The 57,671-nt window shown below is 54.3% G+C and carries 43 protein-coding genes, 1 tRNA gene and 1 other RNA gene (1 of these 45 running past the window's edge); 28 read left to right on the top strand and 17 right to left on the bottom strand.

The window, feature by feature from the left end; genetic code table 11:
- The 4 genes from guaB to meaB all read left to right on the top strand — a co-directional run.
- A protein-coding gene (gene guaB, locus IPH75_11445) for an IMP dehydrogenase (GenBank protein MBK7142683.1) crosses the window boundary here: on the top strand, positions 1 to 868 show its 3' portion. Its footprint begins 686 nt before the window's first position; only the last 868 of its 1,554 coding nucleotides appear in the window; its start codon lies off the left edge, out of view; its stop codon occupies positions 866 to 868.
- A 24-nt stretch (positions 869 to 892) separates the two neighbouring features.
- Positions 893 to 1,260: RNase P RNA component class A (gene rnpB, locus IPH75_11440), an RNA gene on the top strand.
- A 26-nt stretch (positions 1,261 to 1,286) separates the two neighbouring features.
- Complete coding sequence (gene recJ / locus IPH75_11435) at positions 1,287 to 3,035, top strand: single-stranded-DNA-specific exonuclease RecJ (GenBank protein ID MBK7142682.1); 1,749 nt, start codon at positions 1,287 to 1,289, stop codon at positions 3,033 to 3,035.
- Positions 3,032 to 3,985 (top strand): methylmalonyl Co-A mutase-associated GTPase MeaB, encoded by a 954-nt coding sequence (gene meaB / locus IPH75_11430; GenBank protein ID MBK7142681.1) that lies wholly within the window; start codon positions 3,032 to 3,034, stop codon positions 3,983 to 3,985. The genes recJ and meaB overlap by 4 nt, the downstream gene beginning before the upstream one ends.
- A gap of 183 nt (positions 3,986 to 4,168) precedes the next feature.
- Here meaB and IPH75_11425 read toward each other — a convergent pair whose 3' ends face one another.
- Both IPH75_11425 and IPH75_11420 read right to left on the bottom strand, forming a co-directional pair.
- A complete protein-coding gene (locus tag IPH75_11425) occupies positions 4,169 to 4,519 on the bottom strand; it encodes a hypothetical protein (GenBank protein MBK7142680.1) in 351 nt (116 codons plus the stop codon).
- 331 nt (positions 4,520 to 4,850) lie between these two features.
- Complete coding sequence (locus tag IPH75_11420; protein MBK7142679.1) at positions 4,851 to 5,312, bottom strand: hypothetical protein; 462 nt, start codon at positions 5,310 to 5,312, stop codon at positions 4,851 to 4,853.
- Between the two features lie 206 nt (positions 5,313 to 5,518).
- Here IPH75_11420 and IPH75_11415 point away from each other — a divergent pair, with 206 nt between their 5' ends.
- From IPH75_11415 to IPH75_11395, 5 genes are all read left to right on the top strand, one after another.
- Entirely contained in the window at positions 5,519 to 7,216 is a 1,698-nt protein-coding gene (locus tag IPH75_11415) for a methylmalonyl-CoA mutase family protein (protein ID MBK7142678.1), read from the top strand.
- A 39-nt stretch (positions 7,217 to 7,255) separates the two neighbouring features.
- Complete coding sequence (locus IPH75_11410) at positions 7,256 to 7,675, top strand: cobalamin B12-binding domain-containing protein (GenBank protein MBK7142677.1); 420 nt, start codon at positions 7,256 to 7,258, stop codon at positions 7,673 to 7,675.
- A 174-nt stretch (positions 7,676 to 7,849) separates the two neighbouring features.
- A complete protein-coding gene (locus IPH75_11405; GenBank protein ID MBK7142676.1) occupies positions 7,850 to 8,992 on the top strand; it encodes an acyl-CoA dehydrogenase family protein in 1,143 nt (380 codons plus the stop codon).
- Between the two features lie 13 nt (positions 8,993 to 9,005).
- Positions 9,006 to 9,839 carry an MBL fold metallo-hydrolase gene (locus IPH75_11400; protein ID MBK7142675.1) on the top strand — a complete coding sequence of 278 codons (834 nt, stop codon included), beginning with the start codon at positions 9,006 to 9,008 and terminating at the stop codon, positions 9,837 to 9,839.
- A 71-nt stretch (positions 9,840 to 9,910) separates the two neighbouring features.
- Positions 9,911 to 11,425 (top strand): acyl-CoA carboxylase subunit beta, encoded by a 1,515-nt coding sequence (locus IPH75_11395; protein ID MBK7142674.1) that lies wholly within the window; start codon positions 9,911 to 9,913, stop codon positions 11,423 to 11,425.
- Positions 11,426 to 11,457: 32 nt separating this feature from the next.
- Here the strand turns inward: IPH75_11395 and IPH75_11390 are convergent, their stop codons facing one another.
- Entirely contained in the window at positions 11,458 to 12,792 is a 1,335-nt protein-coding gene (locus tag IPH75_11390) for a dicarboxylate/amino acid:cation symporter (protein MBK7142673.1), read from the bottom strand.
- Positions 12,793 to 12,911: 119 nt separating this feature from the next.
- Here IPH75_11390 and IPH75_11385 point away from each other — a divergent pair, with 119 nt between their 5' ends.
- The gene (locus IPH75_11385; GenBank protein ID MBK7142672.1) at positions 12,912 to 13,316 is read left to right on the top strand and encodes a winged helix-turn-helix transcriptional regulator; all 405 of its coding nucleotides are present in this window, start codon (positions 12,912 to 12,914) and stop codon (positions 13,314 to 13,316) included.
- A gap of 192 nt (positions 13,317 to 13,508) precedes the next feature.
- Here IPH75_11385 and IPH75_11380 read toward each other — a convergent pair whose 3' ends face one another.
- Positions 13,509 to 14,270, bottom strand: a complete 762-nt coding sequence (locus IPH75_11380; GenBank protein MBK7142671.1) for a class I SAM-dependent methyltransferase — start codon at positions 14,268 to 14,270, stop codon at positions 13,509 to 13,511.
- Between the two features lie 164 nt (positions 14,271 to 14,434).
- Here IPH75_11380 and IPH75_11375 point away from each other — a divergent pair, with 164 nt between their 5' ends.
- The 9 genes from IPH75_11375 to IPH75_11335 all read left to right on the top strand — a co-directional run bounded on the left by IPH75_11375 (position 14,435) and on the right by IPH75_11335 (position 24,953).
- Positions 14,435 to 14,914, top strand: a complete 480-nt coding sequence (locus IPH75_11375) for an SRPBCC domain-containing protein (GenBank protein ID MBK7142670.1) — start codon at positions 14,435 to 14,437, stop codon at positions 14,912 to 14,914.
- A 169-nt stretch (positions 14,915 to 15,083) separates the two neighbouring features.
- Positions 15,084 to 15,578 (top strand): sigma-70 family RNA polymerase sigma factor, encoded by a 495-nt coding sequence (locus IPH75_11370; protein MBK7142669.1) that lies wholly within the window; start codon positions 15,084 to 15,086, stop codon positions 15,576 to 15,578.
- A gap of 39 nt (positions 15,579 to 15,617) precedes the next feature.
- Complete coding sequence (locus tag IPH75_11365) at positions 15,618 to 16,628, top strand: DUF4097 family beta strand repeat protein (GenBank protein ID MBK7142668.1); 1,011 nt, start codon at positions 15,618 to 15,620, stop codon at positions 16,626 to 16,628.
- Between the two features lie 26 nt (positions 16,629 to 16,654).
- Entirely contained in the window at positions 16,655 to 17,962 is a 1,308-nt protein-coding gene (locus IPH75_11360) for a polymer-forming cytoskeletal protein (protein MBK7142667.1), read from the top strand.
- A gap of 79 nt (positions 17,963 to 18,041) precedes the next feature.
- The gene (locus tag IPH75_11355) at positions 18,042 to 18,905 is read left to right on the top strand and encodes a hypothetical protein (GenBank protein ID MBK7142666.1); all 864 of its coding nucleotides are present in this window, start codon (positions 18,042 to 18,044) and stop codon (positions 18,903 to 18,905) included.
- Positions 18,906 to 19,112: 207 nt separating this feature from the next.
- Positions 19,113 to 20,519: a trypsin-like peptidase domain-containing protein gene (locus IPH75_11350; GenBank protein ID MBK7142665.1), complete on the top strand. Its 1,407-nt coding sequence runs from the start codon at positions 19,113 to 19,115 to the stop codon at positions 20,517 to 20,519.
- Positions 20,512 to 21,966, top strand: a complete 1,455-nt coding sequence (locus tag IPH75_11345; GenBank protein MBK7142664.1) for a PDZ domain-containing protein — start codon at positions 20,512 to 20,514, stop codon at positions 21,964 to 21,966. The genes IPH75_11350 and IPH75_11345 overlap by 8 nt, the downstream gene beginning before the upstream one ends.
- A 371-nt stretch (positions 21,967 to 22,337) precedes the next feature.
- Positions 22,338 to 23,189, top strand: a complete 852-nt coding sequence (locus tag IPH75_11340) for a T9SS type A sorting domain-containing protein (protein ID MBK7142663.1) — start codon at positions 22,338 to 22,340, stop codon at positions 23,187 to 23,189.
- A 75-nt stretch (positions 23,190 to 23,264) separates the two neighbouring features.
- Positions 23,265 to 24,953 carry a protein kinase gene (locus IPH75_11335; protein MBK7142662.1) on the top strand — a complete coding sequence of 563 codons (1,689 nt, stop codon included), beginning with the start codon at positions 23,265 to 23,267 and terminating at the stop codon, positions 24,951 to 24,953.
- A gap of 6 nt (positions 24,954 to 24,959) precedes the next feature.
- Here the strand turns inward: IPH75_11335 and IPH75_11330 are convergent, their stop codons facing one another.
- From IPH75_11330 to IPH75_11300, 7 genes are all read right to left on the bottom strand, one after another.
- On the bottom strand, positions 24,960 to 25,877 hold the full coding sequence (locus IPH75_11330) for a DUF3078 domain-containing protein (GenBank protein MBK7142661.1): 918 nt from the start codon (positions 25,875 to 25,877) through the stop codon (positions 24,960 to 24,962).
- A gap of 85 nt (positions 25,878 to 25,962) precedes the next feature.
- The gene (panB, locus tag IPH75_11325) at positions 25,963 to 26,784 is read right to left on the bottom strand and encodes a 3-methyl-2-oxobutanoate hydroxymethyltransferase (protein ID MBK7142660.1); all 822 of its coding nucleotides are present in this window, start codon (positions 26,782 to 26,784) and stop codon (positions 25,963 to 25,965) included.
- A 3-nt stretch (positions 26,785 to 26,787) separates the two neighbouring features.
- Entirely contained in the window at positions 26,788 to 27,450 is a 663-nt protein-coding gene (locus IPH75_11320) for a deoxynucleoside kinase (protein MBK7142659.1), read from the bottom strand.
- Positions 27,431 to 27,940, bottom strand: coding sequence for a 2-amino-4-hydroxy-6-hydroxymethyldihydropteridine diphosphokinase (folK, locus tag IPH75_11315; protein ID MBK7142658.1), 510 nt, complete (start codon positions 27,938 to 27,940; stop codon positions 27,431 to 27,433). The genes IPH75_11320 and folK overlap by 20 nt, the downstream gene beginning before the upstream one ends.
- A 7-nt stretch (positions 27,941 to 27,947) precedes the next feature.
- On the bottom strand, positions 27,948 to 28,340 hold the full coding sequence (gene folB, locus IPH75_11310) for a dihydroneopterin aldolase (GenBank protein MBK7142657.1): 393 nt from the start codon (positions 28,338 to 28,340) through the stop codon (positions 27,948 to 27,950).
- A gap of 5 nt (positions 28,341 to 28,345) precedes the next feature.
- Complete coding sequence (locus IPH75_11305; GenBank protein MBK7142656.1) at positions 28,346 to 29,518, bottom strand: aminotransferase class I/II-fold pyridoxal phosphate-dependent enzyme; 1,173 nt, start codon at positions 29,516 to 29,518, stop codon at positions 28,346 to 28,348.
- Positions 29,519 to 29,524: 6 nt separating this feature from the next.
- Positions 29,525 to 30,190 carry a class II aldolase/adducin family protein gene (locus IPH75_11300; protein ID MBK7142655.1) on the bottom strand — a complete coding sequence of 222 codons (666 nt, stop codon included), beginning with the start codon at positions 30,188 to 30,190 and terminating at the stop codon, positions 29,525 to 29,527.
- Positions 30,191 to 30,442: 252 nt separating this feature from the next.
- Between IPH75_11300 and IPH75_11295 the strand changes: the two genes are divergently transcribed.
- Positions 30,443 to 31,942 carry a trypsin-like peptidase domain-containing protein gene (locus IPH75_11295; protein MBK7142654.1) on the top strand — a complete coding sequence of 500 codons (1,500 nt, stop codon included), beginning with the start codon at positions 30,443 to 30,445 and terminating at the stop codon, positions 31,940 to 31,942.
- A 94-nt stretch (positions 31,943 to 32,036) separates the two neighbouring features.
- Positions 32,037 to 32,891, top strand: a complete 855-nt coding sequence (locus tag IPH75_11290; GenBank protein MBK7142653.1) for a sigma-70 family RNA polymerase sigma factor — start codon at positions 32,037 to 32,039, stop codon at positions 32,889 to 32,891.
- 63 nt (positions 32,892 to 32,954) lie between these two features.
- On the opposite strand, the gene IPH75_11285 is transcribed toward IPH75_11290, so the two are convergent.
- Positions 32,955 to 33,929 (bottom strand): hypothetical protein, encoded by a 975-nt coding sequence (locus IPH75_11285; protein MBK7142652.1) that lies wholly within the window; start codon positions 33,927 to 33,929, stop codon positions 32,955 to 32,957.
- An 81-nt stretch (positions 33,930 to 34,010) separates the two neighbouring features.
- Here IPH75_11285 and IPH75_11280 point away from each other — a divergent pair, with 81 nt between their 5' ends.
- Together IPH75_11280 and IPH75_11275 are read left to right on the top strand one after the other, a co-directional pair.
- A complete protein-coding gene (locus IPH75_11280; GenBank protein MBK7142651.1) occupies positions 34,011 to 34,790 on the top strand; it encodes a glycosyltransferase family 2 protein in 780 nt (259 codons plus the stop codon).
- A gap of 1 nt (position 34,791) precedes the next feature.
- Positions 34,792 to 35,766: an NAD-dependent epimerase/dehydratase family protein gene (locus IPH75_11275; GenBank protein MBK7142650.1), complete on the top strand. Its 975-nt coding sequence runs from the start codon at positions 34,792 to 34,794 to the stop codon at positions 35,764 to 35,766.
- Here the strand turns inward: IPH75_11275 and IPH75_11270 are convergent.
- Positions 35,763 to 37,679 (bottom strand): hypothetical protein, encoded by a 1,917-nt coding sequence (locus IPH75_11270; protein MBK7142649.1) that lies wholly within the window; start codon positions 37,677 to 37,679, stop codon positions 35,763 to 35,765. The genes IPH75_11275 and IPH75_11270 overlap by 4 nt on opposite strands.
- Before the next feature lie 224 nt (positions 37,680 to 37,903).
- Between IPH75_11270 and IPH75_11265 the strand changes: the two genes are divergently transcribed.
- A tRNA-Leu gene (locus tag IPH75_11265) sits at positions 37,904 to 37,987 on the top strand.
- Between the two features lie 249 nt (positions 37,988 to 38,236).
- Here IPH75_11265 and IPH75_11260 read toward each other — a convergent pair.
- The 4 genes from IPH75_11260 to IPH75_11245 all read right to left on the bottom strand — a co-directional run bounded on the left by IPH75_11260 (position 38,237) and on the right by IPH75_11245 (position 47,827).
- Positions 38,237 to 39,607: an insulinase family protein gene (locus IPH75_11260; protein ID MBK7142648.1), complete on the bottom strand. Its 1,371-nt coding sequence runs from the start codon at positions 39,605 to 39,607 to the stop codon at positions 38,237 to 38,239.
- Entirely contained in the window at positions 39,604 to 40,929 is a 1,326-nt protein-coding gene (locus IPH75_11255; GenBank protein MBK7142647.1) for an insulinase family protein, read from the bottom strand. The genes IPH75_11260 and IPH75_11255 overlap by 4 nt, the downstream gene beginning before the upstream one ends.
- Positions 40,930 to 41,212: 283 nt before the next feature.
- Positions 41,213 to 41,509: a hypothetical protein gene (locus IPH75_11250; protein MBK7142646.1), complete on the bottom strand. Its 297-nt coding sequence runs from the start codon at positions 41,507 to 41,509 to the stop codon at positions 41,213 to 41,215.
- A 78-nt stretch (positions 41,510 to 41,587) separates the two neighbouring features.
- A complete protein-coding gene (locus IPH75_11245) occupies positions 41,588 to 47,827 on the bottom strand; it encodes a tetratricopeptide repeat protein (GenBank protein MBK7142645.1) in 6,240 nt (2,079 codons plus the stop codon).
- Positions 47,828 to 48,121: 294 nt separating this feature from the next.
- Here IPH75_11245 and IPH75_11240 point away from each other — a divergent pair, with 294 nt between their 5' ends.
- From IPH75_11240 to IPH75_11225, 4 genes are all read left to right on the top strand, one after another.
- Positions 48,122 to 49,387: a trypsin-like peptidase domain-containing protein gene (locus tag IPH75_11240; protein MBK7142644.1), complete on the top strand. Its 1,266-nt coding sequence runs from the start codon at positions 48,122 to 48,124 to the stop codon at positions 49,385 to 49,387.
- Positions 49,388 to 49,770: 383 nt separating this feature from the next.
- A complete protein-coding gene (locus IPH75_11235; protein ID MBK7142643.1) occupies positions 49,771 to 51,111 on the top strand; it encodes a VCBS repeat-containing protein in 1,341 nt (446 codons plus the stop codon).
- A gap of 803 nt (positions 51,112 to 51,914) precedes the next feature.
- Positions 51,915 to 57,353: a T9SS type A sorting domain-containing protein gene (locus IPH75_11230; protein ID MBK7142642.1), complete on the top strand. Its 5,439-nt coding sequence runs from the start codon at positions 51,915 to 51,917 to the stop codon at positions 57,351 to 57,353.
- A 61-nt stretch (positions 57,354 to 57,414) separates the two neighbouring features.
- Positions 57,415 to 57,671 (top strand): hypothetical protein (locus IPH75_11225; protein MBK7142641.1); only part of this gene is annotated, 257 nt, incomplete at its 3' end.

Raw genomic sequence — 57,671 nt, 5'->3', positions numbered from 1 at the left:
GCGCGGCCGCCTTCGGGTAGCAGCGGCGGTCGGGGTATCCGAGCGAGAACTGAAGGAACGTGCAGAGCGGCTGATAGCGGCAGGTGTTGACCTGCTGGTAGTCGACAGTTCGCACGGCCACAGCAAGGGTGTGCTGGATGCAGTCACCTATCTCAAGAAAGCATATTCGTCGGTCCCGCTGATGGCGGGAAATGTCGCGACCGCTTCCGGCGCCAAGGCGCTGATCGATGCCGGCGCAGATAGCGTAAAAGTCGGGATCGGGCCAGGCTCGATCTGTACGACCCGGGTAGTGACCGGGGCCGGGATGCCGCAGGTGACTGCGGTGATGAATGCGGTTGAGGCCGCGGACAAGTCGGGAATTCCGGCGATCGCCGATGGCGGGATTCGCTACTCCGGTGATATCACGAAAGCGCTCGCCAGTGGCGCGGCCGCTGTGATGGTCGGGTCGCTCCTGGCCGGAGTGGAAGAATCACCGGGCGAGACCGTTCTGTTTGAGGGACGGTCATTTAAAGTGTATCGTGGGATGGGCTCACTGGGCGCGATGCAACAGGGGTCGAAAGACCGCTATTTCCAGGAGCATGAGGACGAAGCATCCAAGCTGGTTCCGGAAGGGATCGAAGGGCGCGTCCCATATAAGGGGAAGTTGACCGATCTGGTGTTTCAGTTGGTCGGCGGGCTTCGAGCCGGAATGGGGTTGGCTGGGGCAGGCTCGCTCAAGGATTTGCGCGAGAAAGCGCAGATGGTGGTGGTAACCTCGGCCGGTGTGGCCGAATCCCACCCGCATTCGGTGACGATCAGCAAAGAGTCACCGAACTACTCCGGCGCCAGTAAGTGGTTGCCGCTGGTATTGAATGTTGTTTGTTTGTGATAGAGTTCAGTAACGAAGACGCGAAAAGCAGGAGAAACAGTCGCGCTTTAGAGTCAATTTAAAGTGAGGAAAGTCCGAGCTCCGGAGAATCGAGGCGCCTGGTAACGCCAGGGCGGAGTGATCCGACGGAAAGTGCCACAGAAAACAAACCGCCCGCCTTACGGTGGGTAAGGGTGAAAACGTGGTGTAAGAGACTACGACGTCGGCCGGTAACGGTTGACGTGGTAAACCCCGCCTGGAGCAAGGCCAAATAGGGGAAGAGGGGTTGATTCGCCCCGCTATCATTCCCGGGTAGGCCGCCTGAGTCACATGGCGACATGTGATCGAGAGAAATGACTGTTGGTCCCGGTCACACGGGATTCACAGAACTCGGCTTATCTCCTGCTTTCCACGGCTTCATAGCACGTGGAGGCTTTCCATGACCTGGGCCCAAAGGTCGCATTCACTCAAGTGGGTGCTTGCCTCGGAACCGGATTCAAATGCCGTGACCAGATTGGCTACTGAAGTCAATCTGCCTCTTAATGTCACCAAGATCCTGGTCAATCGACAGATAAATACGCCCGAGACGATCAATCGATTCCTTCATCCCAAGATGACGGATCTCAAAGATCCGTTCGAGATGGTCGGCATGGAGGCCGGGATCGGTCGTGTCACCCAGGCATTGTTCGCCAATGAGAAGATCATGATCTATGGCGACTACGATGTCGACGGGATCACCGCCACGGCGCTTCTTTATATGGTGCTGAACAAGCTGGGCGCGCAGGTGACGTTTTATCTACCGAACCGATTAGTCGAAGGATACGGTCTTTCGCTCGAAGGGATCGACGAGGCGAAACAGCAGGGAGTCAGCCTGATCGTAACGGTTGACACCGGCATTACGGCGGTGGAGGAGATCGAATACGCGATCACGCAGGGGATCGATGTCGTGGTGACCGATCACCATGAGCCGGGGATGTCGATCCCGCGCGCTACTGCTATCATCAATCCAAAGCAGCCCGGCTGTGAATACGGCGGTGAGCTCTCGGGAGTCGGTGTCGCATTCAAATTTGCGCAAGCGCTCTACCATCGCCTCAATCAGGATGAACGAGAACTGGAAGAACATCTCGATCTGGTGGCATTGGGGACCTCGGCTGATATCGTCCCTTTGATCGGCGAAAATCGCATCCTCACCAAATTCGGCATACGACAGATCGCTCGGACGACAAAACCGGGATTAAAATCACTCGCGTTTGTTTCCGGTCTGATGGGGAAAGATATCAGTACCGGTCAGGTGGTCTTCATTCTGGCGCCGCGTATCAATGCGCTGGGTCGGCTCGGCGATGCCCGTCAGGCAATTCGTCTGCTGGCGACCCGAGATGAGCGGCAGGCGCAGGATATCGCCCGCAAACTTGATTCAGAAAACCGCCGGCGGAAAGAGATCGATGAAAAAACGCTCAACGAAGCATTGGCGCAGATGCACGAAGTCTGTGACCTTGCTTCCGATCGCGCAATCGTCCTGGCAGCCGAAGGCTGGCATCAGGGGGTGATCGGGATCGTCGCCAGCCGACTGGTTGAGCGGTATCACCTGCCGACCGTCATGATCGCGATTTCTGAGACCGAGGGTAAGGGCTCTGCCCGTTCCATCCCGGGCTTCCACCTGTGCGAAGCACTCAAGGAGTGTGAACATCTGCTGATCAAGTACGGCGGGCACAAATACGCAGCTGGGTTGTCGATCAAGCCGGAGAATATCCCTGAATTCAGGGAGAAATTCCGTGAGGTATCGAGTAAATTCCTGACGCCGGAAGATATCGTTCCCAAGCTGTTTATTGATCTGGAGATCGAGCTAAGCGAGATCACCGATGAGTTCATGGATGCGATCGAGGCGTTTTCGCCGTTCGGCCCGATGAACATGCGACCGATCTTCCTGACCCGCAATTGCGAAGTGGTCGGGACACCGTACACAGTCGGGAATAATCACCTGAAACTGAAGATCCGCAAAGGGGACGCGCTCTTTGATGCGATCGGATTCGGGTTCGGCGATATGGCGCAGACGATCTCCGATAAGGGATGTCTCGTTGATATCGTTTATGCGGTGGAATACAACACCTATAACGACAACACGCAGATCCAGATCCGGCTGCGCGATATCAAGCTGACAGTCGGAGATATGTCGCCGCGTTACGCATGACCTTGCTCGACTCGTTTAATCAGGGGGATATCCGATCCCTCTCGCGACTGGTGTCGCACGTGGAGAATCGGTCCGAGGGGTACTTGCGCCTGCTGGAGGAGCTCTATCCGAAAGTCGGGCATGCCCTGCGTATCGGTATCACCGGGCCGCCCGGGTCGGGTAAATCCACCCTGGTCAACCAACTTGCCCATGAATTCCTGAAAGATCAGAAGCGGGTCGGCATTATTGCAGTCGATCCGTCTTCGCCGTTCACCGGCGGCGCACTGCTCGGCGACCGCGTCAGGATGAATGAGTTCCCCACCGATGGTACGGTTTATTTCCGCTCGATGGCCACTCGTGGTGCGACCGGCGGACTGGCCGCTGCGACCGACAATGTCACGGTCGTCTACGATGCGTTTGGATTTGACATCACGCTGATCGAGACTGTCGGCGTTGGCCAGGTTGAACTGGATATTATCGATACGTGCGATGTCGTGGTAGTGGTGATCGTGCCGGAATCGGGGGATGCGGTGCAGACGATGAAGGCCGGTCTGATGGAGATCGCAGATATCTTCTGCGTCAACAAGTCGGATCGCCCGGGCGCTGAGCGGATCGGTGCGGAACTCCGGATGGCGATGGAGACGCGCAAACGGGTGGAGGGGAAATGGGCGCCAAGTGTGATCGCTACCGAGGCGATCAACAAAAAGGGGATTGACAAACTGCATACGGAAATTCAGAAGTATGTTGATTTCACCCGGGCGAACGGCCAATTCGCCGGTCACCGTCGTGCCCAGATCGAACGAAAGATACTCAGTGTCCTGAAATGGCGATTCCAGCAGGAATTTCTGGATCAGTTGCGGTCCCACACCGAATTCGAATCGACGGTCAATGATATTCTCTCCGGCAAAACCAATCCATTTCGGGTTGGGGAAGAGCTCTATCAGCGGTTTTCCTCTCAGCAGAAAGCCTGATCAACCCCCACATTCAGTATCATAAGCGGCCGATGTCTTACCGGCTGGCCATCTTCTTTTCAGCCAATCGAGGAGAGCCACGAGTGTGACGGCGACCATGATCGACCAGAACTGGTTCTGCGTAGAAGATGCGGGAGGTTTGGAGGTCCGAGAAGCCAGACATCAGGGCAAAGTAGACGAAGATCACTGCCAGGAGAGGCAGACTCGCCACTGGCGACGGAAGCAAAGAAGTGTCGCGCCGATCAGGGACAGCACCGTTACCCGGTAGTTGAGTCGCTCTTTAACGTTAAAGAGCCGTACTGATTCGCAAAACCTGTCAATTGTCGGTATCTGTAGTCTCACCATACTGAGTTCATTGTGCATATTATCCCGGATATTCCGGAGTATCACCATGATCACCTGAATCGGTTCTTCGTTAAGCAATTCCTTGAATCGATTGGTCGACAGAATACGGGTTGAAGCCAGGTAGTTTCCCGTAGAGTCCTTGGCATGTTGCTGACACGCCGCCTCAAATTGCCGGGTGGCTTCAGTCATCGAGATGTTTCTCTGTTGGACGTCAATGGCTCGCACGAGGCGGAACATCGCGCTCGGGACTGCGCCCGTCACACGGGATGTCTCAGGATTGTAAAAAGTGCTCCAGGAAATTACGAGAGCACATGCCATGACGAGACAAACTACCCCGATCTTCAGGCGGCGTACCAAACCGAAACGGTCGCCAATAAATGCCAGCGCGAACAACACAACCGGCAAGCCAATACCCATTGAGCGCGTCAAGGTAGCGACCCCAAGGAAGGCACCTGCAAGGACAGCCATCCAATAGCGCGAGCGGTGCATGGCCGACCAGAGCGGATAAAGGCAGCGTCTGTCACGGCACAAGCGACATGAAGAGGGTTTCCGCATCAGAAAGATGTTCGGACAAAGGATTGCCGTGATGAAGCGCGTTGAGGTAATCCGGCGATCCAGGTCCTAAACGCATGGTCACCGGATAGGCCCAGGTGGCTTCAATGCCGAGGCAAGGTGAACTCAGTAGAATCTGGAGGAGCATCATGCCAATCGGGGAATGCCCGGTGATGACACGCAGGAAGGCCAGAAAGAGGGGATAACCGGGGCCGAAAGTCTGCACGCCAAACGAATCGAAGTCAAATCCGGATGTGATCTTGGCGGCCGCCTGGCAATAATGGTAGGTATCGGGAACGACCTCTTCCCATTTGGTCGTGCTCGTCTGGTTCAACATTGTGGCGAAAAAGAGACGTCGAACTGCCAGTGACAACGCAGGATCCCGATGAACCAATTGGGCACCAGCGCGAATCCAGCGGAAGTGTGGCATCCGATATAGTGCGGGCCAACCATCTCCATGTCAAAGAAGAAATAGACTGAACTGCTCCCACTGCGAGAATTGGTTCGACGCCGTAACTGGTTGTGGAGGATGGTATTAGTGCTTCACCCCCGAGTCGGTCGGAGCGCTATCTCGCTTGCGTTTGTCGGGCGAAAGTAGTATAGTGTGACCTTATTGCGAATTGGAGAATTGCCTGTATGTACAGTAAGACGTTGTTGGAAAAACTCCGGGCCCGGTTAACGGAATGGAACAAAGTTGCGGAACGCTTCCGCAAACAGAGATCCCTTCCCCGCTTTTTCACTATCTCTGGTGTCGATATCGACGAGCTATACACGCCGGACATGGTCAAGGGAGCGGATCGCGAAGATCATTATTTCGAAAAAATCGGCCTCCCCGGTGAATTTCCCTACACCCGCGGCGTGCATCACACGCTCTATCGGACCAAGCTCTGGACAATGCGCCAGTTTGCCGGTATGGGGACGCCTAAACAGACCAACGAACGGTTCAAATATATTCTGGCTCAGGGCGGCACCGGTCTTTCGACCGCGTTTGATCTTCCGACTCTGATGGGATACGACTCCGACCATCCCCGTTCACTCGGTGAGGTCGGCAAGTGCGGCGTGGCGGTTGATACCCTCGCCGATATGGAGATCATTTTCGGCGATATCGACCTTTCGAAGGTTTCGACCTCGATGACGATCAATTCGCCGGCGTCAATCCTTCTGGCCATGTACCTCGCGGTTGCCGAAAAGCAGAAAGTACCGTTTGACCAAGTGCGCGGGACACTGCAGAACGATATTCTCAAAGAGTATATCGCGCAGAAGGAGTTCATTTTCCCGCCGCGACCATCGATTCGCCTTATCACCGACATGATGGATTACTGCACCAAGCATGTGCCGCAGTACAATACGATCTCGATCTCCGGTTATCATATCCGCGAGGCCGGCGCCACCGCGGTGCAGGAGCTGGCGTTTACCTTGGCTGATGGTTTCTGCTATATTGAGTCCGCGATTGCGGCCGGACAGAATGTCGATGATTTTGCGCCGCGCCTGTCCTACTTCTTTAACGCCCATTCCGATTTCTTTGAGGAGATCGCCAAATATCGGGCGGCCCGACGGATCTACTCGCGCTGGATGCGCGACAAGTTTGGCGCGAAAAATCCCAAGAGCTGGATGCTTCGTTTCCATACCCAGACTGCCGGATGTTCCCTCACGGCTCAGCAGCCGGAGAATAATATCGTCCGTACCGCCATCCAGGCGCTGTCCGGCGTTCTCGGCGGCACACAGTCGCTGCATACCAATTCGATGGATGAAACGCTGGCGCTGCCATCCGAAAAGGCAGCCTTGATAGCGCTGCGCACGCAGCAGATCATTGCGTTCGAGACCGGTGTCGCCAATACGGTCGATCCGTTGGGCGGTTCGTACTTCGTCGAAGCGCTCACCGACAAAATGGAAGCCGAGGCGGAGGAATACTTCGCCGAGATCGAACGTCGCGGCGGTGTGCTCAATTGTATCGAGGAAGGGTTCTTCCAGCGCGAATTGGCCAAAGCGGCTTATCGCTTCCAGATGGAACTGGAGAAGAAAGAGCGCGTGATCGTTGGGGTCAACGATTTCACCATGGAAAACGAAAAGATCGATATCCCGGTGCTCAAAATCGACCGGACGGTGGAGAAGGATCAGGTTGCGTTCCTGAAGAAGATCAAGGCGCAGCGGGATGCCGCCAAAGTGAAGGCGACATTGGATCATCTTCGCACAGTGGCCGCCGGTCAGGGGAATACGTTTGAGGCGATTCTGGATTGTTCGCGGGCCTATGTGACGGTCGGTGAGATGTGCGATGTCCTGCGCGAGACGTGGGGCGAATACGCTGAATCCGCCAGCGCGATGCAGGTGAGCTGACGTTAGTTATGCAGATAAGCAGTTGAAGATAGAGATATCATGACAAAGAAAATTCGCGTACTGTTAGCCAAGCCTGGACTCGATGGACATGACCGCGGCATCAAAGTGATCGCCGCCGCTTTCCGCGATGCCGGCATGGAAGTGATCTACACCGGCCTTCGCCAAACCCCGGAAATGATCGTCGAAGCTGCCATTCAGGAAGATGTCGACGCTATCGGGCTGTCGATCCTCTCCGGCGCGCATATGACGCTTTTCCCGGCGGTGCTGGATGAGATGAAGAAGCGCGGCGCTAATGACATTCTTTTGTTCGGCGGCGGGATTATCCCGGATGACGACAAGGAAGAATTGGAAAAGCTGGGCGTGGCGAAAGTTTTCACCCCCGGCGCGCCGACCGAGGAAGCGATCGAGTACTTGCGGAAAGCGATCGCGGCGAAAAAGCCTGACCAGGCGATCATGTAAAGTGGGGGATTGCTTCGTCGGCCGGAGGCTAACGAGTGCTCGTGGGATTACCCACAGACCGGCCTCCTCGCAATGACGATCTCGGGGAAGGGTTGTTGTCTTAGAAAACGCAAATTCTTAGAGGTAACATTTTGGTAACGCATTTGACTTTTGACGTTGGTTCTCGGAGGAACTATGCCGTACAACATTGACCCGAGACAGCAGGCTGTCAGGGATGAAGTAAAAGTATTCGCAGAGAAATATATGTATCCGGTGTCGGAAGAACTGGACCGGATGCCCGAACCGCGCAAATTCCCGATCGATCTGTATCGGAAGATCGGCGAAGCGGGCTTTATCGGCTACGTCATGCCGAAGGAATATGGCGGGCAGGGGAAATCGAATCTCGAGTATATCACGCTCGTCGAAGAGATGTGCTATCATGATCCGGCGATTGCGCTGTTGTGCGCCGTCGCGGAATTGGCGACCCATCCGATCATCCATTTCGCGAGTGAAGAACACAAAAAGAAATATGTGCCGGATTGCGCCAGTGGCAAACGAGTTCCGGCATTCGTGCTGACCGAGCCCGAAGCCGGCTCCGATGCCGCCAACCAGAAGACAGTCGCGGTCGAAAACGGCGACAGCTATATCGTCAACGGCGAGAAGATCTTCATCATGCATGGCGATGTCGCAGATCTTGGTGTACTGTTCTGCCGAATCGAGGGCCAGCCGAAGATGTCGACATTTTTGGTCGACACCAAACAGCCCGGCTGGACTGCCCGTACGCTGAAACATAAGATGGGGATGCGCGCCGCCACGACCGGTGGGATCATTCTGAAGGATGTCAAGATCCCGAAAGAGAATCTCCTTGGTGAAGTCGGTAAAGGATTCCGTTACGCCATGGCGACGCTCGACTCCGCCCGTATCGGTGTTGCGGCGCAGGGTGTCGGTATCGCGCAGCGTGCGCTGGATGAGTCGGTCAAGCGCGCCAAGGCGCGTCAGGCATTCGGCCAGCCAATTGCCAAGCTGCAGGCGATCCAGTGGATGATCGCCGATATGGCGACCCGTCTTGAAGCCGCCCGCTGCCTGACTTACAAGGCGGTACTGATGCAGGACCGTGGCGAGAAATTCTCGCTCGAAGCCTCCATGGCGAAATTGTACGCCTCGGAAACCGCGCGCTTCTGTATCGACCGTGCGATGCAGATCTGGGGCGGCTACGGCTTTATCGGCGAATTCTCACCGATCGAAAAACTATACCGCGACCAGCGCGTGTTGGAGATCTACGAGGGAACTTCGGAAGTTCAGCGCCTCGTGATCGCCGGCAACGTGATCGGGCGGTAGGGAAGATCGCCTGATGAAATTCGGGCAGTTTGAAATACAGACCTTCGTCGAGTCGCGTTTCCGCCTCGACGGAGGTCTTATGTTTGGGGTCGTCCCGAAAAGTATGTGGAATAAACTGCTTCCGGCGGATGACAACAATCTTGTCCCGATGCACTGCAATCTGTTCGTCCTCACTGCGCATGGCAAACGGATGGTCTTTGATGTCGGTCTCGGCGACACGCTTTCAGATCGAGAGAAGAAGGTTTACAGTACCTCGGGCGAATCAAATCTCGATTCGGGTTTGGCTTCGCTCGGCTTAACCCCGGCAGATATTGACTACGCGATCCTATCGCATTTGCATACCGACCACGCCGGTGGCGCGGTGAAGCTGGTCGATGGCGCCTACGTCCCGCGCTTCCCCAATGCGAAGTACATTATCGAAAAGAAAGAATGGGACGCGGCATTCCACGCTAACGAGCGTACTTCGGCGGTCTATATCCAGGACAGACTGCGTCCGTTGCAGGATCACGGACAGGTGCAGTTTATCGAAGCATCCACAGAGCTTTTCCCAGGGATCAGAGCGGTTTTCACCGGCGGACATTCCGAAGGGCATTACGCTATCGAAATGGAATCCGAGGGAAAGCGCGTCTACTATTACGGCGACCTGCTCCAGTCATACTTTTATGCGCGACTGCCGTTTGTCCCCGCGGCGGACATTTATCCCATCGCTTCGCTTGAGGCGAAACGGATCGCTATCCCGCGCATTGTCGACCAGGATGTGGTGGTCGCGTTCGACCATGCGGTTCACCAACCACTCGGTCGTATCAAATCGACAGAAAAGCAGTATATTCTCGAACCGGTTGACTGATCGTCCGACCGTAAACCATAGCCAAAGGAATCGGCGTGTCACTCGAAGAAAAGCTGAACCATCTTGAGAAAATGCGTCTCCAGGCACGTCTGGGAGGCGGACAGGACCGTATCGATGCCCAGCACCAAAAGGGGAAACTGACCGCACGCGAGCGGATCGAACTGCTGGTGGATGAACGATCATTCGAAGAGTTTGATATGTTCGTCACTCATCGGTCATCAGACTTCGGGCTGGCCGAGCAGAAAGTGCTGGGCGACGGCGTCATCACCGGGTGCGGCAAAGTCCATGGCCGCCCGGTTTTCATATTCTCGCAGGATTTCACGGTTTTCGGCGGATCGCTTTCCGAGGCACACGCCGAGAAGATCTGCAAGATCATGGATATGGCGATGAAGGTCGGAGCGCCGGTGGTTGGCCTCAATGATTCGGGCGGCGCACGCATTCAAGAGGGTGTTGTATCGCTGGGCGGCTATGCAGATATATTTCTCCGCAACACGCTTGCTTCGGGAGTGATCCCGCAGATTTCGGTCATTCTCGGACCCTGCGCAGGTGGCGCGGTTTATTCGCCGGCGATCACCGATTTCGTGCTGATGACCAAGGGGAGTTCCTACATGTTTGTGACCGGCCCCAATGTGGTCAAAACTGTCACGCATGAACAGGTGACTTCGGAGGAGCTGGGCGGCGCGATGGTGCATGCTTCCAAATCCGGTGTATCGCATTTCGCCTGCGACAACGAGGCGGACGCGATCGAAAAAGTGAAGCGTCTGCTGTCATATATGCCGCAGAACAATCTTGAGGATGCCCCGCTATTTCCGTGCAGCGACCCGTTGGATCGCGAAGACAAAGAACTGAATCATTTGATCCCGGAAAACCCGAACCAGCCATACGATATCAAAGATGTCATCACGCGCGTGGTGGATACGGACTCTTTCTTTGAAGTGCATGAGGAGTTCGCTCAGAATATCGTCGTTGGATTTGCAAGATTGGGTGGACGCTCAATCGGGATTATCGCCAATCAGCCGGCGGTGATGGCCGGTGTGCTGGATATCAACTCCTCGGTCAAGGGGGCGCGGTTCATCCGCTTCTGCGATGCATTTAATATCCCGATCCTGACATTTGAGGATGTTCCCGGTTTTATGCCCGGCACAGATCAGGAACATGGCGGGATCATCCGCTCCGGCGCGAAACTGCTCTTCGCTTATTGCGAGGCGACTGTTCCCAAAGTGACCGTCATCACCCGCAAAGCGTACGGCGGCGCGTACGATGTCATGAACTCCAAGCACGTCCGCGGCGATATGAATTACGCCTGGCCGACTGCCGAGATCGCGGTGATGGGGCCAAAGGGGGCGGTCGAGATCATCTTCAAGAAAGAGATCACAGCCTCCTCGAATCCGGAGCTTGAGCTGAAGCGGAAGGAAGAAGAGTATCGCGAGAAATTCGCCAATCCGTTTATTGCAGCCGCGCGTGGGTATGTGGACGATATTATCGAGCCGAAAACGACTCGCCCACGGTTGATTCGTGCATTCGAGATGCTGGCAACCAAAAAGGACAGCAACCCGCCCAAAAAGCATGGGAATATTCCACTGTAAGATCATCGAGAGATGAGGTGATAGGGGAGAGGCTATTCTTCGACCGGCTGCGTCTGCAATAGCGTGTAGCCTTCGGAGCGAGCAACATACGTCGCGGCGGTGATATCCCCTGCGACATTGAGTGTCGTCCGGCACATATCCAGCACTCTGTCCACTCCTAAGATCACTGCGATCAGTGCAGGGTTGACATGGATTGTCGCCAGCACCAGAATGATGAACGGAATTGATCCCGACGGCACCCCCGCTGTTCCGATCCCACCCAAAATCGCCAGATAGGCGACCATGATCTGCTGCCCTATACTCAAATCAATACCGGAGAGTTGCGCCAGGAAAAGAACCGTCACCCCCTCGTAGAGCGCGGTCCCGTTCTGATTGGCGGTGGCGCCAACTGTCAGGACAAAATTGGTGATATGGCGCGGGACACCAAGATTCTTTTCGGTCTCAACCAATGCGGTCGGGAGTGTGGCGTTCGACGATGAGGTGGAGAACGCAGTCAACATGACTGTTTTGATCCGCTTGAAAAATTCCAGCGGACTGATGCGCGAGAGCCAGGCTATCGAGAGTGAGTAAACCCCGAACATATGCAGTGACAGGCCAAGAAGCACGGTCACGATAAACCACCCGAGCGCGCCAAGCAGCTCGAGGCCGAACTGAGCGATGTTGTTGAAAAGCAGACAGGCGACCGCAAACGGTGCGGCATACATGATCAGATCGATCAGTTTGGCGGAGAGTCGGAAAACCGACTCGAGGAATGAAACAAATGGTCGGCTGGCTTCGCCGGGGATCAAGGTGGCGGCGATCCCGAGCACCAGCGCGAAAAACATCAGATGGAGCATGTTGGGCGTATCAGATGCTATCGCCGCAAATGGGTTGGTCGGGACTATGGTCTTCACCACCTGCATGAACGGGCTGTCTACTCCGGTCTGCTTGACCGCTTCGACTCGCTTGGATGCCTCGGTGCCATACCGCTCCTGCAAAGCGGTGGCAGTGGACGCATCCACCCGGTTCCCCGGTTTGATCGTATTGGCCAGCGTAATGCCGATCGCAACTGAGATCGCTGAAATGATAAACGTATAGGCGAAAGACTTGAGGCCGATCCGTCCTAGCGTCCGAAGGTCCCCGATCCCGGAGACTCCCACGATCAACGACGAGAAGACCAGCGGGACCACCACCATCAAAAGCAAGCGAAGGAAGAGCTGGCCGATCGGTTCGGTGATATGGAAGATTACCGCTTTAACAGTCGGGTCCGAGCCGCCGACCCAGAGATTGACCACGAGTCCGGCGAAAACTCCCACTGCCAGCCCCCAAAAGATATAGACATGGAGGGGACGTTTTTTGCGGGCGGGACGGTCGGTTTGGCTGGTCATGTAACTGCTTGCTGCTGCTTGATTTGTCGCAATATCGGAAATTGACTGACCGGGCGCAAGGCACAATCTGCAGATCTCCGGGAACAAACTTATGCATCTATGTGTATATATGTATGAATATGAAAAAGACAGAGACCACAGACCAGCTTCCGTCGGGAATGAAAGCGATGGCCGACCCGACTCGGTTGAAGATACTGCTGATGTTGGAAGGCCAGGGGAGGTCGGTGGGCGAGATTGTCTCGTTTTTCAATCTATCGCAGCCGACCATTACGCGCCACTTGCAGACTTTGCTGGCGGCAGGAATGGTGGTGCGAAAAAGAGCAGGGCAACAAGTCTTGTACGAATTGAATGCGGAGAACGTCAAATCGTTCTGCGTCCAGTTGGTCGGCTGTTTTCCCTGCTGCTGCAATGATGTACAGATCGCGCCCGCTCCGAAGAGGGTAGAGACCAAAGCCAACAAACGTTCCGAGCATGCTCATAGAGAGAAAAGAAAACCCTCCAGAGATAAAGGAGAACGAACATGAAGCGTTACACTACGCCCCGTGTCGCTCGCTGTTGCGGCGGCTCGAGTTGATGGTCCCGGGCAGGACATTAAACGGCCCACCTGAATCGGCAAGACGCTGAACGGGTATAACAAATGACGGGTGGTTCCCAGAAGCAGAGGGAATCACCCGTTTGAATTTCTGCTGATACTTGAGTTCAAGAACGAAGTGAGGCTACTTCCGCCGGATCAGCACCACCGGGCGCGTGACATGCGCGGAGCCATCGATCGGCTTCGTCAGATCCCAATCATGCCACCATCCAACAAACTCAAAGTCAGTGCGGCTTTCGAGGAACAACAGGAACTCCTGCGGGAAGATCGCTTTGTTCCGTTCAACCATACGGAAAGTCCGATGCCGACCGTGATCATCGATATTGATCGTCCAGACCTCTTCGTACATTTGCCGGGCGGAATCTATCAGCTTGACGGCGAATCGGGATTCGATACTGATCCCCTCGGCCTCGTTCACCACGACATTAGACATCTCACGAATCATCGGATCGGTGAACTGGATGCACCAGTCGAGGAAATAGAGCCCGCCGGGTCGAAGCAGGCGAGCCATCGAGTTAAAATGACTGGTCATTTCTTCAATAGAATTGAGGTAGAGCGAGCCAAGCATGACGAAAGCAAAATCAGCGGATTGCGGCAGGTTGAATGAGACCATATTCCCCTCGACGAAACGAGGAGCCGGCTTCAGGCCGCGCCACTTGTAAGAGGCATGGTCGAGCATGTTGCGATTGATATCGAGTCCGGCATACTGGTAGCCGAGCTGAGTCAGCGCACCGGCATGGGGAGCAGGACCACAAGCGATCTCAAAGACATCGCGCGTGGTCGTTTTTGAAAAGCGTTTGATACAGCTATCCAGGAACGAAGCTTCCGCCTCGATATCCCGAAAAGAAAACGCGATTTCGTAGTACTGCGGATAATCGTACAGCATCTACCTCTCTTACTCCTACCTTCAATTATTTACGGCTGAATCCGCTTGTCCCTTCAGTCGTTGGCGGCTTTTTCCTTGTAGCTGTTTACCGATTTGTATAAAATTGAACAGGCAGACGGCAGCCTGGATTTGCTGCGCAATTTCTGAACAGTGGAGAATAGGCAATGGCAACAAAGTCAAAGAAATATGACTGGACGCAGTTTACAGAGAAGATAGAGATCCGGGCAACTCCGGAGCGGGTATTCAAGGCCTGGACCAGCGACAAAGAGATCGTGAAGTGGTTCATGACCGAGGCGAAATTGGAGCCCAAAAAGGGGGGCAGATTTTATATGAAATTTCTGACCGGTGCTACCGGTGATGAGACCGTTTTGGCGATCCGAGAGAATAGATCTTTCAGATTCACTTTTGGCTCCGATGGCGAGACGGTTGAAGTAACGGTCAAGAAGACAAAGCTGGGGACGGACTGCGTTCTTCGTCAATTCGGGATGAAAGACACGCCTGATGCGCGGATCAACTGGCATATGGGGTGTCGCAACGGCTGGGTCTTTTTCCTCACCAACCTTAAGGCGTATCTGGAAAAGAAGATAGACCTGCGGAGCCACGACCCGAAGAAGACTTATCTGCAGGGGTACGTGAACAGTTGAGCGCCGGTAAAAATACTTGGCTAACACCAAGTCTGGCCTTATTTTATTCGCTTGACTGAAACAGGCTTCGAGCTAACCCCGTACCTAAAGTAGGACTCGTTTGCAGGACGAAGACGGCATCTGGATCGAAGAAGCACTGGCGGGTAACCAGCGGGCGTACACGCACCTGATGGAGAAGCACCGACAGTCTATCTTCCATATTATCAACAAGATAGTCCGCAACGACGAGGTTGCCAACGATCTGGTGCAGGAGACGTTTATGAAGGCCTTTTCCGCCCTCGCCTCCTATCGGTCAGAGTACCGGTTCTCCACCTGGCTCTATAAAATCGCTGCCAATTCGTCGATCGACTTCCTCCGCAAAAAGCGGATCCAGGCGCTCTCGCTGGATCGTCCCCTGGAAACCCGTGACGGGACTGTGGAAATCGAGGTGGCAGATTATTCCTACCACCCGGAAAGGGACCTGGAACGGAAGGAACAGAGTTTTTCCATTGAAGAAGCTATCGATTCGCTGCCGAAGAACTATCGCGATGTCATAGTTTACCGGCATAAAGAAGATAAATCGTACGAGGAAATAGCCGATTTACTAGATATCCCGGTCGGAACGGTCAAAGCCCGTATCTTCCGGGCCCGGGAGCTGCTGAAAAAGAAGCTTCGGCATCTCTAGTCCAAACCCAAGCGCCTGTTCCGCAGGCATGAGGTGTAGGTGAATCGGTTGACCTTATGGGTCGTATGTCTCGGTCTGGTAGCCGCAGGGCTGCAAGCCGGAGACCATACGTTTCAATATCAGCGGATCGTCGAAGTCGGTGACAGGGCAGAGTTAAGTCTGACCTGCCAGGACGGTGACATCGAGATCATCGGCCATGACCAGTCGACAATCATTATCGACGCGGTCAAGCATATCAAGATCGGGGACGATCGTGAAGCGGCCGAGATCGCGGATCATATCGAGATCAGAGTTGAGCACAATAATCAGGCGGTAAAGGTTGCCGCCAATTATTTGCCGATCCGCGAACGTGGGCGCTCCTTCTGGCAGAAGGTGCTCGGTCGAGGAAAAGAAGATTCATTCGGCGAAGTCAGCTTTTCGATAAAAGTCCCGCGCAACTGCCGGGTGACGCTGGACAACGGCGAAGGGGATGTGCGGATCAGCGAGATCGATGGCGACCTGAGAATGAACAGTTCGGCCCAGTCGATCGCCCTGACGACGATACACGGCTCAGTGGAGATCCGGTCGGCCGCGGCCAGTGTCGTGCTGACGAGCATTGAAGGGGCGGTTGATATCGCCAACAGCGCTGGATCGACGCGAGGCGATATGTTGTTCGGACCCGTGACGGTGCGACAGCCAACCGGCGCGATCGACCTGCAGTTTGTCGATGGAGATGTGCGCGTGAAGACGACGTCGGCGGATGTCACGATCCGACAGGAACGCGGTGCGATCGACCTGACGACCGTAACTGGAAGCGTGACGATCCAGACACCGCTGGAGACCTCGCGCGATCTCTTTATCGAAACCGAGAGCGGTGATATTACGTTGATGGTACCACCAGAGGCATCGGGCGTCCTCCGCCTCAAATCCGAGTCGGGGACGATCAAGACCGAACTTCCGGTGAAGATAGATAAGATGTCGACTCGCCAGTTAGTTGGAACGGTGGGAGTCGGCGGCATTCAGGTTTCGCTGGTTACCATTTCGGGTGACGTGACCGTTGCCCAGTTCTAACCTGGCGAATCTACATTGGACGTAGCATGAAACGGTCAGTAGCCACATTTTTTGTCATGGCGATTATCGCCGCTTTGGTAGCGGCCACACCGTGCCATGCCCAGGTGGCGACCTCCCCTCAAACGACTGACAGCAATCCCCCCCGCGATACCATCTTCTACGAGATCGAATTGACCAGCGAAGGAGTCGATGCGGTCGACACCGCCGGTAATCACTGGACCTACGATTTTGAGCAGAACTCGTTTGTCCCGGACAAGTCAGTGGTTGTCAGAACGGGACGTCCGGGTGAAGGTAGAGTGGCGGTTGAGGCGCTCAGTCGACCCCACGAAGACCGGTGCACGCAGGAGAAGATGGTCAAGCCGCTGCAGGGGACAGTGCTGGTCGGCTATGATGAATTTGTCGCCAACGGTTTTACGGCCTACGGAAGAGTGACGGTCAAAGGGTGGGTGAAAGGGGATATCCAGTCTATCTCTGGCCGAGTTCTGGTGACCGAGTCGGGGAGAGTTGATGGTGATATCAAAGCGCCGGAGATCGAGGTCAAAGATGGCGCGATGGTGTCCGGTCAGCAGTCGATCACCGATCCGCTCGATTTTCCAACGGAGGTTCTGCAGCGGTCGTTTTCGGTCGATGGCCTGGTGATCGTGTGTGGTTTTTTGGCCTTTCTGCTGGTCATAGCATTCTTGATCACGACCCTTTTCCCTGCACAATTGGGAACATTCTCAACCTGCCTATTTGAATTCAAAGCGCGCGCCGTATTCATCGGACTACTGTTCCTGTTCCTGCTCCCCTTGATCCTGATCCTGGTTTCGATCACGATCATCGGTATCGCGGTGGTTCCATTTATTCCGCTGGCCTATATCCTGGCGATGGCGACCGGTGTGGTTGCTTTGGGTGGAAAGATCGGCGCCGCCATTTCCGGCAGAGTATTGGGAGGGAGTCAGAATAGAGTGGTACATGCCTTGATCGGTGTGCCTGTGTTCATGCTACTCTGGGTGCTGGTCGCCATCCTGCTTGGATCATCCGGAGTCGCGCAGGGATTTGGCATCTTCCTTTTAGTCATTTCGATCATCATCACGCTGTTCCCGCTTCTTGGTGGATTGGGAGCCGCGGTGTTAACGAGATTCGGTTATCGCGAGCATAAGGGGATACAGGTCAATTATCGAAGCAAAGCATCCGAGGCTCCTGCCCCGGCGCCACCGCCAATACCGGATTTTCCTCGTCTGGTAACGCCACCACCACCGATCCCGCCGGTCTCACCGCAAGATCAGCCGCCCGACAAGTTTGGCCCATACGGACCTACTCCGCGGCCCCCCCTCACTCCTCCGGGAAGTTGAGTCGGAAGTCGACGAAACAAATTCTCCACGGTCTCCGTACATCTATCATAAGATCACCCATTCCCTATCAGGAGGAGTTATGGAAACGAAGCGAATAGCGCTTGTCGTCGCCGTGCTGTTGATCATTGGTGTATCGGTCTCGATGGCCGGTCGGGCGAAACATACTACCGAAGTGATTCCGACTGAGGGAGCGAGAGATGCGGTGGTTGATTTCGAGTTTGCCGCCGGTACGATCATCATTAATCCCAAAGACATGTCCGATATTGCGCAAATGGATCTGTTTTATGATCCCGAGTATATCGATTTCCATCTCGACAAGAACTTGCGAAATCAGACGCTGTATGTAACGGCTGAGTCAGATTTCGAGGACCGACGTCACAATAGCGAAGATTTCGACCACGATTGGGATGTTGCCTTTTCCACACACACACCGATGGAGTTGAATCTCGATATGGGAGCCTGCAAAGCAGAGGTTGATCTGGGCGGTGTGCCGATCCGTGAGTTGACCATTGAAGTAGGAGCAGCCTCAGGAACGCTCGATTTTTCCGCACCTAATCCGGAGCGTATGAAGGAATTCTCGATCGATGCCGGTGCTTCGTCACTGGATATTACCAACGTTGGTAATGCCAATTTCGAACATTTCAAGTTTACTGGCGGAGCCGGTTCATTCGATCTCGACCTTCGCGGCGCTTATTCCGGCGAATCAGAGGTGGAGATAGAGGTTGGGCTGGGAAACGCGGATATTATCCTGCCAAGGGGTTTGGCGGTCCGAATCGAATCCGATGACGACCAGTGGTTCTCTTCAGTTGACCTGCATGGGGGAGATCTGGACGAGCTTGAGGACGGCGTGTATGAATCACCCGACTTCGAAACAGCCAAGACGCGATTGACTATCCGCCTGGATGTGGGGATGGGGTCAGTCGACGTTCGGTGGAAAAAGTAATCCCTCCCTTTTCAGTATATCGACCAAGGCCGCCCCGGTGGGCGGCTTTTTTATGTGGCTTTTGGCCGGTTGGGACCGCAGTTTCGAGGGGCCGCGCAAAGAAATAGCGGCCAATCGATGTTGTCGGCTCTTTCTCCGGGAAAGTTCCGAACCAAAGGCATGCTCTAGTGTTATAAGCGGCATGCAATTATCAACCGAGGAAACCGAATGAAGTTACTTTCAGCTCTCGCCCTGTATGCCTTGATCATGCTGGCAGCGAGCAATGCATTCAGCCAATCACAACAGCAGGACCTGATCTATCAGGCCCGCGACAAAGTCCTGCCGGCGCTGGTGCATATCCAGCCGGTCGTAAAAGACTACAACACCGGCGAACTCAAGAAGCAGTCGGTAGTCGGCTCAGGGGTGATCTTTCATCCGGATGGCTATGTCGTCACCAACTATCATGTCGCCGGAAAAGCCGAACGGATCATCTGCACCCTGAACGATAAAGAGCAAGTGACGGCTGAATATATCGGCGGAGATCCGCCGACCGATCTGGCGGTGCTGAAGCTCAATCTATCCGAATACAAGGGGAAACTGACGGTCGCAGATTTCGGCGATTCCGATTCAGTGCAGGTTGGCCAGTATGTGCTGGCAATGGGTTCACCCTTGTCGTTGTCGCGGACTGTCTCCTCCGGTGTCGTCTCGACCAAGGATAGATACTTCTCGAGCGAAGTACGCCTTCCGACCGGTGAGCAGACCGGGAACTTCAACCTCTGGATCCAGACAGATGCGGCGATCAATCCCGGCAATTCCGGAGGGCCGCTGGTCGACCTGCGTGGGCGGGTGATCGGGATCAATTCACGCGCGACCTTTTTTGCCAATAATATTGGGTTCGCCATTCCCGTCAATATCGTCAAGGAAGTAACCAAGGCGATCATGAATGAGGGAAAGGTCACCCGGAGCTGGATCGGCGTACATGCTCAGGCGCTGCAGGAGCTGGAAGGGTATTTCGGCACTGATGGTACCTCGGGCGTATTGCTCGCCTCGATCGATGCCGGCTCTCCGGCGGCGCAGGCCGGACTTGAGGCTGGTGATATCATCCAGGCTCTGGATGGCGTGCCGGTGTCTGCACGGTTTGTCGAAGAGCTTCCGAAATTCTATCGTAATATCGCCAGTCATACTCCCGGAACGCCGATCAAGATGACGATCAAGCGCGGGGAGTCCGCGGTCGACTTGACAGTGACGACCAAACTGCTGGGAGACCTGATGGGTGAAGATTACGAAAGCCAGGCGTGGGGTTTCACGGTCAAAGGGATCACCCGCCAGATGCAGATCGAAAATCAACTCAAGGATACACTTGGTGTCTATGTCGTAGGCGTCAAACGCTCTGGTACAGCCGACGAAGGTGGGTTGCGACCTGGAGATGTGGTGGTCAGTATCAATCGACAGGATATTGGTTCGTTGGCCGAGTATACCAGAATGTACATTTCACTGAGCGATACCAAGGAAGAGAAAGTTCTCTTGAGCATCAAGCGCGGCGGTTCCAGTCGTCTGGTCGTGGTGAAGCCGGGTGACAAAAACAAAATGACGGAACCGGATGTGTCGAAGGAGGCACCGAATTTCCATGAATAACTTCATGACGATCAAAACTCGCCTTTCTGCCTGCCTCCTTTTTGGAGCAGTGCTCTTATTGCTGGCGCCGGTGACCGGATCGGCCCAGAGTTTCGACTTTACGCGGCTCGAGGCGGCCGCCAAAAACTATACGGTGATCCTTGATATCAAGATTGATGTCTCTTTCGGGATGCAGTCGACTGAGCAGGAACAGCGCTCACTGGGGACGATCGTTTCCGAGGATGGGATGATCCTGTTCGATGGATCGATGCTGGCGAGCGAGCAGATGTTGTCGTCGATGGCGGGGATGAATATCAAAACCACGCCCTCGCGAATCGAGGTTCTGACCCTGGACGGGAAAAAGTACAAGGCGGAGTATGTCGGGGTCGATCGATTCACCAAGTTTGGATTCTGCAAGATCACCGATGCCGGCTCGACCAAGTTCAGCCCCGTGAAGTTTGTCAACAATCCGTCGTTCAAGACGGGAAGCTGGGTGGCGCTTTATATGCTGCTTCCCGAGTTCGTGACTCCGCCGATCGCGGCGGATATCGGCATGATCTCCACCTACGTCCAGAAGCCGGAGCAATTTGCGCTGACGGTCGGATTCAACACGATGGAGATGGCGTCGGTACTCTACAACGAACAACATATGGCAGTGGGCGTGCTTGGATCACTGCTTGATCCGACCTCGGCCAACACAGATGCATCGGGGATGGTCGAATCTTTCAATCAGTTTGATATTCCTCTCCTGGGCGTGGTCACCGGCGACCGGGTCGCCAAACTGGTCTCCAGCCCGCCGAAAAAGGGCGAGCAGGATAGAAGCTGGCTCGGGATCACCCTGCAGGCATTAACGCCGGATATTGCCGAGTTCCTCAAACTGCCCGAAGGTGGCGGGATCATCGTCAATGATGTCGTCAAGGATTCACCAGCCGACAAAGCGTCCTTGAAAGTGGGAGATATCATATACGAGATCAATGGCGAGGCGGTCGAAGTGGATCGCGAGGAAGAGGTCCCGATCTTCCAGCGCCGGATCGCTGAGATGCCGACCGGCACGCAAGTGGAGTTCACCGTTTTCCGCACGGAAAATGAGCAGGTGGATACGCTGAAAGTACTGGCGAAACTGGAATCAGCACCGTTAACCGCTCTGAACGCGCCAAAGTATGAAAACAAGGCGCTGGAGTTTACGGTTCGCAATATCGTATTCGGTGATTACATCGCGAGAAATCTCGAAGTGAACAGCCTCAACGGTGTGGTGCTGTCAGAAATGCGCGAGGGAGGACTGGCCGAGGTCGGTGGTCTCCAGATGGGAGATGTTATCCAGCGGATCGGGTCCGAAGTGATCAGCTCAGTGGATGATGTCAAAACATCCATGGAGACTCTGGAGACTCAGAAACCGCGCGAAGTGATCTTCTTTGTCTGGCGTGATAACAAGACGATGTTTGTTAATGTGAAGACCGACTGGAAATAATCCCGGATTCGCAGAAGATCAGCCCGCTGCTGCGCGAAGCGACAGCGGGTTTTCTTTAGGATATGTCCCTTTCGGCGACCGCCCCCTTTTCTGCATTTTCTTGCGCACCGGAATACTCGTGCGTATAATGAAATGCAGAACCATTTGTACTGCGTGCAACTTCTCTGCAATGTGCAGACATACTACAGGGCCCTAAGGTCCTTATTGACAAACAGTTAAACAGCAGATCGCGTTACCTGAGCCGAATCGAACCGGACTCGAGAAATGAGTTCTTTCGGCATGCCCTTTGCGCAAAGGGGTACTGAGGCCGGCATTGACCGGTCCATGAATTCGGCAACAGGTAGCATTATATAGAGGAAAGGATGGTCCTGATGCAGCCGAGAGCTAATGTGAGTTTCCTTCTGGTGATGGTCCTGCTCTGTGCGGCAGCGGTTCAGGCTCAACCGTACACAGGGTATGTGAAGGTTGACTCAATCGAAGCGGTCGCCGGGACATCGTTTAATGTCGCCGTCAGACTGCAGAACAACAATGTACCGTTTTCCATGATCACGGTTCCGCTCAGGTACTCTCATCCGTTTCTGACGCTTGATTCTGTCTCCTTTGCGGGAACGATGCTTCCGGGTAACTGGAGCGGCGCAATCGACCATGACGCAGCTAACAAGACCGTCAAGGTTTCGTACGTCCCGGAGTTCACGTCACCGATCCCGACGATCAGCAGCACTGACGGCATTCTTGCAAAGCTGTTCTTCAAGGTCTCTGCTTCGGCAACTCCGACTACTATAGCGATCGACTCCATCAATAAGGATTCGCTCCTGACCGGCAACCTTCATTTGATCACCCGGATTCAGCTCTCCGACAATACGGGGCTGTCGTCAGGACTGTTCGAGCCTGGTTATGTACCGGGAGCTATTACGGTACTGGTCCCGACCGGTGTCGATGATGACCCGACCGGCCTGCCGAGCGTCTTTACTTTGTCACAAAACTACCCGAACCCGTTTAACCCGGCGACCGTGATTGACTTTGCCCTGCCGAAAAGCAGCGAGGTCAAGCTTGAGGTCTTTAATGTCCTTGGCCAGCTTGTTGAAACACTTGTGGATAAGCCGATGTCCGCAGGGAATCACTCGATCGAATTTAATGCCGGCGCCAAGCCGAGCGGGGTCTACTTCTATCGCCTGACTCACCAGTATGGTTCGTTGACCCGAAAGATGGTCCTCCTCAAATAAACCAAACGACCATATCTGCCGACATACAGAGGGATAGCCGGATTGACGGCTATCCCTTACTTATTTATAGGACTTATGGCGAACGCAACAGCAGTCAAAGAAGAGAAACAGGTCAAGATAGGCGAATATCTGCTGACCGGGAAGATCGGCCAGGGAGGGATCGCCGAGATCTTCCGTGGACGGCAAGAATCGTTGTCGCGCGATGTCGCGATCAAGATACTTTCACCAAATCTGCTGTCCGATGCCGATATCGTTCGACGATTCGAACGGGAATCGGTGGTGATCGCCCAACTCAATCATCCCAATATTGTCCATGTCATCGATCGAGGTAAAGCGGGCAACCGTTATTACTTCGTGATGGAGTTCATCGATGGCACCTCGCTTCGCGAGGTGATCGATTCGTCGAAGATCCCGCTTGATACCAAGCTGGATATGCTGGTGCAGGTCTGTAAGGCGCTCGACTACGCTCACAAGAATGGCGTGATCCATCGCGATATCAAACCGACCAATATCCTGATCGACAAACAGGGAAATGCCCGTGTCGCTGATTTTGGGATCGCCCAGATCCTGGGACTGAATGAATCAGAGATGACCTCTGGTGACGTCATCATGGGGACGGTGGCTTATATGTCACCGGAGCAAAAGGTCAGTTCCACCAATGTCGATCAGACGACGGACATCTATGCGATCGGCATCATGCTGTATGAAATGCTGACCGGGAAAAAGCCGCAGGGACATTTCCGTCTACCCTCGGAGTTTGACCAATCGTTACGCGGGTTCGATGATATCATTCTCAAGACCCTGGCTCAGGAACCACGCGACCGTTATCAATCAGCGGTTGAACTGAAAGATGCGATTCTGAATCAGATCAGCGGCGGAAATCGACAGAGCACTACTGACTATAGTCTGGTTGGTGCCGAATCTTTCATGGGAAAGTGCCGCTACCTTGATACGATCAAAGAGACGAAATTCAGTTCGACAATTCTGGTCGAGAATCGGGCCAACAAGCGGCTCTACATAATCAAAAAGCACTCCAAGGGTGAGGTCGGCAGAAAAGAAGCAAAGCTACTGTCGAGTCTCCGCCATGAGCATATCAACCCAATCTATGGGTCTGGCGGCGACAGCCGCTCGACTGTGGTGATCTCCGAATACGCCCAGGGAGGATCGCTCGCGGATCGGATGGTGCGCAAGTATGAATGGTATGATGCCATGAAACTGGCGGTGCAGGTGGCCGAAGGACTCGGGTTTGCACACAAAAACAATGTCGTTCACGGTAATCTTCGTCCGTCGAATCTGCTCTTCGATGCAAATGACAAAGTAAAGATCGCTGACTTTGGCCTGCCGAGCCATTACGACGGCAAGAAAAACTGGTATGCGCCGCCGGAGTTTAAGCCGTCCAAGATAGGGGATATCTACGCTCTGGGAGTGATCCTTCATCAGTTACTGCTGAACCGGACTCCTGAGTATGACCATACCGACAAACTGAAGATCGACGAACTGTATATGCAGGTGCCGCAGGATGTCGAGGCGATGCTGACCAAAATGCTCGCGATCCGGGTGGTCAACCGCTATAGGAGTTGTGAAGAATTCCTGGCTGACTGGAAGTCGTTTGATGACCAGTATCAAGAGTCGCAACGTCGGCCGGTAGTCGTGCCGGTTGCCGAGCCGGAGCAAAAAAATGCGCTCCCGCCGTGGGTCTGGTACGCGGCAGGAGCGGCTGTTGTAATTACAATCATCGCTGTTGTGCTGGCGAAAATACTCTGATCTCCATCACCAGATCTTGTAGGCTAACCCAAGCCCCAACGTCTCTTTGAAACGTCCCTTTCTGCTGACCTGCTTATCGTAGAGTACCTGCGTGTAGAGCTTGACCGTCACGATCTTGGTCACCTGGACATTAAACTGGTTCTCGAAATTGACATCGACCGCTTTCCAGTCATCCTCAAACTCAGACCCTTTGACCTTGTCTTTATCTGAGAAGAAAATGGCCTTGTAGAGAGTCAATTTAGCGACATACCCAATCTGTTTCGCAAGCATTAGATTGAAATCGGTGACTGATTCGAAACCGCCGTCATTGTACGTGCTGTTGTCGAGCGTATCTACGTTCAACGAGTCTTTGACCAATTCAGTATTCAATACTTCGCGAACTGCCATACCGAGTCGGGTGGTGATATTCTCGGTGTTCTTTCCAGTGTAAAGTCTCTTTGCAATACCGGCGGACTCAGTGAACTTGGTCGGTCGGAAAAAGACTCTCTTGTAGAAAGTGGGGCTCGAATGGAGCGTGAAGAACTGCGATTCGACACGAAACGCCGCATACGGATCGACAAACCCGCCAAATGTAAACCGGAACATGTTGTCCCAGTCGATCAGGTCGGTCGATTTTTTCGGCTTCGACCAATCCTTGGTCTCTTCGTCCTGCGTATAGGTCTGGCCGAACGAAAGTTTCAGGATCGTACTGTAATTGATCTTGGGGCTTAGTTGCCGTTCACCGGTACCGTTGAGATTGGAAACCCAATTGAATGAACCGGCCTCGCCGCCGACCCATGAGTCGGAATAGGCGGTTTGCGCGGTAGTCAGATCAAAGGTGAGAGATTTCTTCCATCCAGCCACCGCCGCTGAATCCTGTGCCGACAATGCCGACACCCAAAGCAGACTGCAAGCCAGTAGCCCGAACCAGATACGCTTGTTCATACCACACTCCATGATAGTGAGATCGTTTCCCAGTCAATTCTGATGGAAAAAGTAGAAAGAGAATGAGGCGGGAGCAAGTCGGAAGTTAGAACGATTCGTCTTTGGAGGGATATTTGCCAGTCCGGACATCCTCGATATACCGTCCGATAGCATCGGAGATAAGCGGCGCCAGATCGGCATACTGGCGCAGGAATTTCGGTTTGAATTCTGCATCCTTGAGGCCAAGCATATCGTTGATCACCAGCACCTGTCCATCGCACTCAACACCCGCGCCGATGCCGATGGTGGCGGCGACCTGGAGTGACCGCGTGATCTCGGCGGCGAGCTGTGACTCCATCAACTCAAGGACCATGGCAAAACAACCGGCCTCCTCAAGTGCGAGCGCCGATTCCTTGAGATAGTTCCGAGAGCGTTCTTCCCGTCCCTGGACTTTAGGCCCACCAAAGCGATGAATTGACTGGGGAGTCAATCCAATATGGCCCATCACCGGAATGCCGAGTTCCACCAACCGTTTGATGGTCGGTGCGATCTCGATCCCGCCTTCGATCTTCACGGCTTCCGCTCCACCTTCTTTGAGAAATCGACCGGCATTGGTGATAGCGACCTCAAGCGATGGCTGGAAGGAAAGAAACGGCATGTCGGCGATAACCAGCGCTTTTTCACTGCCGCGTGATACCGCAGCGGTGTGGGCGATCATTACTTCTAGCGGAATTGGTAAGGTCGAGTCGTACCCGTGGAGCACATTGGCGGCGGAATCACCGACTAATATTGCATCGATACCCGCCTGATCCAGCAGCTTGGCGACAAACGCATCATATCCGGTCAGGACGGCGATCTTTTCGCCATTAGACTTCTTGGTTATGAAAGTCTGGACTGTGGTCTTCTTGCGGGGGCGGTGAGTCGACATCGATTATCCTTTGCTCAGATTCCCGGCGGGGACATAGTATTTTTTCCCGGCGACCGGTTTCTGGATCTGGCCGATCAGGTCATCAAAGTGCTCAGGCGTATTGACGAAATCGATATCATCGGTCTTGACCACCAGCAGGGGCGTATCCGTGTAATGGAAGAAATAGTAGTCGTACGCTTTGTTCAGCATTTCGATATAGTCCGAGTCGATCGTCCGTTCAAACGTCAGGTTACGCTTCTTGATCCGCTCGATCAGGATCTGTGTTTTCCCTTGCAGGTATATAACAAGATCGGGTCGGGGAATGTTCTGCGAAAGCGCGGGAGCGATCTTATTGTAAAGAGTCAGTTCACGCTCGGATAAAGCGACCGACGCAAAGATCGAATCTTTGGCAAAGAGGTAATCGGCGACGATCTTCTGGGAGAACAGGTCGCGGACCATCAATTGCTGTTGCTGTTGGAACCGGGAGATCAGAAAATAGAGCTGACAGGAAAGAGCGTAGCGGGTCCGGTTCTTGTAATAGTCAACCAGGAAGGGGTTTTCAAAAACCTCTTCCTGCACCAGGTCGGCGCCGATCCGCTCCGCCAGCATTTTGGCGAACGTGGTTTTCCCGACACCGATGACACCTTCGACGGCGATGTAATTCGGTTCAGTTTGTCCGTGCGACATGGTCCTTGTACAGCAGTACGGACTGGCTGCCCTTTTCGGTCAGGAAGTCAGCTATCGGCTTCTTCTGGATCGGGTGAACGAGCGAGGGGTCGATCTCCAGGAGCGGCACCAGGGCGAATGGACGTTGAAGCATCTTCGGATGCGGAACCGTCAGCGTTTCGCTCTTGATCACTTGATTGCCGAAGAGGAGGATATCACAATCGACCGGGCGCGGCTGCATTTTCCCTTTGTCGGTCCTCCCCAGTTCAACCTCTATCTTTTCACACGCATGCAGAAGCTCGAGAGGGGGGTACGCATACTCGATCTCCAGCACCTGATTAAGAAAAGCCGGGGAATCGGGGGGCATGTCAACCGCGTCGGAGAGATACAAAGATGAGCTGGCGATCAGTTCGCAACCTTCAAGCGAGGCGATCCGTTCGCGGGCATTGGCAAGATTCTGTTCACGGTCGCCCAAGTTGGAGCCGAGCAGGAGGAAGACTATTTCGGGCATGGTCTGGTCACGATCCTTCCGTGCCGCGCGCAGTCAGTTTGGAAACATCCGGCTGCAATCGCGTCACAACAATTTCAATGTATTGCAAGTGGCCGGGGATAGGTGGGCGCATCTTCCGGACGTGCAAAGTTACCCGATAAGCGGGAAATTTGTCAAGCAGAATGCTGGCGATCTGTTCCGCCAGCGCTTCGACCAACGAGAACGAGGTCTCTTCGACCGTCTCCCTGATCAATTGATAGACCTCACCGTAGTCGATCGTATCTTTGAGCCGATCGGAGTGGCCGGCCTCGGCGACATCTACCTCTAGTTCGCAGTCGACCTCAAACATGCCGCCAACCTCACGCTCGGAGGGGAGCACGCCATGATACCCGTAAAAGGAACAGCCGACCAACCGGATCAGGTCTTTCACTCTTCCACTCCCCGGACCAGACTGGCGCGTTTTTTCACGCGACTGGCGGCCTCTTCATATGCCTCGGTGCCTGCGGTCAATGAGAGACGGAGGAATCCCTGTCCATTCTCGCCGAAGATCGTGCCGGGGATAGTGACGATCCGGGTGCGCCGATAGAGCAAGCGCGCTAAAGTGGCCGCTGATCGCCGACGCTCGATCCGTGCCCAGAGATAGGGGACAGTGGCGAATCCGCTGACATCGAGCGAAAGCAAGCCGATCAGAGAGGCAGCCTCTGCACTCGTCTGTTGAACTCGATTTCGGACGAATTTGAGCGATTCGGATGGATACTGGCGGATATTACGAAGCGCCAGCTCCACAAAATATTCCGGGATCGATGGTTTCATCAGGCTGGAGGCGGCTTCCAGGCCGCTGATCGCATCGCGATTTCCGACCGCAAACCCAAAGGGAAGCGGGGCCAGCCCGAAGGTGTAGGAAAACGAGTAGAGTTCGATCCCGACACGTTTGGCTCCCTCGACTGCTAATAGAGAGAGCGGAAGACGAGAGGGGACAGACTGGTAGGCGGCATCATTCGCGACCAGAGTATTCTCTTTGCTCGCCAACCAGACAAGGTTGGCAAGTTCCTTTTCGGAAAGCTCAGCACCAGTCGGGTTATGAGGAGAATTGAGAAAGAGAAGTCGCGCGACTCTTCCCATCCGGGTATTTATCCGTTCGAAATCAGGATGCCAGTTGTTTTTGGGGGAGATTGAGTACCCGACTGCTTCTCCACCGCAGGCCACAATCACCTTTCGGTAGAGCGGCACGCCAAGGTCCGGCACAAAGGCGAGATCTCCGTTGTCGAGATTGGCAAGGGCGAGCCCAAATACCAGTGAAGAGATCGAACCACCGATGTAGATCTCTTTCTCGGGGACCAATTTTACCTGATGTTTGGCCAGAAACCAGGCAGCGAGCTCTTCCTTGAGATTGTTGATCCGCTCCGGTGTCGCCGGATTGAGCGCTTTCGGCTCAATTGCGTAATCGTCGTTAAAAGAGAGCGGCCAGCGAAATGAGCCAAGATCGACGGTATCCGGGCGCCGCAACAGCTTCCCCTGACGCGACGGGATAAATGAGGCGAGATCGAGCGGCATTTGATAGAGCCGGTCGGCTTTGTCGACCACGATCTTCTTTATCATCCAAACCTACCTTTCGGCCCGGTTGGCGGTTGTCCCGAAGAGTTTCTCTTTGAGCGCGCGGAGGCGTGTGACCTCGGCGGGCGGCAATGCACGGATATCGCCGAGCTGAGACGCAAGCAAGAGAATTCGCGCGTAATGTTCGACAGTCTCATGGCGTGCCCAGGCTTCCTCGAGAGTTCTTCCGATTGTCAGCAATCCATGGTTACCGAGAATAAATGCATTGTCCCGCGCAATGTACGGCGCAAGCGCCCGGGGAACCTCATCGGTGCCGGTCGCCGCATAATCGGTCAATGGAATCTCCCCGACAACCAGTACCACCTCTGGAAGGACATCGGTTGGCAATGGACGGCCAACTACCGCAAATGCAGTGACATGCGGCGGATGTGAGTGAACACAGGCCATAATGTCGGGACGTTGCCCGTAGACGAACAGGTGCATCAGCAGTTCCGAGGAGGCTCTGCGGGACCCTCGGAGATGTGCGCCGGCCGGGTCGACCAAGACTAAGTCATCCTGAGCAAGTCTTCCTTTAGGGAGTCCGGACGGGGTGACCATGATCTCTGAGGGGGAGATTCGGGCGGAAATGTTGCCGTCAGCCCCGGCGATAAACCCTTTTTGGGCAAGGCGCTGGCCGATCTCGACGATCTGCTGGGCAATTTCCGGAGCTTGTGCCATGATGGACCAAGGTACAGGGGTGGCGGACCGGAAGTCAACTGCCTGACCGCCCGGGGGATGACCCAGCCGGTGGACAGGTGTAATAGTTTGTAAGCCAAGCGATTAAAAACGAACGGAAACAAGAAATACTTGAATCAAATGGACATGAGAAACGTTATAACATCTGATAATTGCGTGAAATCGCATACATAGACCTTGACAGAACGTCAAACGAGCCATATACTTCCCGGCTCAACCGGTTGGAGGAATTCATTGGAAGATCATCGCTTCCATTCCGTCAGACATCGCGCATCCGGACTCAGTCTCGCAACCATTATCCTGGTTGCCGTGATCTGTCTGGTCTCTGGGCTGATCATTTCAGCACAGTTTGACCTGTCCGGCGAAACTATCGCGCAGATCCCCACCAATATCAGCCAGACCGGTGCGTTTCCGGTTGTTGAGCGTAATGGTGAACTCGAATCTCCCTTTGTATCGGTTGTAGAACGCGTCACCAATGCCGTGGTCAACGTATCCGCTCGGTCGGAAAACCAGGAGTGGCCCTGGTGGTACCACGGCGGTATGGGGATGTCGTCGGGCTCCGGGTTTTTCTTCCGTGAGGATGGCTACATTCTGACCAACAACCATGTCGTTAAAGATGCCGCCGAATTGATCGTGCGAACCGCCTCAGGATATGAATATCCAGCCAAGCTGGTCGGTAGCGACCCGTTTACCGATCTTGCAGTAATCAAAGTGGAGCCGGAAGAGAAAGTGACAGTCATTCCGTTTGGCAATTCGAACGACCTCAAAGTCGGTGATTGGGCGATTGCGATTGGCAACCCTTTCCCGCAGCAGGGGCTTGAGCGAACCGTCACGGTGGGCGTAATTTCGGCCAAAGGACGCAGTAATCTTCGCTTTGGTGACGAAACTCCCCGTTTTCAGAATTACATCCAGACCGATGCCTCGATCAACCCAGGCAACTCCGGTGGGCCGCTCATAAATCTGCGCGGCGAGTGCGTCGGCGTGAATGCCGCCATTTCGAGTCCGACCGGATCATCGGTGGGAATCGGTTTTGCGATTCCGATCAACATCGCGCGGGCCGTCGTCCCGGACCTGATTGCATCGGGTAAAGTGAGCCGTGGTTGGCTTGGGGTCTGGTTGTCTGATCTGACCGTGCGTGATGCCAAGCGCCTGGGGCTGGCCGCGGTGCGCGGTGTTAAGATCGACTCCGTTTTTCTTGGTTCCCCTGCGGAAAAGGCGGGGATCCGACGCGGTGATGTGATCGTCAAATTCAATGGTGATGAAGTCGATAACAGCGACCAGTTCTCGGTGCTTGTTTCGACCGTGAAGACCGGCAATACCGTTCCGGTTCGTGTCTTGCGTGATGGTGATGAAATCGGGTTACAGGCTACCGTTGCCGATCAGGAGCAATTCCTGGCCGCCAATCCGGCGTCTGGCCGGAGAACCCGGACGGCTCCTTCGGGCGGGTCGGTCGACTGGCTGGGAATGCAGTTGGTCAATTTCACACCCGAGGTTGCGCGGCAATTAGGGATTCCGCATGTCGAGGGCGTCTATGTCGCCCGGGTGTATCCGAACACGCCGGCCGATCGCGCCTCGATTACCGAAGGGACGATCATCATGCAGGTCAACACCGAGCCGGTGACCAGTACGACCGACATTGTGACGGTTGACCAGGGTATATCGGATCGTTCGCGGGTGCCGTTAATCGTTCAGGAGCCAGATGGCTCCGTGGCGCGGAAAGTTGTGCGCCCGTAAGCGGGCAAATGTGCTGTTTCAGCTCTGCGGAGTGCGGAGCCTGGAAATAGAGTAGTAGTGGTGTTTATTTAGCAGAAGGAGAGAGTAAGAACACGTGGCTAAGCAATCCCTCAAATATCGCGATGAAGACAGATCGCTGGACCTGTATCTTCGCGAGATAGGGGAAACGCCTCTTATTACGGCCGATGAAGAAGTGCGTCTGGCTAGAAGAATCAAGCAGGGCGATAAAAAGGCCCTGGAAAAACTGACCAAAGCCAACCTGCGCTTCGTCGTCTCGGTCGCCAAACAGTATCAGAATCAAGGGTTATCGCTGGCTGACCTGATCAATGAGGGGAACATCGGTCTCATCAAAGCGGCAAAACGATTTGACGAGACCCGTGGCTTCAAGTTCATCAGCTATGCGGTCTGGTGGATCCGCCAGGCGATCCTGCAGGCATTGGCCGAGCAGAGTCGTATCGTCCGACTCCCGTTGAACCGGGTCGGCACCCTTCACAAGATCGGCAAGATCTCCAGCCGTCTCGAACAGGGACTGGGGCGTGAACCTTCTCCGGAAGAGATCGCCAAGGAACTGGAGTTGTCCGAGGGTGAAGTGTCCGACACGCTCAAGATCTCCAATTCGCATCTGTCGCTTGATGCGCCATTCTCGGTTTCGGAGGATAACTCACTCATCGATATTCTCGAGGATGAGTTCCAGCCGTCACCGGATGAAGCGCTGTTGAGCCAGTCGTTGCGGGTGGAGATCGAAAAAGCGCTGGATACGCTGACGGCCCGCGAAGCAGAGGTGATCAACCTCTATTTCGGGCTGAATCACGAGAAAGCGTTGACTCTGGAGGAGATCGGGGCGCGGTTTTCGCTCACGCGAGAACGTGTCCGGCAGATCAAGGAAAAGGCGATCCGCCGCCTTCGGCATGCCTCACGCAGCCGTTCGTTGCGCGCCTACCTGAACTGAGTGCTGTCTTACATCACAAAGAAAGAGCCGCCCGTCACCGGGCGGTTTTTTTGTGCGGCTTGATCAGAATGGATCGACCAACGGGTGGTCGCTGTTGAGTCGGCGAGCGATCTCCAGATAAAATTCGTCACCGGTCAGACGGTGCAGTTCGCGGCACATACTAATATGCAAACGATGGTACTCATCGTTGGCCCCCTCATGATGACCGAGGCAATAATAACTCCCGATACCAGTGCGACAGAATTCCGGAAGGTAGCGCTTCAAAGTGGTGAGCGATGCATCCCACATGCGTCGTGCGCGAGGATCTTTGGTCAGATTCCAGTAATCATACAGACCGTACAGGGCCGCGATATACCCGTTGAGCGTCTGATCCACTCCACCTTCGAGCGTGAATTCTTCGATCCAGAAATAACCCGCTGTATCGACCCGCGATACCCAGGGCATGTCTCGTTGTTGGATCCGTGTCAGTGACTCGAACAGCTGGTGTGAGTGGTCAAGGTATGACTGTTCTCGAGTGAGAAGTGCAAGGCGACTCATCACTCCCAGCATTTGCCCCTGGGCCATTCCGGAATGAAAGGGAGCTTTGAGTAGCCAGCGTCGCTGGTTGTGCACCTCGTGATCAAAGGAATAGGGGGCAAACAGCGCGCCGTGAAAGTCCTGTGACAGAGTAACGAGCTTGGAGGCGTACTTTTCGGCGCGTCGAAGAAACAAACTGTCGTTCGTGCGAACGAACGCCGCGATGAACTGCAGCGATCGATTACAGAGAAAGACCGGATGATATACTTTTTCGCCGGTCTCGGTCACGAACAACTCAATACTGTCTGCATCCATCGGCTCGACAAATCTGGATGCCGCGTTGATATCAACATTCATGTTGGGAGAGCGGATCAGAGTCATTTCGATGATCGGTTGCGGTTCGGCGTGAGCGCTGTCAAAGGGGAGTGCCAGACCGGGCGGGGACTGGGGGGAACAACCGATCAATCCGCAGAGAATGATCGGCCATATAAGTAGCTGTCTGATTTTATGCACCCTGTTCATTGCTCCAAGATATCCGGCGGAAACCCAGTTGACAAGAGAGAGCATCGGGGCTACTTTCTTCTCTGGAGGTAGCAATTTCCATTGGAACAGGTTCCCAAAGCAGATGAGCCCAGAACAGCCGGGTTGGATAATCCTACTGGCAGGGGAGGACGTGTCCTCTGCATTCTGCCCGCTTACAATGAAGCGGGTAAGATCGGGCGAGTTGTCGAGAAAGTAAGGGCGACTGGACTGGCAGATGCCGTTCTGGTGGCCGATGACTGCTCGACCGACAGCACGTTTGCCGAGGCGACTGCCGCTGGGGCGATTGTGATCCGACATGAACGCAACCTGGGGGTTGGAGCGGGAATTCGGAGCGGGCTCCAATATGGGAAAGCCCATGGCTTTGGGATTGCGGTGATCATGTCGGGCGATGACCAGCACGAACCGAAAGAACTTGGACCGGTGCTGGAGAAGTTGCGGGAATCTCCGCGCCATTTCATCCAGGGCTCGCGTCGGCTCCTGGGAGGACAGGCGGTCAATCCACCACTATTCAGAGAGATCACCACGCGGCTTTACTCGTTGGTCTTCAGCCTGATGACCTTCTCCCGGATCACCGATGGAACGAACGGCTTCCGCGCGTTCTATCTGAGTTTGTTGGATGATCCGGCGATTAATCTGGACCAGCCATGGCTCAATACCTATGAATTGGAGCCATATCTACTCTACAAAGCAGTGCAGTCGAGAAACGTGCAGGTGATCGAGATGCCGATCACCGTCTATTACCACGGGGAGAAAAAGCAGTATTCAAAAATGAAACCGTTTCGCGATTGGTGGCGGCTGGCCCGCCCGATCTTCTTTTTGCGATTCGGCCTGAGGAAATAGTATGACGGATATCAATTTTGATGGTAAACGTGTGCTGATAACCGGCGGCGCCGGATTTGTCGGTTCCAATCTGACCGCCCGAGTTTGCCGAGCAGGCGGGATAGTTACCGTACTGGATGACCTGTTCACGGGAAAACTGTCGAATCTCGACTCCGACCTGAAGGTTCGATTTGTTGAAGGCTCGGTCACTGATGAATCGCTGGTGAACAAACTGGTGAAAGAAGCTGACTTCGTTGCTCACATGGCGGCGCGCAATATCATCATTTCGACCAAAAATCCCCGCGAGGACTATGCGACCAATATCGGGGGGACGCTGAATGTGTTGATGGCCGCCAAAGAGTTTGGAGTCGAGCGGATCGTCTATACTTCTTCAGCCTCTGTCTACGGTAACCCGAAGATCATTCCGATCTGCGAGGATGAACGGACGATCACTTTTTCGCCATACTCCGTATCCAAGTTGGCGGGCGAGAATTATTGCCTGGCATTTTATGAGTCATACGGAATCCCGGTTGGCTCGGTTCGCTATTCAAATGTGTATGGTCCCAAACAAGACCCGGCCAATCCGTACTGCGGCGTTGTCTCCAAATTCATGGAGTTGATCGCCCGTGGCGAGGCCCCGCAGATCCATGGCGATGGCCAGCAAACGCGCGATTTCACGTATGTCGATGATGCGGTTGATGCGACACTCGTTGCATTGTTGTCGCCACGATCGGAGGGGATGGCCTACAATCTCGGCACCGGTGTGGAAACCAGGGTCGGCGAACTAGCCAGATTGATCGCCAAGCTGATGAAGTCAACGATCGAGCCGGTGCATATCGACCGACGAGATATCGACAATATCCGCAGACGCGTACTCAATATCGAATTGATCCGGATGCGCCTTCGCTGGGTCCCGCAGGTCGGCCTCGAAGAAGGTTTGCGACGGACGGTCGAGTGGTTTAAACAGCAACAAGTCGGAACAGCCCGACTGCTCTAGTCTATCGGCTCCAGATGCCAGTACATATCCGGGTAGCGTGAGCGGAGCTGCTCATCGGTAGTGTGTGTGCGCGGGAGCGCCTGGATTTCATATATCCCCGCTGCATGTTTCAAGAGAAATGACTCTGGACCACTTCTGAGGTCACTTGCAAAACGATAAAGCAGCGGCGATGCCATTTTGTTGAATGCAGCCTGGTACAGCGAGATATTGACCCGACCGGTGGCGCTGTCGATTGGCAGATAGAGATAGTCAATCGGACTGTAACGATTGTATCGTAGCGCGTACGCCAATAATTCCGGTTCCACTATTTTTGCCGCCTGCTGAATAAACAGCTCGCGCTGGCTGTAACGTCCGGCGGTGTGAGCGGTCATATTGTTCAAGGGAATAAAGAGGTAGTACGGCAGATAAACTGCCTCAATGTAGTTCTGAGTAAGGAAGACTGTCCCATTGGTATTCACCGACCGAAATGGGGTCAGGTCTTTTGCCGGCATTCGCGAGTTGACCGCAAACTTGTAGAACTCTTCAGATCGCGGTTCGGCCTGAGCATTTGCGACAACGAACAAACAAACGATCACAACTCCGACTAATCCGCGCCGAAGATTGGCATGTCCATCGGTCTGTTTCCACCATTCCAGCATCGCGGCTCCAAGCGGTATGATCGCAAAGACGTGGGCGAATTCGATGATCTTGCGTGTCTGAAGTGAAGAGTGTTCAATATTGAGAATGCGATCGAGGATTATCAACAGCAGACAGCCGATATAGAAGTAGACCATCTTCCCATTGCCCCATGCCCGCCAGAGATAAAAGGCGGCGAAGACACCTCCGAGGATCAGGAAAACTTCGAGAGAAAACGACGGCCATTCGCGTGTCAGATCAAGGTGTCTCTCCTTGAACCAGAGATGCTGCATCGACTCCGCCCCGAACCGCCGGATCGCGCGAAGCAGGGGAGCCCAGTAGACGGCGCTGACAATCGCGACTCCCGCAGCGAGAATCAGCTTATGCCTGACTTCGCGCCAGAGCGCGCTGAGTGATCGTGTCCGATAATACGTGGCGAAGAGAATGATCGGCGTTGCGACAGCGACTATCAGAAACCAATAGTAGTAGATCATGAAGATGCAACCGCCGATAAGTGATCCGACCACGTACTCACGCCAACCGAATATCTTCGCGTCAGGGTCAGCACCAAACCCTCGTTCAAAGTAGGACAACCACCAGGGAATGAACAGGCTGGCGGAGATCGATTCGTAATAGATCCAGTCCATGTACTTGTAGCCGAGGAACAGCACGATCAATGCGGTCAGGGCGCTGGCAGATGGTGAAAGGAGCCGTCTCCAAGAGAAGTACAGCAACCAGGGGTAGACCAGAAAGATCAGGAAATAACCCCACTTAACTGTCTGATACGCCTCGATCCCAATGGTCTTTGCATACACTGCCATCAACGCAAACCAGCCGGGGGGATAAAAACTTGGAAGATCTTTCAGATACCAGTCTTGAAAGAAAGAACCATAGGCCATCATTTTGCATATTGCGGCCAGGCGATTCCCGTTGTCACCCCAGTGGCCGTTTGTGCCATATTCGGTACCGCGAAAGAGATATCCGTACTGGATCAGGAAATAGGCCGACACGGCAAACACGGCGAGGAATGGAGCTAGCGGCCGTCGACGCATCAGGTAGAGAACAAAGAGCGAAACAGAGAGCCAGCCGAGTGACCACAAGCGGGCGCGGATAAGATCGGTGACATGGCCCGGCGATTGGTAAGTGTAGTTCTTGAATTGTCCGAAGAGCTGAAAGCCGACTACGGCCAGAATCAGGATCAGTCCGACGAGTATCGATCTCTCGACCCAGGAAAAGACGTACCCTTTGGGTGAATCCGAATCCGTTGATGGCGTGAGGTGACCGGTATCGTTAAGCATTTGTCAGGCAGTTGCTTATGGTGTCGGTGGAGGGTCTGCAAGAATTCCGGTATTGTCTGAACATAGGTGGATATGGCGGTGATTGTACGGCTCCTTAGCTGCAAAAGTATATGCAACAACAGGTCAAGGCAACAAGGAAACATGGGTAAGATTGGCACTTGCCAGCCGTGGAAAACTGATTATACTACTGCTCCTGAAAACGGCCATCGGGCTGTACAGATAATGCCGAAGTGGTGAAATTGGTAGACGCGCTGCGTTCAGGGCGCAGTTCTCGCAAGGGAGTGGGGGTTCGAGTCCCCCCTTCGGCATAAATATCCAAGCCCTAAACCTCATTGGTTTATGGGCTTTTTTTGTATCTGGTAGTCGGTTCCCCCTCTAAGAATGCACAAAGATTAATAGAGACCTATTTAGTACCATCAAGCATCCACAATAATACCACAGGGGCAGTGGATCTCAGCGACCTATCGCTCCTGATCGCATACTTGAGTGTCACGCCGCGGACGACTTTACCGAGTTGCCCGTAAGGGAAACTTGGGAATTGCAACGGGGCAGGTCGGCTATTTTTCCGAGAACGGTCGCACTGTAACCGGACCGTATTTCTCGGCTTGTGCGCGGATATCGTCAGCCTTCCCGACCAGAATTAGGCGATAGTGGTCCTTGGCAAAGTACTTGTTTGCGGCATCCATCGCCTGCTGTGGCGTGACTGCCTTGAGCCGTTCCTGGAAGTCCTCGTAATACGACTTATTCAGGCCGTTGACCCACATGTCGGTGAATACACCGGCCAGGCTTCCGTTGGTCTCGAACTCAAGCGGATAAGTACCGCTTCGGAAATTGGCACCATCCGTCAATTCCGAATCCGATACCATTTCAGTCTGCATCTTGAGTGCCTCCGCCAGAACGATATCCACCACCTCGCCGACCGTGGCATTCTTGGTAAACGTCTGCACGTAAACCAAACCACCTGGCTTGAAATGTTGACTCCGACAAGAAACGCCGTAGGTCAATCCGCGGTTGACCCGTATCTCGTCCATCAGGCGAGAGGCAAACGAGCCGCCGTAGACGGTGCGAACAACTTCGAGGGCAGGGAAGTCTGGGTGATTCAACGGCATCCCGCTCCCGCCAATTCGGATCTGAGTTTGCGATGCATCAGATTTGTCGTAAATAAGTACTTCCCGTCCGGTAACTGCAGGGAAAGCGGTCTCCATCGGTGGCAGTAATGCCTTGCCGGCCCATTTCCCGAAATATTTCTTGGCCCACGTGCGGACGGATGATGGCGCGATATCACCGCACACCACGAGGACGCAGTTGTTTGGTGTATAGTGGGATCTTATGAACTGAGCAACATCATCCTGCGTGAGCGGCTCGACTGTCGCGGGCAGACCGCCGCTGAAATGGGAAAATCGGCTATCGCCAAGAATCTCCTGGCGAATGGCATCATTGGCGACAGTGGCCGGGTTTTCCCGCCGACCCTGCAGATCGCCCAGAGTCCGCGCTTTAGTCTTGTCGAATTCGTCGGCCGCAAAAGTCGAATGGAGGATCATATCGGCCAGTATCTCAAACGATTTTTCTCCCTGAGCGGACAGGAACTCACCTTCGAACCCTGCCGACACATTCCCGCACTCATTTTGCAGTGTGCCGCCCCCGAACGCGATTTCGTCCGCAATCTGCTTGGCCGTACGAGTAGCGGTGCCACGCATCAGCATCTCGTTGGCCAACGCCGCGAGACCTTCTTTGCCGGCAGGATCATAGATAGATCCCCCGCGGCAGGTCAATTTGAGCGAAAACAACGGGAGTTGCGGCCGCTGTATGACCTGAACGGTCAGCCCGTTATTGAGCGTGAACTGCTCGGCCGTGGGCAAAGTGATCTTGGCCGACGCCGGGATTGCCAGGGCAAACGCCACCAGACATATGATGAGGAGCTGTTTCACTGGTTGCCTCCTTCCGGAACGAGCGTCACGGTCGTGGAATTTTTCACGATGAAATACCGTGCCATCACCTCTTTGACCTGCTCGATCGTGACCGCGTTGATGCGATCGACGTACGAGTAGAGTGCTTTCCAGTCGCCGTAAAGCGTTTTGTATCTGGCCAACTCGTGAGCTGTGCCGTTGTTGGTCTGGTAGCCCTTGTAGAAGTTGGCCGTCAGGCTGTTTTTGGCCTTCTGCAACTCCTCGGCGGTCGGGCCGTTGACAGTCAAATCTGCGAGAACTGAATCGAAAGCAGTCTCGGCTACCTGGTACTTCACACCGGGGGTTACCGCGACATAAAAGTAGAATAGCGATGGATCAAATCCCCATTCGAACCCGCCATATTGGTCAAGGGCCACCTGCAGATCGTTAACCAGCGTCTGGTTCATTCGGCAGGATTCACCGGTGGTCAGAACAAACTGGATGACCTCAAGCGGATACAGGTCCGGGCTGTCCTTATCCCCGATATGGTAGCCACGCATGATATGTTCATGCTCGGCTTCGCGCTCGAGAAATACTCGTTTGGCCCCGCGCTGTTCCGGCTCATATCGCGGAACGACTGGCGGCGGCGGGCCGCTCTGCAGACCGCCAAGATACTGCTTTACCAGCGCCAACGTCTTCTGGGTATCAAAGTCGCCGACGATCGCCACTACTGCATTGTTGGGTGCATAATACGTTTGGAAATACTCCAGAGCATCGGCTCGGTTGAAGTTCTTGATTGACCCCATCCAACCGATCACCGGAGCTTCGTACGAATGGGCCATGAAGGCGGTGGCCCACATTTCTTCGTCCATAATGCCGAGATTGTCATTGTCGGAGCTGACCAGCCGCTCTTCGGAAACGACCCCGGCCTCGGACTTCACCTGTTCCTCCAGTAGCGCCAAGTTGGCCATGCGATCGGATTCGAGATCCAGCACCAGTTCCAGCGCTTCGACCGGGAAATCCTCATAGTAGGCCGTGATATTCTGACTGGTGTAAGCGTTGTTGTTTCCACCTTTGGATTCCAGTGCCTGGTCGAACATCTTGGGGCCGTATTTCTTGGCGCCATTGAACATCATATGCTCGAAGAAATGACTGACGCCGGAATTTTCCCGTCGTTCATTGCGCGAGCCAACCTTGTAAATGGTGTAGTAGGAAATGACCGGCGCAGTGTGGTTCTCCATCATCAGGATGGTCAGGCCGTTGTCGAGTTTGTGCTCGGTGACATTGAGTTGAAAACTCGCATGGGCGGAAACAACCCCGATTAGCAACGCCAGCACAGTCAGTATGACTGGTTTTCTGATCACGCGTGTCCTCCTGAGAGATATATCAAATGATGATTTAATGCGGGGGATAACTGAGATACGACAGCAGTTCATAGCAGGCAGCCTTCGGGCACTGGGAGGGCAATCCACGCCGTGGATGTTTCCGGGCAGGTCCTTCCGTAGTGCTGACCTGCAAGGTACGGTTTGCGGCAGGGTTTGGCAACTACCTATAAGCATTCAATCCGGGACAGGAGGACAACGACCATGTTGGGATTGGCGATGCCTGCTGTTGCGTAGGCTCGACAGGAAATTTCGACAATTCCTGTCATCCGGCCGGCGTCAGAACCGTCAATATCCAGATCGTCGCAATAAACGTCAGCCAGCTCAATCCCCAGACCAGCAGATGCCGGCGAAAGAGATGGTCGAGCGGAACGAGAGCGAATTTCGTGCTTTGCCAGACCACCAGATCGGGGCCATCCGTTTCTTCAGTGATCAGGTAAGACCTGATCGGTATTATCGGTACATTGATCAAGCAGAACCATTTGGTGGCGATGCGCCCGCGGCCATCACTCGTTTTGGCCCGGCCATACAGTGTGGTTCCGCATCCAAAGAGCATGAACATAGTTTCTGGATCTCTCTTTCCTGACAACTTCTAAACAGTCCAACCTCGTGCATGGTGAAGCATGCGGCACTAATCAGTTTACTTCCACTTCCCCAGAATGATAAATGCTCCCCAACTGAAGGGATGATCTACGCCGCCTGACTTTTTGATCTCCCCAATTCGTGCGAGCTGGATCTGACGCAATAGATCCGGGAATGCGCCATCTTGGGCGGCATATAATTGGCTCATCATGCTGGCCGTCTCTTTATCAGGGACTGGCCAGAGACTGCTGATCACAGTACCTGCGCCAGCCAACAAGAACGCACGACGCAGACCGTACACACCTTCGCCTGCCTTTACTTCGCCCAGACCCGTCTCGCAAGCTGATAGGACAACCAATTGAGTTCCGGTCAAGGGGAGACTGACCACTTCCTCGGCAGTCAGAATACCGTCATCGATCCCCGCACTATCCGCGCCATCTCCATGCAGATTGGCTCCTGCAAGGAGAAGTCCTGATTGCAGCAACGGACTTTCGTTAGCGCGAGCCTGATCACTTTCGTCGCCGCAGACGCCACTCAGGAAGAACCCATGGGTGGCGATATGCACCACCCGATGTCCGGGCGAGAACTTTTTGATGTTATCTTCCGTCGCGTTTGGTCCAAAGAACGGCTGAATCTCTTCTTTTCGGCTCGAGCGCCAACCGGACATGATCTGCTCGATCTCTTTTCGTGTCGATGGAAGTTGCGCCACCTTCATATCGGCCAGGGTGCCACAACTAGAGCGGATATTGCGCGCACCCGAAGCAACGGAATCTGCCGTTATAGGAGTCGCAGTTTCTTCGCCTTTTACGCGCGCTGAGGGAGAGGCACTGTAATCTGGGTCCCCCATCGCGAATAACCCCGTGGCCACAATCGGTTTTGCCTCGGCTCGCAGCAGATCACGTCCGGAAGAGAGATAATGAATGGGGTACTTCTCAATGAGATAGGTTTCTGCGCTATCTTTCAGCGCCGAAAAGGATACGAGATTCAGGGCGGCATCAGGCGCCACCATCACCGTCTTGGATCCTGTCAGCAGCTTCTCCACCGGTTTCCAGACGGATTCCCAGACGGCGCGACTTCGCGCAGCATACCCGATCGCGTCAAGCGGCAAAAGCGTATATCCGGACGACGAAACCTTGGTCATATGGCGGCGATACGATGCTACCTGTTCATCGATGACCGCGGAGCCGCCAAGGTCGACAACTCGTGGAGGAAAATTGCGTCGAAGGACGATTGCCAGGTAACGTCCGCGAGTCGAATCAACCTGATCGAACTGGTCCGCAAAACTGAAGTACTCAACCAAGCAGACATCGTTCGGCAAGCGATCACTGACTGACTTCGCCGAGATCTCTGCGCCGGAAAGGAGCCCTCGAAACTCAGAACTCCTCAGAGCAAGTTCGGATTCAATTTCATCGGCCCGAAGGTTAAGCGAATCGATCTGAAGCTGGGCGCCCTGGTCTTCCTGGCTAGACGTCACCTGACGAGACCGTTGCAGCGAGATCTCTCTCAGTTCCTGGCTCAGTGCCTGGATGGTGGAATCCTGCATTGTGCGCAAGGCCCGATGTCGATTGAAAACCTCTTCCGACACCTGCCCCTTTACCTGAAGAATAATATCTACCGCCACAGAATCCCACGCTTCGGAGACCGTCTCGGCCCGCATGTAGGCGGTAAGAAACATCTGCGCCGCCTGTGATATCTGTTGCGAATAGACCAGGGCATCAGACTCGGAAAGGGCCAGTGCATTTCGGCGAAACGCCTGATGCGCTGTCTCAAACGCCATTCGACTCGCTTCTATCGCGCGTGGCCAATCTGCCATCCGCAATGCACATCGACTCTCCCCAAGCAGAGCCGGGACCATGGCGACGGTGTGACTGTCAACGACGCGCTGATAGACCACCCGGGCAGCCATATACAAAGTATCTGCCTCGGAGAGCTTCCCCATGCGGTAACTGACATCGCCGAGGGCGGTAAAATTGGCAGCGACTGTAGGATGGTCCAACCCAAAAAGGGCCGAGTCCAAGACGTATTCTTCGCTGTACAGCGTCTGCGCCTCATCAAGGTGTCCTTGGCGCAAATGCAGATCTGCCAGGCCGTGAACTGTCGCAGCAGTGCTGGCATGTAATGATCCATAGATGTGTCCAAACGTTTGCAGCGCCTCCCGGAACAGCGGCTCTGCCTTTGTGTAATCACCCTGATCACGATGCCACTCGGCCAACTGAAAGGTGCTCTTGGCCACGAGCGGATGCAGTTCGCCATACACCGACCGGTAAATGGAGAGTGCACGCTGCCTCGCATGAATCACCTCGTCCTGACGGTTTTGCGCTGCATAGAGATTCCCCAAAACTGTGTAGCACTCACCCAGTGACGATGCGTTGCCGCCAAAAGCGTCCATCCGCTTATTGAGTGCTCCTCGAAGCAGCCGTTCAGCGGACGCAAAATCACCGCGTGCCATCGCCAATCGTCCTTTGACCATCTGGACGCCGGTCGCGGTGACTATCCGCTGACCAAGCTCATCTCCGCGAAGTGAATCAAAGTAGCTGAGCGTCGTATCCACAAAGGAAAGGAGCCCCATATCCAGCAGGACCTCGGCTCCCTGCAGAAATGCAGACACCACTTCCGGATGATGCGGACCAAGCTCAGCCAATATCGGACCAATGACGTCTCCGTATCGGATTAACGCATCCGCCGAGTTCGACCGCGCCACCGCCAGCTCCGCCAGCCGCTTTCTATAGATCACGTCGCCAAAGGACTGCTGCCCTTCGAGTGCGGCGAGGATGTCACTGAATCGGGCAAACGAGGACTCCGCGTCAACATATCTGGCTTGCTGGGCAAATAGCGACCCCTGCACATCGTATGCAGTCGCCAGCAACGGATGCCCGTCCCCAAGGTTGCGTCGAATGGCCGAAATTGCCTTGTCGACATATTCTGTTGCTGTCGGGAAGCGGGCCAACATGGTCTGCACTCTGGCCATTCCCAGGAGCGCCTCGGCATAGAGTGGATGGTTCTCACCTAGATATCGATAGAGGAACGAAGAAGCGGCAGAAAAGAGGCTGTCCGCTTCATGAAACTCCTGTCGTTCATAGTGGATCTCGCCCAGCCCGATCAGTGCTTCCGCATAGGTCGCGGCATACTGGATCTCATGATCCTTGACGACGGTGATTACTTTCAGATAAGTGGATGCCGCCTGAGCGAGCAACCCACGTTCCCGAAGAATATGTCCCTGAATGTTAACATGGTCAAATGACTGCTGTGAATTGGCAAGGTCACTCCGCGTCAACTCGGAGTCAATCAGCGGGAGGACTGCTTCGGCTAGATCATACATCCGCATTTGCAAACGACAACGGGCAAGGTATATCTTTCCCGTTCTTATCCGTTGCTTGTTTTCTTCCAGAGTCGAATCAAGCTGATTCAGTAGGTTCTCATATAGAGCTGCCGCTTTGCTGAAATCGCCCCGTTGAAACTCCAATCCCGCCAGCGCCAGCGTATGTCCCGGTCGCCACCAGGCAAGCGCCGCCGAGTCTTCCTGACACATCAGGTCAAACGTATCGATGGCCTGTTGTGCCAGATCGAACCGTCCCTGCAAAGCATAAATGCCTGCAAGTCCTGGAAGCTGGGCGTTCCCCAGACGAGGTATTTCTGACCAGAGCTCACGTTCTTGCGTCAGTAGGGCCGTGTACAAAGATTCCGCGGCAGTCAATTTCCATTGCGACATATAAAGGTCGCCAAGAATTGACTGGGCCTTGCTGAGAGTCGCCGCGTCAAAATACTCCGAACCCTCCCGCATCACGATGACTCGCTTCAATAACTGCTCGGCTTCGACGTAATTCCCTGCGCCTCGATGGCCCAGCGCCAGGAGGATCATCACATCGGCATGCTCGTTGTCATTCAGGGCATTGATGCGGCGTCGCACCTCCACTACTCTCCGTATCATCGCTTTACCAGCGGCGACTTTGCCGGTCAGGATATCCAACATGGCCTTCCGGGTTAGAACATCCAGAGTGGTCCTGTCCTCGGGACCATAATACTCGTATGCCGTTGCAATGACTTGATTGAGTAACTCCCCAAACTCAACATATCGATCCTGGCTACTGAGAAAATCTATGTACTTGATCTGCCAGCCAACTACCTCAGGATTACCGGGAAGGAGCGCTGAATCTGCGATTGCCAGTGCCTCCCGAAAGTATTCATTGGCAGTTTCATACTCCGCCATCTCTCCATGCAGTTTCCCCAGGTTGGTACAGATTTCGGCGAGATTTCGCGAGGTCGCCGAGTCAGCTCCATGAGTCAGGAGAATTTCTCGATACTGATCGTAGGCGCTGTGCAGCAATTCTGAAGCGTCAGTGTAGTTGCCCGCCAGCAGTTGACACCAGCCAGCCAATCCAAGATCTGTGGCGATTCGGGCTGAGTCAATTGGGGTGCGATTCCGAAGAAGCAGAATCGCTTCATTGTATCTGAATCCCGCGCTATCATATCTCCCCTGGCGGATGATCGCGCTGGCATGAGTCTCGATCAGATCGATCTGGAGAACGGTATCATGCGGTGCGATCGCGTAAATGTCGTCAAAAGCAGACCGAGCGAGAGAATCAGCCCGATCAAACTCTTCCAGCTCAATCACCTCAAACACCCGCCGCCATGCTGCCTCGGTCGCACCCGCCGCCCCTCTCTTACCCGTCGCAGTATATAATTCATAGGCCCCGGCGTAGAACTTCTCAGCATCGGCAGCAAGACCGAGTTCCGATCGCGCCGTCCCCTGGGCGATCAGAATGCCCGCGAGGGAAGCAGTATCAACAGGAACGGCAGCCTCAAGGCGCTGATATGAAACCGCGTATAACGAGTCGGACTCACCCAGACGTCCCTGTTTCCCGATCGCATTTGCGAGATTGTGCCAATAGACGTGATTCTCCGAGCTTGACGGCCGGATCAATTCAAAGTACGTGAGCGCCTGCAGGAACGGGCCTTCCGCATCGGCATATCGAGACTGATTGAAGAGTACCAATCCATAGGAGTTGTAGCAGTTCGCTATTGTTGTCGTATCAACGGAATACAGCTCAAAGAGAGGAAGCAATTTGACGTAGGTCGATTCTGCGCTGATCGGGTCGACACTACTTTGAGCGGAAGCGAGGTTGTTCAGGATAGTGAGGTAGATTCCGCCGAGCGTGTCACCGGCCCGTTCATAATAACTGAGTGCCGTTTGGTAGACTGGGATCGCCAACTCAGCCGACTGCTGCTCATAAATGACATTGGCGATCCTATTGTAGTCGAAACCGATGAGGGAGAGCTCGTCTCCGGGAAAGTACCGTTCACGGTAGGCAATCGCCTCTTTCAGCAGCGGGATCGCCTCGGTATCTCGGTCCCCGGAGTAATATACACCGGCCAGATTCTCCAGTGTTCCCGCAAGCGAGTTCGTCGTGGTGTCGTTGAGAGCGCGGTACCAGTCGAGGGCAAGTTGATAGTAGGTGGCAGCACTATCGTAATGTTGAAGTGCCGAGAACAACTCGCCCAACCCGTCGGAAATGGCGGCATAAAATGAGGAATCACTGGCTTTCAAGGGCCGGGACTGTGCCAATGCTCTCTTATAGAGCGATTCTGCCAGGGGAAACTCTTCGGCCCATCTATAAGCATTGGCCGCAGCATACAACTCCACAACAGACCAGGTGCTGGATTCGCCCAGCGCGGCCGTGAAAAACCTCTCGGCATGAAGATACGATTTGCCTGCCAGACTCAACTCATTAACAGCATAGAGAAGGTCCGCTACGGTGTTGGTAATGCGAGCGATCATCGAATCAGCGGAGGTCGGGATCGAATCAAGCACGTTCGTAGCCTCAATGGCAAATGGAAGCGCAGAAAGGCTATCCGCCATGTCGAGATAGAGCATCACGAAGTTGGTTCTGGCATAGTAGGCCAATGAATCAGCCGGCAGGGAGAGAGTTCGATGTAGTGCCAGGGCGATACTATCAAATCTGGCGGCCTCCTCCCATCTCTGCAGACTGTGCAGGACCACAGCGTTGTCCATGGTTAAACTAACCAGTCGGTATCCGTTTGCGGGATCCAGCCGTTTGGTCATCTCAAGCGCTTTGACAACGAACGGTTCCGCCTCCTCCGCTCGACTTGCATTCAGAAGGATCAATCCCTGCCGACGATATAATTCAATGAGCGTGGTATCATTCGGACCGGATAGGGTTTCAATCTCAGTAGCCTTGGACGACAAAAGCGAGAGGGCACGTTCAGTTTCACCCGCCCGCACAAGCGAATCGGCTGTCGAGAAGATACTGTCATCAGCACTGCTTGTTGCAAAGGTCAAGAATCCCAGTAAGAGGACCGAAAACATATAATTGATAGATCTCTGACAACTTTCCATCTGGCTACCTTGTGACAGGGTCAATTATTTAGACTTCGACAATAGATTGATTACCGAATTTAACTCATTTTCTTTCAAAGACAATCGGATATCCCCCGACTAGTTAGGATAGGGGAGTCAATTAGTGGTGTTTAGCCTTTTTCTTGACATGATGGAGCTTTTTGGACTTACATTAGTATTCAGGTTAGTTGACAATTCAAAGTTTACGCATAACATCTTTCCTAAAGGAGTAAAACTGTGAAGAAGACGATTGCTGTCTTGTCGGTGATCTGCATCGCCGTGACCATGGCCATAGCCGGCCCGCCGTCAGTGAAGATCGGCTCAATCAAGCCAACCTCCGACCAAGCTAAACCAGTAAGTGATGCTGACCGTCAACTGCTTGATGCGGCGGGATTTGTCGGTTCAACTCCACGCGTCATGGCGAAGGTTGCCGGCATGAAGTCGTTTACCCCGTCTGAGGGCGACGGCGGCACTCGCCAACTCTCGGGCGCGAGCGAACTCTTTAAGAAGTGCGCTCCATCTGTCGTGGCTCTGGTCACCCCTGATGGGACTAGCCTTGGCTCCGGCACGCTTATTGATGAGCAGGGGACCATTCTCACCAACTGGCACGTGGTTGAAGGTCAGACTGAAATGCACGTTCTGTTCTACGATCCCGAATTTGCCAGCTGGGCGGATGTTGCGGTCAATGATTTTGAGCGCGGCGATGTCATTGCCACCGACAGCCATCGCGACCTCGCGCTGGTTAAACTCCGCTATCCGACCAAGCAGCCGTTCGTCAAGCTCGGGAAAGAGACTGATCTGGCTGTCGCACAGGATGTCTTTGCGATCGGTCACCCCCACGAACAGCTCTGGACATTCACCTACGGTGTGATCAGTGCGATCCGTCCGAAGTATGATTGGTCCTACGGCGAAGGGACGCAGTTCAAGGCCCAGATCATTCAGACTCAGACCCCGATCAACCCGGGCAATTCCGGCGGTCCGCTCTTCAATGAAAAGGGGAACCTGATCGGAGTTAATAGTTTTGGCGATTCTCAGGGTCAGGGCCTGAATTATGCCGTTCACCTCGAAGAATTCCGTTCCTTTATCGAAGATGGGAAGATGGGGAAATTCCCGGTTGAACCGGCACGCCAGAAACCGACTGCAACTCATGCCTCAGCCAGTGGCGGCGCTCCGTCTAGTGGCGCTTCCGGCGGAGGTACTGCTTCGGCCAGCGTTCCCGATGGCGGCGTTCCGGCTGATGCCAACGGCGACGGGAAGACCGATACATGGTGCTACGACACCAATGGCAACGGTGCCTATGATATGTATTTTATGGACAGCAACGGTGATGGAACCCCTGATGCCATCATGACCGACGTTGACGAGAATAACGTACCGGAAGCGATAATGGCCGACGAAGACGGCAACGGCACTTTTGAACATTGGTTCATTGACAAAGACGGCGACGGTCAGTATGAAACCGAAGCCTGGGACGATAACGGCGATATGCAACCTGATCGCTGAGATCTACTCTCGAATATTTACGGAGTTCGTATCAGAATCACCGAGACCTTGGTCTCGGTGATTTTTTTCATCTGCCGGATTCTTCAGAGTTCTGTGACAGTCTCCACCTCGCCTCATCTGGGCCTCTCACCCGGTGGACTCCCCTATGCTGGAAGAGGCACTGACCTTTGCGAAGGATCTGTTCATTTGACAATATGGGCAAAATACACTATCTTATTGTGTCACTGAAGGGACTCTCAAGGTCTTTCCAACTCGCCGCAGGAATGCCCGACGACCTGACTATTTTCATGCAAGTATGGCTCGACTGTTCTGTGCGGTTTTGCCACACCAATAGATAGTCACAATTCAATGAGGTTTTTGCATCCTACAGTCCGGAAGGATGGATGATCATGTTATCAACGGTATCTCGGCCCTTTACCTTCCTGCTGACACTTCTCCTCTGCAGCAGCCTTCACGCTCAGACCTGCGGTTCCAAAGTAGACTATGCAACTGGTGCAGGAGCATTCTCTGTGTTCGCTGCCGACCTCGATGGCGACGTAGATAGAGACCTCGTCGTTGCCAACTACACCGGGACCAGTATCTCGGTCCTGAAAAACAATGGCGATGGCACATTCGCAGCCAAAGTCGACTACACCGCGGGAACATTGCCAACCTCGGTACAGTGCGCTGACCTTGATGGAGATACGGATATCGATATTGTTGTCACCAACCTAACCAGCAATACCGTCTCCATATTCAAGAACAATGGAAATGGGACTTTCGCCGCCAAGGTTGACTACGCCGGTGGCGCAGGACCTCGATCAGTCTTCTGCACCAATGTCGATGGTGATGCGGATATCGATCTGGTTGTAGCGAACTATACCGGCTCCACAGTGTCCGTATTCAGGAACAACGGGGATGGAACGTTTGCCGCAAGATCCGACTATGTCACTGCTGGCGCTCCCCGCGTTGTTTTTTGCGCTGATCTTGACGGCGATACGGATGTTGATGTTGCCCTGGCCTGTAGCGGCGCCAGTCCTTCGCTGTCCGTTCTCAAAAACAACGGCGATGGTACGCTTGCGGCCAAAACTGACTACGTTGGCGGCACCGGAGTCCGCGGAGTATACGGTGCCGATCTGGACGCTGATACTGACATCGACCTGGTGGTTGCCAACTATGGTATCAGCACGGCAGGCGTATTCAGAAACAATGGTGATGGTACCTTTGCGGCCCGTACAGATTACGTCACTGGCAACGCACCAAGTTCTGTCTACTGCACTGATCTGGACGCCGACTCCGATATCGACCTGGTGGTGGGAAACTACACCGGCAGCAGCATTTCGCTGTACAAAAACAACGGTGACGGAACGTTTGCAGGAAAAGAAGATTTCGCTGCGGGGAGCGGGACTATGTCCGTCTTCTGTGCACCATTGAACGGGGACGAGATGCCCGATATCGTTGCGGCAAATCAGAACGCAAACACAGTCTCGGTCTTTTTTAACCTGCTAAGTTGCTGTTCCGGAACGACTGGAAACATGGACAAGAGCGTAGCGGAGTCTCCTGACCTCTCCGATCTTTCGCTCTTGATCGGTTTTTTGTCAATGACCCCAAGACCGCCTCTACCGTGCATTTCTGAAGCGAATGTGAACGCATCAATGGCGCAGACGCCGGACTTGTCAGATCTGTCACTCCTGATCGCATACTTGAGTGTCACGCCTCGGCCAACACTTCCGGATTGTCCGTGAGGAATTGTTCGATGGGCTGCTGCAACGAAAAAGTGTTCGAGCCTCCCTTTGGCGTAAAGTTGTGAACCGTCTGTCCTAAAGGCGTTTTGTTGTCGAGAGAATCTTCTCACTCACTCCAGGCGGTTCAAGACGGACTTTCCAAACATTCTGACTTGATTGAGAAGTGTTTGCGAGACAATCACTCAAATGAGTTTACGCCGAAATCATGATGCAGTGGACCGGGTAGAGGATCGCGCTATGTCGCCGTGAATTGACCACGCAAAAAAAAATAGTGGAATCAGCAATCGATACTCTTGACAAACTTCGGTCGCCAGCTTATGTTAGAAGCGAGTCGAGACATACTCGCTATCCCGTCTCCCGAAAAAAGGTTCGCAATTCATAGTACATAGACTACTCGCAGAGGAATGTCTACCTATATGTACCTTGTGGAAAGGGAAAGGGGGTAGCCCGACACTCGATAATCATTGCCACAGCCAGAGTTGGAGGGGACGCCTGCCACTGCCGATTGCAACATCCGCTTCGACTGCTCGGCCATTCCAGACTAGAATAACTAAGACAGGTCTTACAGCTCGACCGACGTCTACTCGCAACGTTGGCCTCACACTCTGTCTCTAAGGAGAATAGAACCAGTGAAGGTAATGTTGACACTAAGCGTGTGTTGCGCGTTGCTGTGCGGGACTTTTGCATTCGCAGAAGCACCCGTCAGACCAAATGCGACGAACACACAGGAAGATGCCAGGCTCACCGCCGGCACCTCGACTAACCCATCTCTCAACCAGATCCGAACCGAAATTGGCTCTACTGTGGCGGTTCCACTAACGCCAGGAATTGCCAATGGTCTCGGTGAAGTCAGCCTGAGCGACGGCGTTCCGGCCGTTTTGCCGCCTGCTGATTCGAAAAATCAAGTTCGCACATCAGCCGCGCTGGCTATCAATCACGGCACCTTTGGCGCGGCCCCCTATCATCGGGTTGATGCCGCCGCAGTCTCATCGTTCAAGGCAGAAGCGGCCCTGATTGCGGCCGGTGGGTACACCAGCGATGTCGCATTCCAAAGTATGGACGCATCGCTCATATCAAATGATGGCCACTCCACTTATCTGACCAGTGTGGGCGGATGCATTTACATTCAATCAGTTGTTACCGGCCTGCAAGCAGGCGATATTGTCGAGGTCGACAACAACTATTTCTATGATAACGGCACCGGGTATGCATCGTATTGGGACCAGGCGCCTTATTGGGTGCTGATCAGTCCCTACACCCACAACACAACCTCAACCATCAATAATTGGATCATCTATTTTGAACCGGATGGATTGGGCGGTTATACGATGGTGATCGGTTCCGGCCAGTACAATCTTGCGCTGGGAACCGACGATCTGACCACAGTGCTGGGGGATCTGTTCCAACTGACTCGGTCGATCAAAATTCACCAGGGAGCCACACTCATCACCCCGTTGACCAGCAGTCGTGGTTACACCTACTCAACTGCCGGAGTTACCGGTGGCGTAGTGGCCACAACCAGCGATCTGACCACCGCCGACCTCGCGCTGGTGGGTGCTGATCCAGTCTGGGTCGACGACGGCTATCTTGGTTCATTAAATGGTGATGCAGTGGATGGTCATATCTTTGGCCAGGATGCTTTTGCCACCATACCGGTCGGCATGTCAGGCGTTTTGACCGGCGGAACGGTCAACATTGCACCAGGCACTTATGTCGAAAATCTGACCATTGACAAATCCCTCGATCTGGTCGGAGCCGGCGAAGCCTCGGTCACTGTTTATCCGGCACTCTCGGCGCCAAATCCGGGCGGCGCGGGCTCGATCCCACCCGGATCAAGTAATATGGTGCTGGTTCAGGCTAATGATGTGACTATTTCCGGCATAACGTTCGACGGAGACAATCCGTCGCTCACCAGCGGGATCGTCAGCGATGGAGCAGATCTCGATGCGCGCAATGGTATCATTACCAATCACGCCTTGGGTGTCTATCAGAACCTGACTGTACACAATACCACGATTAAGAATATCTACCTGCGTGGTATCTATGCCTCAAGTGGCGGCTCGTTCTATTTTCATCATAGCTCAGTAAGCAACGTCAAAGCGACCACCTCGTCGATCGGCATGTTCAATTTCGGCGGCGGTGGGATATTTGAATACAACACCGTTGCCAACTGCAACGACGCAATTTCGGCCAACTGGTCAACCGGTTGTCAGTTCCTGCACAATACAGTCACCGGATCCAGCAGCGGAATTCACACGGACAACGCCGGTAACTACGCCGGAAGTACTGCCGACCTGATCCAGGGGAACACTATTAGCGATGGCGCGACGAACAGTTATGCCATCTTCGTGTTTGCCCCATATATCGCTCCGGTGGTAGATGGCAACATCATCTCAAATGTAGACGTAGGACTTACCTCAGCCGGCGCCTATGCCGCGGTCACTCCGCAGTTCACCAATAACGTGGTGGATGGTATGGCACGGCCGAACGCGACCGGAGTTTATGTTACGACGCAGATCTGGGGGTACGGTTCCGGGAACGTAACAGTCAATTTTGCCAATAACAGCGTCTCGAACTGCACAGACGGCATCTACCTCGAATCCGATGCCGGTTATGCGAACTCGTTTACGCTGGCGCAGAACGCGATCTATAATAACAGCAATTCGAACGTGATTACCGCCGCGGGCGCTCTGGGAACATTGACTCTGCAGTACAGTGGTAACTGGTGGGGAAGTAATGTCGGCGCAACCGTGGCCAGCTCCATTCAAGCGACAGCGGATTATACGCCGTGGCTGGATAACGGGGCAGACATCAACGCCGCGATCGGCTTCCAACCCGATCTCTCCGGGCTATGGGTCGACGATGATTCGCCGCAGCTAAACGCGACCAACCGCATTCAGGAAGCGGTTGCTCTGGTCGATGGCAGCACTATTTACCTGATGCCGGGGTTGTATGTTGGGCAAGTTGTCATTGACGCCATGGCCGACTTGAATCTCATCGGCGCTGGTGTGGCCAATACGATCATCCAGGCGCCATCCACTGCCATGACCGATTACTTCATCAGCAGCGGAACCACCCGTAATTACCCGGTTTTGATGATCACCAACTCGGCCGATGTCAAAGTCGCACAATTGACAGTCGATGGAGCCGGCAAGGGGAACAGCAACTATCGATTTGTCGGGATCGGCTACCGGAACTCGGGAGGGTCGGTTGATACCTGTTCGATCATCGATGTTCGGGATACGCCATTCTCCGGCTCGCAACACGGTGTCGCCGTGTATGCGCTTGACAATGACGGCAACGACAGAACGGTGGCTCTCCATAACGTTACGGTGACCGGCTTCCAGAAGACCGCAATTGCCATGATCGGAGCCGATCTGACCGCGACAGTCGATCACTGCACGGTGACAGGTGCCGGTCCGACGACAGTAACGGCGCAGAACGGCATCCAATTCACCGATGTCGCAGGTGGAATTGCGACTTACAATAGCGTCTCGTCCATTTCGTACACGGGCGCAAGCTGGGCGGCCTCTGGCATCCTCGCCAGTGGTCCCGGTCCCGTCACCGCAGATCATAACACGATCACCGAATGTCAGGCGTCGGGTTACTGGTCAGAGTGCGGCGGTAGTTTCACCAACAACTTGGTTTCGCAGACACTGGCCGGCACCGGGCACCACGAAGTGTACGGAATTATCGGCTACTACGGCACTGTCGGACCAGTGGCTAAGTTCCGTCCAAGCGGAATAGACACCGAACTTCACCGTTCGACCATGACCGCGTCGACATCACCCATGACCTACGTGACCGATGTTTCCGGCAATACATTCGATGGCGGCGGCACAGATACGTCCTACGCGATCTTCCCGTACGCCTACAACCTGAGCAATGCGTCATGGCAGGTTCACGACAATCGGGTCACCAACTATCTGGTTGGAATCGAATTCTACAAAGAGGCCGGCGCTTCAGTACTAGCCGGTGACATTGACAACAATGTCCTGCTCTTTAACGATTACGGCCTGGACAATAATGGCGGCGTACTGTCTGTTGAAGAGAATGTGTTCTCCAACGGACTCAATGCCGGCGACATTCTGCCCGGCAACTACTACAACCACAACTGCTGGAGCGACTATAGCGGCACTCCACCGTACGCCATAGGCGGAGGCGGGGGAAATCTTGACAACAATCCGAGCGCGGACTGCGGATTGGATCTCAGCCCGGATTCTCTCATCTATCTCTGCACGTCCGGCGTTACCGTGACGGTTTCGGTCGGCGATGCTGTCACCGCGCTTGACGCGGCCGATATTCGGCTGGAATATCCTGCGGAGTTGACTGTTGGTTCCGTTACTGCTGCTTCCGGGAATTTTTTCCTGACCTCATCGCAAACCAATCATGCGGCCGGACAAAAAGACACGCTCTTTGTTAATCTCGGCGTGTTGACCGGTGTGCAGGATGGGCCGGCTTCACTCTTTACCGTGAACTTCAGCGGTAGCGTGAGTCTTTGTGCCTGGGGCGAGATCGCAATGTACTACCGCGACCTTCGCGACAGCACCAATTCGCCGATAATCGTACCGCTTGCCACACCGGTGGCGTTTCGGTCCGATTGTCTTGACCCGGATCTGACAGTACTCTCCCCGGGTTCAGGCGGCTTCTACAATTTCGCACCGGTGCTGAATCTCAGCGCTTCCGACGACTGTGACCTTGCCGCGGTTTACTACCAGATCGATGCCTGCGGCCCAACCTGGCTGCCGATCGCGACTGGTCTTGCCGGGACAACGTACAGCAATACTGCCTGGACTCTTCCGGGATTTAGCGGACTCACCGAGGCAGCACATTGTGTTTACTTCAAGGTGGTCGATGATGCCGGCCGCGGCAATGCCGATACCTGCAGTTACACCTGGTGCTTCACCAAGGATGTCACTGCGCCAGCGCCTCCGACCAATCTTGTTGCCAAACCTGGTCACAATAAAGTGCACGTGAGCTGGCAGAATTCGACCAGTGCGGATGTGATCGGCGTCGTGCTCCAGCGCGTACCGTGGACCAACTATCCGAACTACGGGACAGTCCCGGGCACGGTCTCCGCTCCCGCCTATCCTGCGTCTCAGCTTGTTGGCACCACTGTCTTTGATAGCGCGGCATCAGTCGCTTCCAATGTCAACCATGACGATGCGGTCGGTCTTTCCAACGCCACTCGTGACATTTACTACTATGGCGCTTTTGCGTACGATGCAGCCGGAAACTACTCAGTTGCGGCTCCTGCGGCGCAGGGGAGAGCCACATCCTACTGGCTTGGAGACATTGGCGACAACACGGTCTCCCAGAATACGTCAGATGGCTTTGTCTATCTGGAGGACCTGGCTCTCTTCTCGATCGCGTATGCGACCAAGCAGGGGGATGCGGCGTTCTATGATGACGCCGATTTCGGTCCGACTTTCGGCGGCAGCCCCAAAGGGATCCCGAACCCCGATGACTCGATCCAATTCGAGGATCTGGTGATCTTTGCGATCAACTTTGACGCTGTCAATCCATCCATGAAGGCGGTGCCGATCTTTGCCGATCAGTCCGTCAATGGCGATCTGTCGCTGGCCGTAACCGGCACGCAAGAGGGACCGGATGCCACGTACCATCTTCGACTGCTCAATAACCGTGGCGACATCAAAGCGCTTCGAGTCACATTGGCTTTCGATGAGACCAGTACGCTTGATAAGGTCGAGTTGAATCCAGCCCTGACCTCAGTGACTCAGCCGATCTTCACCAAGATCATCTCTGGGCAGGGGAGCGTGACGATCGATGTTGCGCTGTTGGGGACCGGAAATACTCTTGGCGGATCCGGCGAAGTCGCCACACTGCACTTCTCGTCTCAATCAGGAACACCCAACGTCACGCTGATTGAGGGAACCCTGCGCGATCGCGAGAATCAACCTTTGACAGCGGCGCTGGTCTCGCCCGAGGTCAGGATCATTCCTCGGTCCTATAGCCTCGCGCAGAACTACCCCAACCCGTTCAACCCAGTGACCTCGATTGAATACAGCATTCCTTTGGATTGCCATGTTCGACTTGAGGTTTTCAATATGCTGGGTCAGTCCGTGGTGGTGCTGGTGGACGAACAGAAGTCTGCCGGAGTTTACTCGACTCCATGGGCAGGTACTGATCTCCATGGCAATGCTGTGGCGAGCGGTATTTACCTCTATCGTCTAAGTACGGATGCCTATTCGGCTACACGCAAGATGATGCTTGTGAAGTAGCATACACGAAAGGTGGGAGCGACGAGGGGTCGCTCCCATCGAATCTTATGGAGAGCTCCTCATGAATCTCAAGCTCGCCGCGATGCTGTTGACCTTTTTTCTGATCGTGACAGGAAGTGCGAACAGCGCACCAGAAAATCGGATCAGGTTCCTGCAGTCGGAGAATATCGTGCAACAGGTGGGAGACAGCCTGATTGTGAATCTGTCCCTGGACAGTGGCGTACAACTGGTTCACGGCTATCGGGTTCGTTTCAGCTTTGATACGACCATTCTGCGACTTGACAATATCAGCGCGACTCCCGCCTGGAACGCCGGGGA

The organism is bacterium (assembly GCA_016708025.1).
Lineage (GTDB): Bacteria > Zixibacteria > MSB-5A5 > GN15 > FEB-12 > FEB-12.
The sequence above is the reverse complement of the archived record's forward strand: the minus strand, read 5'-3'. Positions and strand labels throughout refer to the sequence as shown.

Excerpts from the sequence above, each read along its gene's own strand:
- recJ (MBK7142682.1), top strand. The coding sequence starts at position 1,287 with ATGACCTGGGCCCAAAGGTCGCATTCACTCAAGTGGGTGCTTGCCTCG.
- meaB (MBK7142681.1), top strand. The coding sequence starts at position 3,032 with ATGACCTTGCTCGACTCGTTTAATCAGGGGGATATCCGATCCCTCTCG.
- IPH75_11425 (MBK7142680.1), bottom strand. The coding sequence starts at position 4,519 with ATGACTGAAGCCACCCGGCAATTTGAGGCGGCGTGTCAGCAACATGCC.
- IPH75_11420 (MBK7142679.1), bottom strand. The coding sequence starts at position 5,312 with ATGCCACACTTCCGCTGGATTCGCGCTGGTGCCCAATTGGTTCATCGG.
- IPH75_11415 (MBK7142678.1), top strand. The coding sequence starts at position 5,519 with ATGTACAGTAAGACGTTGTTGGAAAAACTCCGGGCCCGGTTAACGGAA.
- IPH75_11410 (MBK7142677.1), top strand. The coding sequence starts at position 7,256 with ATGACAAAGAAAATTCGCGTACTGTTAGCCAAGCCTGGACTCGATGGA.
- IPH75_11405 (MBK7142676.1), top strand. The coding sequence starts at position 7,850 with ATGCCGTACAACATTGACCCGAGACAGCAGGCTGTCAGGGATGAAGTA.
- IPH75_11400 (MBK7142675.1), top strand. The coding sequence starts at position 9,006 with ATGAAATTCGGGCAGTTTGAAATACAGACCTTCGTCGAGTCGCGTTTC.
- IPH75_11395 (MBK7142674.1), top strand. The coding sequence starts at position 9,911 with ATGCGTCTCCAGGCACGTCTGGGAGGCGGACAGGACCGTATCGATGCC.
- IPH75_11390 (MBK7142673.1), bottom strand. The coding sequence starts at position 12,792 with ATGACCAGCCAAACCGACCGTCCCGCCCGCAAAAAACGTCCCCTCCAT.
- IPH75_11385 (MBK7142672.1), top strand. The coding sequence starts at position 12,912 with ATGAAAAAGACAGAGACCACAGACCAGCTTCCGTCGGGAATGAAAGCG.
- IPH75_11380 (MBK7142671.1), bottom strand. The coding sequence starts at position 14,270 with ATGCTGTACGATTATCCGCAGTACTACGAAATCGCGTTTTCTTTTCGG.
- IPH75_11375 (MBK7142670.1), top strand. The coding sequence starts at position 14,435 with ATGGCAACAAAGTCAAAGAAATATGACTGGACGCAGTTTACAGAGAAG.
- IPH75_11370 (MBK7142669.1), top strand. The coding sequence starts at position 15,084 with ATGGAGAAGCACCGACAGTCTATCTTCCATATTATCAACAAGATAGTC.
- IPH75_11360 (MBK7142667.1), top strand. The coding sequence starts at position 16,655 with ATGAAACGGTCAGTAGCCACATTTTTTGTCATGGCGATTATCGCCGCT.
- IPH75_11355 (MBK7142666.1), top strand. The coding sequence starts at position 18,042 with ATGGAAACGAAGCGAATAGCGCTTGTCGTCGCCGTGCTGTTGATCATT.
- IPH75_11350 (MBK7142665.1), top strand. The coding sequence starts at position 19,113 with ATGAAGTTACTTTCAGCTCTCGCCCTGTATGCCTTGATCATGCTGGCA.
- IPH75_11345 (MBK7142664.1), top strand. The coding sequence starts at position 20,512 with ATGAATAACTTCATGACGATCAAAACTCGCCTTTCTGCCTGCCTCCTT.
- IPH75_11340 (MBK7142663.1), top strand. The coding sequence starts at position 22,338 with ATGCAGCCGAGAGCTAATGTGAGTTTCCTTCTGGTGATGGTCCTGCTC.
- IPH75_11335 (MBK7142662.1), top strand. The coding sequence starts at position 23,265 with ATGGCGAACGCAACAGCAGTCAAAGAAGAGAAACAGGTCAAGATAGGC.
- IPH75_11330 (MBK7142661.1), bottom strand. The coding sequence starts at position 25,877 with ATGAACAAGCGTATCTGGTTCGGGCTACTGGCTTGCAGTCTGCTTTGG.
- panB (MBK7142660.1), bottom strand. The coding sequence starts at position 26,784 with ATGTCGACTCACCGCCCCCGCAAGAAGACCACAGTCCAGACTTTCATA.
- IPH75_11320 (MBK7142659.1), bottom strand. The coding sequence starts at position 27,450 with ATGTCGCACGGACAAACTGAACCGAATTACATCGCCGTCGAAGGTGTC.
- folK (MBK7142658.1), bottom strand. The coding sequence starts at position 27,940 with ATGCCCGAAATAGTCTTCCTCCTGCTCGGCTCCAACTTGGGCGACCGT.
- IPH75_11305 (MBK7142656.1), bottom strand. The coding sequence starts at position 29,518 with ATGATAAAGAAGATCGTGGTCGACAAAGCCGACCGGCTCTATCAAATG.
- IPH75_11300 (MBK7142655.1), bottom strand. The coding sequence starts at position 30,190 with ATGGCACAAGCTCCGGAAATTGCCCAGCAGATCGTCGAGATCGGCCAG.
- IPH75_11285 (MBK7142652.1), bottom strand. The coding sequence starts at position 33,929 with ATGAACAGGGTGCATAAAATCAGACAGCTACTTATATGGCCGATCATT.
- IPH75_11275 (MBK7142650.1), top strand. The coding sequence starts at position 34,792 with ATGACGGATATCAATTTTGATGGTAAACGTGTGCTGATAACCGGCGGC.
- IPH75_11270 (MBK7142649.1), bottom strand. The coding sequence starts at position 37,679 with ATGCTTAACGATACCGGTCACCTCACGCCATCAACGGATTCGGATTCA.
- IPH75_11250 (MBK7142646.1), bottom strand. The coding sequence starts at position 41,509 with ATGTTCATGCTCTTTGGATGCGGAACCACACTGTATGGCCGGGCCAAA.
- IPH75_11235 (MBK7142643.1), top strand. The coding sequence starts at position 49,771 with ATGATCATGTTATCAACGGTATCTCGGCCCTTTACCTTCCTGCTGACA.